The sequence below is a fragment of the Dyadobacter sp. BE31 genome (assembly GCF_031457695.1).
Classification (GTDB): domain Bacteria; phylum Bacteroidota; class Bacteroidia; order Cytophagales; family Spirosomataceae; genus Dyadobacter.
This window is the reverse complement of sequence record NZ_JAVDXA010000001.1, coordinates 1,843,931-1,900,756: the sequence shown is the minus strand read 5'-3', so window position 1 is coordinate 1,900,756 and position 56,826 is coordinate 1,843,931. Positions and strand designations below refer to the sequence as shown.

55 protein-coding genes and 2 tRNA genes (2 of these 57 only partly in view) are annotated in these 56,826 nt (G+C 48.8%); 34 read left to right on the top strand and 23 right to left on the bottom strand.

Features of this window, described 5'->3' with window-relative positions:
• Nucleotides 1-218, top strand: partial view of a dihydrolipoyl dehydrogenase gene (lpdA, locus tag J2Y43_RS08045; protein ID WP_309992902.1) — the end only. The gene continues 1,180 nt to the left of window position 1, outside the view; only the last 218 of its 1,398 coding nucleotides appear in the window; the start codon falls outside the window, past its left edge; it ends in the stop codon at nt 216-218.
• 344 nt (nt 219-562) lie between these two features.
• Here the strand turns inward: lpdA and J2Y43_RS08040 are convergent, their stop codons facing one another.
• Entirely contained in the window at nt 563-1,561 is a 999-nt protein-coding gene (locus tag J2Y43_RS08040) for a polysaccharide deacetylase family protein (protein ID WP_309992904.1), read from the bottom strand.
• Between the two features lie 54 nt (nt 1,562-1,615).
• Here J2Y43_RS08040 and J2Y43_RS08035 point away from each other — a divergent pair, with 54 nt between their 5' ends.
• Both J2Y43_RS08035 and J2Y43_RS08030 read left to right on the top strand, forming a co-directional pair.
• Nucleotides 1,616-3,145, top strand: coding sequence for a hypothetical protein (locus tag J2Y43_RS08035; RefSeq protein WP_309992907.1), 1,530 nt, complete (start codon nt 1,616-1,618; stop codon nt 3,143-3,145).
• A gap of 56 nt (nt 3,146-3,201) precedes the next feature.
• Nucleotides 3,202-4,182 (top strand): hypothetical protein, encoded by a 981-nt coding sequence (locus J2Y43_RS08030; protein WP_309992908.1) that lies wholly within the window; start codon nt 3,202-3,204, stop codon nt 4,180-4,182.
• 1 nt (nt 4,183) lies between these two features.
• Here the strand turns inward: J2Y43_RS08030 and J2Y43_RS08025 are convergent, their stop codons facing one another.
• The 3 genes from J2Y43_RS08025 to J2Y43_RS08015 are packed head-to-tail and all read right to left on the bottom strand — an operon-like array spanning nt 4,184 to nt 6,882.
• Nucleotides 4,184-5,161: a bifunctional ADP-heptose synthase gene (locus J2Y43_RS08025; protein ID WP_309992911.1), complete on the bottom strand. Its 978-nt coding sequence runs from the start codon at nt 5,159-5,161 to the stop codon at nt 4,184-4,186.
• A 42-nt stretch (nt 5,162-5,203) separates the two neighbouring features.
• The gene (locus J2Y43_RS08020; protein WP_309992913.1) at nt 5,204-5,632 is read right to left on the bottom strand and encodes a GNAT family N-acetyltransferase; all 429 of its coding nucleotides are present in this window, start codon (nt 5,630-5,632) and stop codon (nt 5,204-5,206) included.
• Nucleotides 5,629-6,882, bottom strand: a complete 1,254-nt coding sequence (locus J2Y43_RS08015) for a bifunctional 3,4-dihydroxy-2-butanone-4-phosphate synthase/GTP cyclohydrolase II (protein WP_309992915.1) — start codon at nt 6,880-6,882, stop codon at nt 5,629-5,631. Before J2Y43_RS08015 ends, J2Y43_RS08020 begins: the two co-directional genes overlap by 4 nt.
• Before the next feature lie 182 nt (nt 6,883-7,064).
• Here J2Y43_RS08015 and J2Y43_RS08010 point away from each other — a divergent pair, with 182 nt between their 5' ends.
• From J2Y43_RS08010 to J2Y43_RS07995, 4 genes are all read left to right on the top strand, one after another.
• On the top strand, nt 7,065-9,014 hold the full coding sequence (locus J2Y43_RS08010) for a gliding motility-associated C-terminal domain-containing protein (RefSeq protein ID WP_309992917.1): 1,950 nt from the start codon (nt 7,065-7,067) through the stop codon (nt 9,012-9,014).
• 187 nt (nt 9,015-9,201) lie between these two features.
• Nucleotides 9,202-11,127, top strand: a complete 1,926-nt coding sequence (locus tag J2Y43_RS08005) for a gliding motility-associated C-terminal domain-containing protein (protein ID WP_309992920.1) — start codon at nt 9,202-9,204, stop codon at nt 11,125-11,127.
• Between the two features lie 55 nt (nt 11,128-11,182).
• Nucleotides 11,183-11,530: a YbaB/EbfC family nucleoid-associated protein gene (locus J2Y43_RS08000; RefSeq protein ID WP_211302183.1), complete on the top strand. Its 348-nt coding sequence runs from the start codon at nt 11,183-11,185 to the stop codon at nt 11,528-11,530.
• Between the two features lie 11 nt (nt 11,531-11,541).
• Nucleotides 11,542-12,570, top strand: coding sequence for a glycosyltransferase family 2 protein (locus J2Y43_RS07995; protein WP_309992925.1), 1,029 nt, complete (start codon nt 11,542-11,544; stop codon nt 12,568-12,570).
• Here J2Y43_RS07995 and J2Y43_RS07990 read toward each other — a convergent pair.
• Nucleotides 12,551-12,772 carry a PspC domain-containing protein gene (locus tag J2Y43_RS07990; protein WP_106594006.1) on the bottom strand — a complete coding sequence of 74 codons (222 nt, stop codon included), beginning with the start codon at nt 12,770-12,772 and terminating at the stop codon, nt 12,551-12,553. The genes J2Y43_RS07995 and J2Y43_RS07990 overlap by 20 nt on opposite strands.
• A 352-nt stretch (nt 12,773-13,124) precedes the next feature.
• On the opposite strand from J2Y43_RS07990, the gene J2Y43_RS07985 reads away from it, so the two are divergent.
• Nucleotides 13,125-13,319, top strand: coding sequence for a cold-shock protein (locus J2Y43_RS07985; protein WP_015813455.1), 195 nt, complete (start codon nt 13,125-13,127; stop codon nt 13,317-13,319).
• A gap of 65 nt (nt 13,320-13,384) precedes the next feature.
• On the opposite strand, the gene lysS is transcribed toward J2Y43_RS07985, so the two are convergent.
• Entirely contained in the window at nt 13,385-15,100 is a 1,716-nt protein-coding gene (gene lysS / locus J2Y43_RS07980; protein ID WP_309992930.1) for a lysine--tRNA ligase, read from the bottom strand.
• A 210-nt stretch (nt 15,101-15,310) separates the two neighbouring features.
• On the opposite strand from lysS, the gene J2Y43_RS07975 reads away from it, so the two are divergent.
• Complete coding sequence (locus J2Y43_RS07975) at nt 15,311-17,806, top strand: AsmA-like C-terminal region-containing protein (protein WP_309992932.1); 2,496 nt, start codon at nt 15,311-15,313, stop codon at nt 17,804-17,806.
• Between the two features lie 3 nt (nt 17,807-17,809).
• Here the strand turns inward: J2Y43_RS07975 and J2Y43_RS07970 are convergent, their stop codons facing one another.
• Nucleotides 17,810-18,520: a response regulator gene (locus J2Y43_RS07970; protein ID WP_106594009.1), complete on the bottom strand. Its 711-nt coding sequence runs from the start codon at nt 18,518-18,520 to the stop codon at nt 17,810-17,812.
• A gap of 87 nt (nt 18,521-18,607) precedes the next feature.
• The gene (locus J2Y43_RS07965) at nt 18,608-19,417 is read right to left on the bottom strand and encodes a hypothetical protein (RefSeq protein ID WP_309992936.1); all 810 of its coding nucleotides are present in this window, start codon (nt 19,415-19,417) and stop codon (nt 18,608-18,610) included.
• Here J2Y43_RS07965 and J2Y43_RS07960 point away from each other — a divergent pair.
• The gene (locus J2Y43_RS07960) at nt 19,416-20,630 is read left to right on the top strand and encodes an AI-2E family transporter (protein ID WP_309992939.1); all 1,215 of its coding nucleotides are present in this window, start codon (nt 19,416-19,418) and stop codon (nt 20,628-20,630) included. The two genes, J2Y43_RS07965 and J2Y43_RS07960, sit on opposite strands and share 2 nt — an antisense overlap.
• Nucleotides 20,631-20,639: 9 nt before the next feature.
• On the opposite strand, the gene J2Y43_RS07955 is transcribed toward J2Y43_RS07960, so the two are convergent.
• From J2Y43_RS07955 to J2Y43_RS07940, 4 genes are all read right to left on the bottom strand, one after another.
• Entirely contained in the window at nt 20,640-21,122 is a 483-nt protein-coding gene (locus tag J2Y43_RS07955) for a gliding motility lipoprotein GldH (RefSeq protein ID WP_309992942.1), read from the bottom strand.
• A gap of 46 nt (nt 21,123-21,168) precedes the next feature.
• Nucleotides 21,169-21,669 carry a hypothetical protein gene (locus J2Y43_RS07950; protein WP_309992945.1) on the bottom strand — a complete coding sequence of 167 codons (501 nt, stop codon included), beginning with the start codon at nt 21,667-21,669 and terminating at the stop codon, nt 21,169-21,171.
• Between the two features lie 89 nt (nt 21,670-21,758).
• Nucleotides 21,759-22,556, bottom strand: a complete 798-nt coding sequence (locus J2Y43_RS07945; RefSeq protein WP_309992948.1) for a (Fe-S)-binding protein — start codon at nt 22,554-22,556, stop codon at nt 21,759-21,761.
• A gap of 14 nt (nt 22,557-22,570) precedes the next feature.
• Complete coding sequence (locus J2Y43_RS07940; protein WP_309992951.1) at nt 22,571-23,929, bottom strand: (Fe-S)-binding protein; 1,359 nt, start codon at nt 23,927-23,929, stop codon at nt 22,571-22,573.
• 225 nt (nt 23,930-24,154) lie between these two features.
• On the opposite strand from J2Y43_RS07940, the gene J2Y43_RS07935 reads away from it, so the two are divergent.
• Nucleotides 24,155-24,227: transfer RNA gene (locus tag J2Y43_RS07935), tRNA-Phe, on the top strand.
• A gap of 134 nt (nt 24,228-24,361) precedes the next feature.
• On the opposite strand, the gene J2Y43_RS07930 is transcribed toward J2Y43_RS07935, so the two are convergent.
• Nucleotides 24,362-26,260: a T9SS type A sorting domain-containing protein gene (locus tag J2Y43_RS07930; protein ID WP_309992954.1), complete on the bottom strand. Its 1,899-nt coding sequence runs from the start codon at nt 26,258-26,260 to the stop codon at nt 24,362-24,364.
• Nucleotides 26,261-26,409: 149 nt separating this feature from the next.
• Here J2Y43_RS07930 and J2Y43_RS07925 point away from each other — a divergent pair, with 149 nt between their 5' ends.
• From J2Y43_RS07925 to J2Y43_RS07915, 3 genes are read left to right on the top strand one after another with little or no spacing between them, the layout of a single operon-like run.
• Nucleotides 26,410-27,060: a hypothetical protein gene (locus tag J2Y43_RS07925; RefSeq protein WP_309992957.1), complete on the top strand. Its 651-nt coding sequence runs from the start codon at nt 26,410-26,412 to the stop codon at nt 27,058-27,060.
• Nucleotides 27,039-27,824, top strand: coding sequence for a sensor histidine kinase (locus J2Y43_RS07920; protein WP_309992958.1), 786 nt, complete (start codon nt 27,039-27,041; stop codon nt 27,822-27,824). The genes J2Y43_RS07925 and J2Y43_RS07920 overlap by 22 nt, the downstream gene beginning before the upstream one ends.
• Complete coding sequence (locus J2Y43_RS07915) at nt 27,808-28,512, top strand: response regulator transcription factor (protein WP_310226423.1); 705 nt, start codon at nt 27,808-27,810, stop codon at nt 28,510-28,512. Before J2Y43_RS07920 ends, J2Y43_RS07915 begins: the two co-directional genes overlap by 17 nt.
• Nucleotides 28,513-28,526: 14 nt before the next feature.
• Here the strand turns inward: J2Y43_RS07915 and J2Y43_RS07910 are convergent, their stop codons facing one another.
• On the bottom strand, nt 28,527-29,111 hold the full coding sequence (locus tag J2Y43_RS07910; protein ID WP_309992964.1) for a hypothetical protein: 585 nt from the start codon (nt 29,109-29,111) through the stop codon (nt 28,527-28,529).
• A gap of 23 nt (nt 29,112-29,134) precedes the next feature.
• Entirely contained in the window at nt 29,135-29,917 is a 783-nt protein-coding gene (locus J2Y43_RS07905; protein WP_309992967.1) for a hypothetical protein, read from the bottom strand.
• Between the two features lie 156 nt (nt 29,918-30,073).
• On the opposite strand from J2Y43_RS07905, the gene ubiE reads away from it, so the two are divergent.
• The 7 genes from ubiE to J2Y43_RS07870 all read left to right on the top strand — a co-directional run bounded on the left by ubiE (nt 30,074) and on the right by J2Y43_RS07870 (nt 35,648).
• A complete protein-coding gene (gene ubiE, locus J2Y43_RS07900) occupies nt 30,074-30,796 on the top strand; it encodes a bifunctional demethylmenaquinone methyltransferase/2-methoxy-6-polyprenyl-1,4-benzoquinol methylase UbiE (RefSeq protein ID WP_090156021.1) in 723 nt (240 codons plus the stop codon).
• Between the two features lie 23 nt (nt 30,797-30,819).
• Nucleotides 30,820-31,479 (top strand): porin family protein, encoded by a 660-nt coding sequence (locus J2Y43_RS07895; protein ID WP_223403007.1) that lies wholly within the window; start codon nt 30,820-30,822, stop codon nt 31,477-31,479.
• A gap of 123 nt (nt 31,480-31,602) precedes the next feature.
• Nucleotides 31,603-31,677, top strand: a tRNA-Val gene (locus J2Y43_RS07890).
• Between the two features lie 177 nt (nt 31,678-31,854).
• Entirely contained in the window at nt 31,855-32,523 is a 669-nt protein-coding gene (locus J2Y43_RS07885; protein WP_309992976.1) for an ankyrin repeat domain-containing protein, read from the top strand.
• Nucleotides 32,524-32,541: 18 nt separating this feature from the next.
• On the top strand, nt 32,542-33,762 hold the full coding sequence (locus J2Y43_RS07880) for an amidohydrolase (RefSeq protein WP_309992979.1): 1,221 nt from the start codon (nt 32,542-32,544) through the stop codon (nt 33,760-33,762).
• 116 nt (nt 33,763-33,878) lie between these two features.
• Complete coding sequence (locus J2Y43_RS07875; RefSeq protein WP_309992982.1) at nt 33,879-34,355, top strand: DUF4822 domain-containing protein; 477 nt, start codon at nt 33,879-33,881, stop codon at nt 34,353-34,355.
• A gap of 159 nt (nt 34,356-34,514) precedes the next feature.
• Entirely contained in the window at nt 34,515-35,648 is a 1,134-nt protein-coding gene (locus J2Y43_RS07870; protein WP_309992985.1) for a TlpA disulfide reductase family protein, read from the top strand.
• 85 nt (nt 35,649-35,733) lie between these two features.
• Here the strand turns inward: J2Y43_RS07870 and J2Y43_RS07865 are convergent, their stop codons facing one another.
• Nucleotides 35,734-36,891 carry a Gfo/Idh/MocA family oxidoreductase gene (locus J2Y43_RS07865; protein ID WP_309992987.1) on the bottom strand — a complete coding sequence of 386 codons (1,158 nt, stop codon included), beginning with the start codon at nt 36,889-36,891 and terminating at the stop codon, nt 35,734-35,736.
• A 122-nt stretch (nt 36,892-37,013) separates the two neighbouring features.
• On the opposite strand from J2Y43_RS07865, the gene J2Y43_RS07860 reads away from it, so the two are divergent.
• The 8 genes from J2Y43_RS07860 (at nt 37,014) to J2Y43_RS07825 (ending at nt 45,849) form a co-directional block, all read left to right on the top strand.
• Complete coding sequence (locus J2Y43_RS07860; RefSeq protein WP_309992990.1) at nt 37,014-39,113, top strand: bi-domain-containing oxidoreductase; 2,100 nt, start codon at nt 37,014-37,016, stop codon at nt 39,111-39,113.
• Nucleotides 39,110-40,999 (top strand): alginate lyase family protein, encoded by a 1,890-nt coding sequence (locus J2Y43_RS07855; RefSeq protein WP_309992992.1) that lies wholly within the window; start codon nt 39,110-39,112, stop codon nt 40,997-40,999. Before J2Y43_RS07860 ends, J2Y43_RS07855 begins: the two co-directional genes overlap by 4 nt.
• A 15-nt stretch (nt 41,000-41,014) precedes the next feature.
• Nucleotides 41,015-42,283: a glycosyltransferase family 4 protein gene (locus J2Y43_RS07850; protein ID WP_309992995.1), complete on the top strand. Its 1,269-nt coding sequence runs from the start codon at nt 41,015-41,017 to the stop codon at nt 42,281-42,283.
• A gap of 47 nt (nt 42,284-42,330) precedes the next feature.
• Nucleotides 42,331-42,951 (top strand): thioredoxin family protein, encoded by a 621-nt coding sequence (locus J2Y43_RS07845; protein WP_309992997.1) that lies wholly within the window; start codon nt 42,331-42,333, stop codon nt 42,949-42,951.
• A gap of 62 nt (nt 42,952-43,013) precedes the next feature.
• On the top strand, nt 43,014-44,570 hold the full coding sequence (locus J2Y43_RS07840) for a 4Fe-4S binding protein (protein ID WP_310226421.1): 1,557 nt from the start codon (nt 43,014-43,016) through the stop codon (nt 44,568-44,570).
• A gap of 6 nt (nt 44,571-44,576) precedes the next feature.
• Nucleotides 44,577-45,098 carry an NADH-quinone oxidoreductase subunit J gene (locus J2Y43_RS07835; RefSeq protein ID WP_309980452.1) on the top strand — a complete coding sequence of 174 codons (522 nt, stop codon included), beginning with the start codon at nt 44,577-44,579 and terminating at the stop codon, nt 45,096-45,098.
• The gene (gene nuoK, locus J2Y43_RS07830; protein ID WP_309980454.1) at nt 45,095-45,406 is read left to right on the top strand and encodes an NADH-quinone oxidoreductase subunit NuoK; all 312 of its coding nucleotides are present in this window, start codon (nt 45,095-45,097) and stop codon (nt 45,404-45,406) included. Before J2Y43_RS07835 ends, nuoK begins: the two co-directional genes overlap by 4 nt.
• Nucleotides 45,403-45,849 (top strand): DMT family transporter, encoded by a 447-nt coding sequence (locus J2Y43_RS07825; RefSeq protein ID WP_309980456.1) that lies wholly within the window; start codon nt 45,403-45,405, stop codon nt 45,847-45,849. The genes nuoK and J2Y43_RS07825 overlap by 4 nt, the downstream gene beginning before the upstream one ends.
• Before the next feature lie 54 nt (nt 45,850-45,903).
• Here the strand turns inward: J2Y43_RS07825 and J2Y43_RS07820 are convergent, their stop codons facing one another.
• The 3 genes from J2Y43_RS07820 to J2Y43_RS07810 all read right to left on the bottom strand — a co-directional run bounded on the left by J2Y43_RS07820 (nt 45,904) and on the right by J2Y43_RS07810 (nt 49,609).
• Entirely contained in the window at nt 45,904-46,410 is a 507-nt protein-coding gene (locus J2Y43_RS07820) for a DUF6265 family protein (protein WP_309980458.1), read from the bottom strand.
• A gap of 43 nt (nt 46,411-46,453) precedes the next feature.
• Complete coding sequence (locus J2Y43_RS07815) at nt 46,454-47,584, bottom strand: ATP-binding protein (RefSeq protein WP_309981843.1); 1,131 nt, start codon at nt 47,582-47,584, stop codon at nt 46,454-46,456.
• A gap of 132 nt (nt 47,585-47,716) precedes the next feature.
• A complete protein-coding gene (locus tag J2Y43_RS07810; protein ID WP_309980460.1) occupies nt 47,717-49,609 on the bottom strand; it encodes an amidophosphoribosyltransferase in 1,893 nt (630 codons plus the stop codon).
• A gap of 341 nt (nt 49,610-49,950) precedes the next feature.
• Here J2Y43_RS07810 and recO point away from each other — a divergent pair, with 341 nt between their 5' ends.
• Entirely contained in the window at nt 49,951-50,646 is a 696-nt protein-coding gene (gene recO, locus J2Y43_RS07805) for a DNA repair protein RecO (RefSeq protein ID WP_309980462.1), read from the top strand.
• A 68-nt stretch (nt 50,647-50,714) separates the two neighbouring features.
• On the top strand, nt 50,715-51,449 hold the full coding sequence (locus J2Y43_RS07800) for a hypothetical protein (RefSeq protein WP_309980464.1): 735 nt from the start codon (nt 50,715-50,717) through the stop codon (nt 51,447-51,449).
• Between the two features lie 3 nt (nt 51,450-51,452).
• On the opposite strand, the gene J2Y43_RS07795 is transcribed toward J2Y43_RS07800, so the two are convergent.
• Both J2Y43_RS07795 and J2Y43_RS07790 read right to left on the bottom strand, forming a co-directional pair.
• Nucleotides 51,453-51,887, bottom strand: a complete 435-nt coding sequence (locus tag J2Y43_RS07795) for a DUF3299 domain-containing protein (protein WP_309980466.1) — start codon at nt 51,885-51,887, stop codon at nt 51,453-51,455.
• The gene (locus tag J2Y43_RS07790) at nt 51,884-52,294 is read right to left on the bottom strand and encodes a hypothetical protein (RefSeq protein ID WP_309980470.1); all 411 of its coding nucleotides are present in this window, start codon (nt 52,292-52,294) and stop codon (nt 51,884-51,886) included. The genes J2Y43_RS07795 and J2Y43_RS07790 overlap by 4 nt, the downstream gene beginning before the upstream one ends.
• 89 nt (nt 52,295-52,383) lie before the next feature.
• On the opposite strand from J2Y43_RS07790, the gene J2Y43_RS07785 reads away from it, so the two are divergent.
• Nucleotides 52,384-52,926, top strand: a complete 543-nt coding sequence (locus tag J2Y43_RS07785; RefSeq protein ID WP_309980472.1) for a copper chaperone — start codon at nt 52,384-52,386, stop codon at nt 52,924-52,926.
• A gap of 364 nt (nt 52,927-53,290) precedes the next feature.
• Here J2Y43_RS07785 and lptB read toward each other — a convergent pair whose 3' ends face one another.
• Nucleotides 53,291-54,022 (bottom strand): LPS export ABC transporter ATP-binding protein, encoded by a 732-nt coding sequence (lptB, locus tag J2Y43_RS07780; protein WP_106594039.1) that lies wholly within the window; start codon nt 54,020-54,022, stop codon nt 53,291-53,293.
• A 19-nt stretch (nt 54,023-54,041) separates the two neighbouring features.
• Complete coding sequence (gene recJ / locus J2Y43_RS07775; protein ID WP_309980477.1) at nt 54,042-55,754, bottom strand: single-stranded-DNA-specific exonuclease RecJ; 1,713 nt, start codon at nt 55,752-55,754, stop codon at nt 54,042-54,044.
• A gap of 118 nt (nt 55,755-55,872) precedes the next feature.
• On the opposite strand from recJ, the gene ruvX reads away from it, so the two are divergent.
• Nucleotides 55,873-56,286 carry a Holliday junction resolvase RuvX gene (gene ruvX, locus J2Y43_RS07770; RefSeq protein WP_309980479.1) on the top strand — a complete coding sequence of 138 codons (414 nt, stop codon included), beginning with the start codon at nt 55,873-55,875 and terminating at the stop codon, nt 56,284-56,286.
• A 48-nt stretch (nt 56,287-56,334) separates the two neighbouring features.
• Nucleotides 56,335-56,826 carry the 5' portion of a peptide deformylase gene (def, locus tag J2Y43_RS07765; RefSeq protein ID WP_223401476.1) on the top strand. 96 nt of this gene lie beyond the right edge of the window, so 492 of the gene's 588 nt are visible here — the first part of the coding sequence; it begins with the start codon at nt 56,335-56,337; the stop codon falls past the right edge of the window.

Below are 56,826 nucleotides of genomic sequence, written 5' to 3'. Positions count from 1 at the left end.
GTTTCGTGAAAGTAATCTTCGACGCGAAATACGGCGAGTTCCTCGGAGCTCATATGATCGGAGCGAACGTAACTGAAATGATCGCCGAGGTAGTAGTGGCCCGCAAGCTCGAAACTACTTCTCACGAGATCATGCGTTCCGTACACCCGCACCCAACCATGTCGGAAGCGTTGAAAGGCGCAACTGAGGCGGCTTACGGCGAAGCGATTGATTTGTAAGATTGTAAGACTTTGGCTGTCGGCTTTCGGCTGTCGGAATATTGATAATGGCAATGCCCGGGAGTTTTCTCGGGCATTGTTTATTTTTACCTAAACTACTGCTCAACTTCCTATGTCTGCTAATACACTAACCGAGCGATATTCTGAGAATCTGGAAGCATTCATTCGCTTGAAACAGGTGGAGGGAGACCTGCGTCGTTCTAATCCGAACTTTAAAAATAGGCGAGCTATGGATTTGGGACATGCTTTGAAAGCCTTCGCCGAGACCGATTTTGATGCATGCTATGAAAGGGCACTGTTGGCCGATTACAACGGGGTGCCCGCCGACTGCCGAAGCCGAAGTTCTACTTCACCTTCTGCCGCCGCTGCATCGCCTCCCGCCACGTTGTCAGCACAATCCCTTCCTTCTCAATATACTTCCGCAATTCCGGATCGATCATAGCCAGGAAATCGCCTTCGCGCGTCGGCCACGAATCGGAAATGTGTGGGAAAACTTCGGTGTGGATGGTACAATGCATAATCACCATCGTCAGGCCGGGTTTCAGTTTGCCGATTGCTTCGATGTATTTGGCGGTCTTGTATTTCTGTAACCCCTTTTCGGATTTGTCTCCGTTTTCGGGGCCTTTCCAGCCGTAGCTGCTGTTTTCGAGGTCGTCGAGCACGGGTAGTCCTGCTGCCCAAAGCTGTTTGCCCACTTTTTGCGTCATTTCGAAGCGCTCTGCAATCATTTTCTCCTCGCCCCGGATAGCCGTGTTATGTCCGCCGGGGAACATCACGGGAATCTTTTCCTGCATTCCTACTTTTAAATATCTTTCCAAAAACTCGGGCGTCGCGAAGAGCGTGCCCATGTGCGAGTCCAGGTGCGTAGGTTCAAAGCCCATGGTGCGGGCGCGTTCGAGCTGGGCGCGGATTTCAGTTTCCACTTCATCGGGAGAGGCGTTTTTGACAACGTCTGCAACGCCGCGCCACAATGCACCTTCCGGGTCGGTAAGTCCTTTAACCTGGTTCTTGCCAGCCAGCGGTCCCCAGCGATAATCTTTCCATTCCGACGTCATGGTCAAATGCAGGCCGGCGTCGATATCTTTATTCTCTTTCCAATAATGTACAAAACCGGGTACCCAGCCGCAGGGCATCATTACACTTAATGAGTTGGCAACTCCCTCACGAATGGCTTTGATAGCGCCCTGATTGGATTCGTAGGACATTCCCACGTCGTCGACGTGGATAATGAGGATTTTTTTGCCTTTGGGATAGCCGAGTTTTTCAGCGTAGGTGGGTTCTGTCGTTTGAGCAAAAGCGTTGCCCGACAACAACGTGATTAATAGCAGTAACACTTTCTTCATGATATCATTATTTGGTTATGTTTGCCATTGCATCATTTACAAGCTATACCCTTCATGAAGAACTTTGTACTAGCGGTTTTACTGCTTTTTTACACGGGCCAGTTGTTTGCGCAGCATGTGTCGCCGAGGGAGATCGTGAAGAAGTCTCTTTTGAAAACAACCGGTGGTAAACGAATGAAAAGTTTTAAACTCGTTACCACGTTCGACCGGCCGGGTACCGTCGCCTTAAAGCAAACACAAAGCGGTCCGATGCGCGACTTGATGGAGTCGCTGATGAGTATTGCTCCTGATTCGGCGAAAGAGCAAATGGCCAATGAAATAAAACGCGCCAGCGAAGACTTCGATAAGGAGTTGATCGCTATGTATGAGAGGTTGGTAGATGTTTCAATTGCTGATTTCAATTTGCAAAAGGCTGTCTACTTAAGAATAGGTTTAACAGGTGCAAAGGATACGAGCCGAACTGTGATGGAAGTTAGCGATGGTAAAATGGATGCCTTTTTGTTGAACAATCCTGCATTATTGCTTCAATACATGGCGGCCGATACCGTCGAACTTCATTTTACGGGGCTGACGAATGCGGGAAATGAAGATCAGTACATTATACAGGTGAAGATTGGGGGAAAGTGGGTGGAGGTGATGATCGGGAAGGAAAGCCGGCTTGTGTCTCAAATTGTCATTCCGCAGGTTGATACAGACCCGTTGATGGGGAAGGGGCCGGTGCACTATAAGGAAAACAGTGTTTTCACAAACTACAATAAGATATCCGGGCTGCTCTTGCCGTCCGGTTTGGAACTTACCAGCACGAGTTTCGGTGTCAAGGTCAAGTATAATCTGGCTTGGAGCCACATTAATGAGCCATTTCCTGATTCTACTTTTGTTCGTGAGCCCACGCCAGAGGAGAAAGCCAGATTCAGATTTACCGATATTGGCAACAGCCTTTTTGTTATGGAATTAACCGGGGCGAAACTCGGGAATGTGCGCACCCTTGTCGTGGAAGGCGACCAGGTTGTTGATCTCTTTACCGGGTTCGTTTACAATGAAGCGATTATCGGTAAAATGAGAAGGGCTCTTGCTGACAAATTTCCGGGAAAAAACATTCGGAATATCTTCGGAGCAGAGACAATTTCCTGGGTTCAGGCTCTTTCAGATCTGTTTGACGTTGGCACAGAGTTACACTTTCCGAAAGGATTGGGAGTTATGTCGGAAGACCAACTGCGCAGGTACAATTCTAAGGAGGACTCAACCTGGCGTACCCGGCTTTCGGATGGTACGCTACATCCCTTCGAATCCGGCTTCGTGAAGGATGGCTACCGTATCCTTATGCTTAATTCAAACCCGAATCCTAATTATGAACAGTGGCAGGCATGTTATTACCTAAGCAATCAAAAGGTGATTTATGTAAATGGCTACCTTGGGAACGAAGAAAAAGAGCGGAGTGCTACACTCTGGGAAAAGCGATTGTATGAAGTAATTACCCGCGAGGGCTTAGCCGTTGAAAAGATAGTATGCCCGAATGCATTCTTACGCGACGCACCGCTTACAATAAGCTACGAGGAGCTGCGGCTAAGGGTAACTGCACAATAGCCCCCACTTTTTCGCGTTATTTGCCAACATTTTAACGCATCCCCTGACATTCCTGCATGGCTAACTCGCGCAACCTGTTAACCTGTTTGCTACTGTGCCTGATCATTCCCGCACAAGCTCAGCATTTTTCCCTAAGTCGCCTTTTTTATCCGAACCTGACGCTCAAAGCGGATTATGCGGTGCCTTCAAGCCTGGATGGGACGCGGGATTACGGCGTTTCGAAGACGGGCTTTTTCGGGATTATTCCCTTGCAGAGTGAGGTACAGCTGGGTTACAGCTTGCGCAAAAAATTCGATCTCCGGGCCGTGCACACGGTTGCCATTGCGCAGTATACCCAGATCCAGCCTACTTTCGATGGTAAGAACAATCCAGCCAACGGTTATAAAACGTTATCGCTCGGTGTGATCCGCTTGCAGGCGAGCATTAAGGACCGGCTGTGGGTGTATGGCGGCGGATTGGGCATGACGGAGAGCAATGAGACGTTTTTTAGCCCCCAACCATTCTTTTGGGGTGGTGCTGCGAGGATGCACATCCTTGGGCTCCGCACGCAATTCATGTACGGATCGGTGCTGGCTTACAACCAGAAGCTGCGGTTCATTCCGGTATTGGGTGTAAATAAGGGATTAGGCAAGCACTGGCGTGTATCTGCATTGCTGCCGTTTATGGTGAATGCGAATTACAAAGCTACCAAATGGTTCAATGTCGATTTCCTGGCCGGGCTGAATGGATACAGCGGCGGGTTCCAGGTGCAGACTCCCGAGGAGAAAGCATTACGGCGTGAAAATTATCGTCAGATCAAAACGGGCGTAGCGGCGAATACGCATTTGTTTTCGGTGCTGAATGTGTCGGTAGAGGCCGGTGTGACCACATTCAGGCAGCTGCGCACATTCAACAGTGCCCGCGAAAACCTCACCTCCTACACGCCAGCTACCACGCCGTACATAGGCGCAAGCGTACGCTACATCACGAGCCGGTCGCGCTTGTCGTCCAGATTTACGCGGAGAATGGGCCTGGGAGAAGGCGGAATCAACTGGTAGACTACACCAGTTTTTGAGCTTCCGATTTCAACAATGCTTTGTCAATAGGTACCACACCTACCATTTCACATACGAGTCCGCCGCCGAGGTTAGAAATGGCGGCTACGCTTTTTGGTGGAAGGCCCAATGCTACGCAGCAGGCCGCAATGCTGATTACCGTATCGCCCGCACCGGAAACGTCGGCGATTTGGCGGATGTGCGCAGGCAGTTTATGGATTTCATCGTTGAAATCAATGAAAACCCCTCTTTCCGATAACGTGATCAATGCGCCATTGACTTGAAGCGTATCTTTCAAATGCTGGACAGTCGCTTTCAATTCTTCAAGGTTATCCACATTGAAATCCACTTTCAACCCTTCGCGAAGCTCTTTCAGGTTTGGTTTGAAAAGTGTGACGTGGTTATAGGCCAGGAAGTTGCGCTTTTTGGGGTCAACCACGGTCGGTACGCCGGTCGCGTTGGCGAATGCGGTGATTTCGGCGATGGATTCGGGCGTAAGTACGCCTTTGTCGTAATCTTCAAAAATAATCACCTGGCAAGAAGGGATAAGTTCCTTGGCCTTCGCGATTAGTTTTTCAGTTTCTGATTTTGAAACCGGTTTGTCGGTCTCGGTATCGATCCGCACCACCTGCTGGGAACCGGCGATAATCCGCTCTTTAATAGTCGTAATGCGGTCGTCGCTGCGGATCAGGCCTTCGCAGTTCAATCCTTTTTCTTTCAGGCTGTTTTCGAGCAGGTCGCCGGGGCCGTCGGTACCGATTACCGAGCATATAATGGCCTCTGCACCGAGTGATTGTACATTCAGCAGCACATTACCTGCGCCGCCAAGCCGGTACTCCCTTTTTTGAACATTGACCACCGGTACGGGTGCTTCCGGAGATATTCTTTCAACTTTCCCCCAAACATAGGAATCGAGCATTACATCGCCGATTACCAGTACACGTAGGGTATCAAATGCTTCAAAAACCTGATCGATTGTCATGTAGTTATGTGCTAAAATTGCCGGCAGATCTGCATTAAAAAATCAGACCTTGGCAACAAAATGCAGGCTGGTTACCTGAAATCTTTTATTGAGATAAAGCCGGTGCGCGTCCGTCCGGGCTGCATTTACGCCGGAATCGAGATGAACCTCGTTGAACCCTTCCTTCCGGGCATATTCGGCGATCCAGTCGAGCAGTATACCTGCATAACCCTTGCCGCGCTGCGTCGGCAAAGTCGAAAGATCGTCGATGTAGATGTATTTTCCACGAAAAAGATTGTAACCGGTTTCAAAAACGGCCACTGCGGCGGCATCGGGGCTGCCATCTTCGATGAAAATGATTTGCCGGTTGTCGGCGAGGGTTTGCTTTACGGCGTCGGTATAAATGTCGTCGGTCAGCAATGGCCGCAGCGCCTGGATGGCGCCGCGGCATTTGAGGATATCGGCGTCGTTCTGGACGGTTTCGATCGTCATAGTCCCTTGTTATGTCCTACGATGGTCAGATTGTTCAGATTGTGGCCCATTTTGTCACGCTTGGTGAGCAGGTACTTCTCGTTATAAGGATTAGCCGGAATTTCGATTCCGACCGAATCCACGATTTCAAGGCCATAGCCGATTAGTCCAGCGCGTTTCTTGGGGTTGTTGGTGATGAGCTTGATTTTGGTCAGTTCCAGGTCACGCAAAATCTGCGCGCCTACGCCATAATCGCGGTCGTCCATCGGGAAGCCCAGTTCAAGATTCGCTTCGACGGTGTCGCGGCCCATTTCCTGCAATTTATAGGCTCTTAATTTGTTCAAAAGTCCGATTCCGCGGCCTTCCTGGTTCATATAAACAATCACACCTTTACCAGCCTGATCCACCATTTCCATGGCAGCATGAAGCTGAGGCCCGCAGTCGCAGCGGCAGGAGCCGAAAATGTCTCCCGTCACGCACGACGAGTGCACGCGTACGAGCACGGGTTCGTCTTTTTCCCAGGTTCCTTTCACCAATGCGAGGTGCAAATCACCGGTATTGATCTGGCGGTAAGCGATCAGATCGAAATGGCCCCATTTGGTAGGCATATCCACTCCAATCTCACGTTTGATCAGCGATTCCTCGCGAAGGCGGTACTCGATCAGATCTTTGATGCTGACGAGTTTCAGATTGAAGCGGTTCGCAATTTCGCGCAGCTGAGGCAGGCGAGCCATCGAGCCATCTTCATTCAAAATCTCCACCAAAACACCTGCCGGTGATAATCCCGCCAGACGTGGGAAATCGATTGCCGCTTCGGTATGGCCGGTGCGGCGAAGCACACCGCCTCTTTTCGCTTTTAATGGGAAAATATGTCCGGGGCGGCCGAGATCAGCAGGCTTGGTATCCTTGCTGACGAGCGCCTGGATGGTCTTGGAACGGTCGCTGGCCGAAATACCGGTAGTGCAGCCGTGCCCGAGTAAGTCGACGGAAACAGTGAATGCCGTTTCATGCAGGGCGGTGTTGTTGCCCACCATCATTTCCAGTTCAAGTTCGGCGCAGCGCTCTTCGGTAATGGGCACGCAGATGAGCCCGCGGCCTTCCCTCGCCATAAAATTGACTATTTCCGGCGTTACCAGTTCGGCAGCGCAGATAAAATCACCTTCATTTTCACGGTCCTCGTCATCGACAACGATGATAAGCTCCCCTCTTTTGATTGCTTCGATGGCGTCTTCGATAGAGTCCAGCGCAATCGGGTTCGTATTGTTACTCATTAATCGGGTTAATGAAAAAATAGTTTTAAACTAAAACTCGTTTTTACTCTGCAAAGGTACGTTGATAATGTCGAAAGTTCTATTTTTGAACGTCCGTTACAAATTGAACAAAGGATTTGCATGATCCGTTTCACCGGAACATGCCAACGCCAGCACACCTCGCGGAACCTACTTTACTCACTATGAAACACAGGCTACTGATCATATTTCTTTTAGGCATTTTTTCGCTTGTTCATCAGGAAGTTTCAGGTCAGAGCTTTTGCAGTACTACCGGGGCGTTTACGGTAACGCCCGAGACCGGTTGCGCGCCGATGCAGGTGACGATTACCAACCAAATGACCAATGCCGAAAGCGTGACCTATTCCTACAATTTCGACCGGAATAGCACGAGCCCTCCCCAAGAGGCTGACCGCTCCTACGATTTAACCCATACCTACAATGAACCGGGCACCTATACGATTCTCCAATACGGCAGTATCAAAGACGTCGGAGGGTTCAGTTTGTGTAGAGATGTGACCGTAAAAGAAACCCGTGGGCCGAAAGGAGAACTGATCACCTGCCCCAACGGCAAGGCTATGGTCACGCTTGGTGACGACCCGGTAACGAAAGCATATGATGTGGTGACGATCAACTGGGGCGATGGCAAGACAACGGATGTCAATCTGAAAACCAATACGGCTGCATTTTTCGAACATACTTACAAACCCGGCAATTTCCCGGCCATTACACTGAAAGGGTCTTATACCAACAGCGCGTGTAATACGGAAGCGAGCACCACTACTTTAACGGCCGCGGGGGCGCAGTCCCTTGGCAGCATCCGGATCAGAACCGTCGAAATGCCCGAAGATGGGAATGCGAAAGTCATTTATGACGGAATGGACGGAATCGAAACCAAGGTGTATGTCGCCAAGGGAAATGGAGAGTTCGCTTTTACCAACCAAAGCAGGCAAACGGGTGGAGTGCAGTCGGTATCGGTGCCATCGCTGGACCCCAAGGCTGTCTACCGCTTTCAACTCCGGTCGACGGACATATGCGGTAATGTCATCACGAGCCCGATCGTAAGCAGTGTTGTAATCAAAGAGGGAAGCCTTTCGCTCGATGAAATCATTTCTCTCGAATGGGAGACAGAGTCTAACACTGACGGAGAGGTAGAATTTCAGCTTAAACGGAACGGCGCGGTGATTTTCACTATTCCTCCCGGCAAGCGGTCGTATGAAGATACGGACGTCAAATGCGGGAATACTTATCGGTATGAGATAGTCACCATCATCAACAACGACGTCCGCTCTTATTCAGCGCCTATCAGCCTGGCACCTAAGTCTTCGGCACCGGGCGATATCACCAACGCTCTCGTCACGGTTAATGACAACAATACGATCGGTACCAAAGTCGAGCTTTCGGGCGAAGGGCTCACCAGTGAGTACAACCTGGTTGTTGAGCGGGCATTACTGGGGAGTACGAATTTCGAGGTTGTTTCCCCGGCGAACAACCAGAGTTTGCAATGGGACGATACGAACGTTAACACCTCGCAGAACTCCTATTGTTATCGTTTCCAATATGAAAATGCCTGTAAAATGAAATCGCCGTCGTTCAGCACGCCGGTTTGCTCCATTTTGCTGGCAACAAATACGCCCGATATTGTCTGGAATCCCGAGGCGCCGTTCATCAGTACCGTTGAAACTTATACCCTGCAACAGGTTGATGAAGGGGGCAATGTGGTCAATGAAACGCCCAAAGGTCTTTCTACCAATCATACCCTCGATCTAGCATCCCAGTCTGATTTCGGCTACCGGATCGAAGCAAAATCATCCGATGGTAATTTTACGAGCTTATCCAATGTGCTTAATTTCAGAAGTGAGGCTATTTTTCTCGTCCCGGATGCATTTACACCGAATGGGGACGCCTACAACGAGCGTTTCGAGGTGAAGGTGTATTTCGTTAAAGACTTCAAAATGTCTGTTTTCAATCGCTGGGGTGAGGTGGTTTACCATTCCGAAGATGCTGCCGAAGGCTGGGATGGTAACATCAAAACCGGAAAAGCGCCAGGCGGTTATTACCTCTACAAAATCGAAGCGACCAACGCTACGGGCCAGACGGTAGTCAAAAATGGGAGCTTTCTCCTAATAAGATAGGATTTTTTCAAGACTATCATTCCCGGGATAATACTTTTTTAATGTGCCCGTTTAATAGGTACGCGTTACTGCCACCCCTAAATAGCTTATTTTTGCTATTGCGTTTTTGAATTCGTTATGATTCCCGGAAACTTATTGTTCTATCTATCGTCTTTGAAAAAAGGTCAGGGTTAAATATGCCACACTTATGAGAATAACACTACTATCCTTCTCCTTCTTTTTTCTTTTTCTATCCGCTTTCACTGGTTATGGGCAGGGAAGATGCAGCATTGGCGGTGGCGGCTTTACCATCAATACGACGGCGGGTTGCGCCCCATTATATGTTGAGTTTAAGAGTACTGTTCCCAATGCGACCTTTGTCGGCTATGATCTAAATTATACCGGAGGCGAGCCAAACCTTTCGACAAACCGTACCAGCATTACCTACCAGTCTGCGGCAAAAGGAACCCTGCTGCAATATGGAGTGACCAACACTGGTGCTGAATTTTCGCATTGCGAGAAGATCACTATTTACGAAAGCAGACGTGTCAATATGCAGTATGCATCCTGCGGGGGCGGCAAAATTGTCATGACCTTGACGGACGATGATGTTTTGAAAGCCTACGACCAGGTTGAGATCAACTGGGGTGACGGCGAACCTCCTGTTTATTGGAAAAAAGGAGACGCCCTGACATTCGAGCACAATTACGCAAGTGTAACCAGTAGCCCAACGCTGTCGATAACCGGTTTGTACGATGGAGGTAAACCCTGCGCGAAAGGCCTTACAGCTCCTACTACCATCAAATTTGAACGCGCTCAGCTCAATGAGATCCAGGTGAGCGCTGTAGAAATGCGTATCGACGGCACGATCAGATTAACTTACAAAGGCGTTGCCGGAATACCGACCAACATCCAATACAGTACCGATGGGAGCACCTACGTTACTTCCGGAAAACGCTCCTCAGGAGGCACCCAGCCTTACGATATCAAGGGAACGAATCCGGCGCAGAGCTATAAAGTGAGGCTGTCGTCCGAAGACTTATGCGCTGGCAGCACTGAAACACAGCCAATCAGCACGATGACCATGACCGGAACTTCAACGGACGGAACTAACACGCTTAAATGGAACCAGTATCCGGATGCTTCCGCATTTGATGGCTATGATTTGCTTCGAGACGGGGTTGTTATTAAAAGCTTCTCTGGAATAACGGAAACAACTTACGCCGATAGTGATGTAGAATGCGGTTCATTTGCCGAGTACCAGATTGTGGCGAAATTGAAAACTGCGACATCCATGTCGGCACCTGTCCCTCTGAAAGTAGAAACGGGTAGCGCCAAGCCGCTCAGCGGCGGATCAGTTTCAGTATTAGACAAAAGCAGTGTTGCTATCAAAGCCAGTGTTCCCGGTGCGGGCCCCAACACATCATTTGAACTGACGATCGAACGTGCAGAGGCTGGCAGTACATTATTCAAGAAGATCATCACGCTTTATAATCAGAACGATTATATTGACAACGCCGCCAAGACGGACGAACTATCGTACTGCTACCGAATGAGCTACGAAAACTCCTGCGACCAAAAGGTACCCGCGTCGGAGCCGATTTGTACGATTCTTTTGACCAAAAAGCTGACCACCCTTAACTGGACCGGTGATAACCCGATCCTTGGCGGTTTTGAGGATTACACAGTCGTTCAGACGGGTTCGGGAGGGGCTTCGGAGGACATACCGGTGCAAAAAAATACGAGCTACACCGTGAAGCTGAACAACCAGAGTGCTCTGGAATATAATTTCCTGGTACGGGCCGTTTCTCAGGACGGTAGTTTTGAGAGTTTATCGAATATTGTCAACTATCGCCGCAGCGCGGGCGTATTTGTTCCAGACGCATTTACCCCGAATGGCGACGGTTATAATGATATTCTGGAAGCGAAATCGGAGCAGTTGCAGTCATTCAATATGTCGGTCATGAACCGCTGGGGCGTGGTTGTCTTTCATTCCGACGACATTGCCAAAGGGTGGGACGGAACTTTCGAAGGAACCAATGCGCCGGTGGGCTATTACTACTACAAGATGACTTTCGTCGACGACATCAATCAAACTGTTGAAAAAAGCGGTACTTTTATGCTTTTACGGTGAGGAACTATTTCCGTAAAATAAGTTTTTTCAAGTTTTAAACTTAATAAGTACAGCTATGTTTGGAAATATGGCGGACATGATGGGCCTCATGGGCAAAATGAAGGACCTTCAGTCGCGTATGAAAGAAGCACAGGAGCAATTGGTTTACATCACCGAAACCGCCGAATCGGGTGGGGGAATGGTGAAAGCGACCGTCGATGGGAAAAGAAAGCTGCTTAGCCTGGATATCGACAAGGATATCATTAACGCCGACGATAAGGAAATGCTGCAAGACCTCATTGTAGCGGCAGTTAACAAAGCCAATGAGAATATCGAATCCAAAATTCAACAACATCTGCAAAAGGTAACGGATGGAGTGCTTCCCAATATTCCAGGGTTGGATTTGGGTAGCTTTATGAAATAACCGAATACCGAATGACTCCCTCTGTTGCGATTGTAATCCTGAATTATAACGGTCAGCATTATCTCGAAAAATTCCTTCCAAAAGTCATCGAGCATTCCGGAAACCACGCGGTATGGATTGCCGATAACGCTTCAACAGACCATTCCCTCGAATGGCTGAAAATGCATTACCCGGAGCTGAACACGCTCACGATCAGCGAAAACAAAGGTTATGCGGGAGGTTATAATGATGCGCTGCGCCGTATTCAGGCCGACTATTACATTCTGCTTAACTCCGATATCGAGGTTACCGAAAACTGGATCGCCCCGGTGATCGAATTCATGGAGTCGGACCCGCTTATCGCCGCCTGCCAACCCAAAATACGCGCATACGACCTGCCTACGCATTTCGAGTACGCCGGCGCGGCGGGCGGTTATATGGATTACCTTGGCTATCCTTTCTGCCGTGGCCGCATTTTCGATACACGGGAAGAAGACCTGGGGCAATACGACGACGAGAAGGATGTATTCTGGGCCACGGGTGCCTGCCTTTTTGTACGTTCGTCTGCATTCCACGCCGCATCCGGCTTCGATGAGTCGTTTTTCGCCCATATGGAGGAAATAGACCTTTGCTGGCGGCTGCTCAATATGCGGTTCCGCATTACTTATTGCGGTAAATCGACGGTTTACCATGTCGGCGGCGGGACTTTGCACAAATCCAACCCCAGGAAGACATTTCTGAATTACCGCAATAACCTGATCATGCTTTTCAAAAACCTGCCGAAAGGTCGCAGGTGGAAAACGGTGTTCATCAGGCTGGTGCTCGACGGTATTTCCAGCGTACGGTTTATGGCTACCGGGGCCTGGCCCGACGTTTTAGCCATTGTAAGGGCGCATTTTGCCTTCTACGCGATGATCCCCGAACTGACACGGAAAACACCGCGAACCCGTTACAGGGCGCCGCTTTATTACAGAAGTGTTGTGTGGGAGTATTTTGTGCTGGGGAAACACAAATTCGGCAAGCTCACGGGCATCGAACCCATTAAAGCTCCCAGATTGTAGGGCTATTGTGCCGGCGCCAATGCTGGTGCAGATCCATCCAAAACGCCAATACCAGGTACAGGATAATGGGTGAACCGAAGGTCATGAAGGTGGCGTAGATGAAGTATTTCCGGATGCTGCTCGCCGGGAAATTGAGCTTTTCCCCTAGTTCCGCACAAACTCCAAATATTTGGTTTTCAACGAAATACCTAAACTTGTTCATACCTGCTTTTTGATAATTGCCTCATAATTAGCGATTTTCGCCCGGATATGCAATTCTGCCGTGTGAAATTTGCTTTAAATGAGCCAAAAAGGCAAAATACCGCTTGCTCGTTAAATTTTCAAATTCTTTAATCAAATAAATTGTTTTACAAACAATTTTTGTTTCTTTGTGATTGAAGAATTTGTAAGTTGTTCATTATAATCAAGATGTCTTCGGGAGAATTTCCAAAATTTCTTTTGCTAATGCGTTGAGCCTCCCTCAATTATTTGGTATAGCCATTTCGACTTTTAACTGAAACGCCTACATATCTTCTGTATTTTCACCTTATTTCAATTTTTTTATTTCAACTATTATGCCAACAGGTACTGTAAAATTTTTCAATGAAGCTAAGGGATACGGCTTCATCGTGGAAGACGACACAAAAAAGGACATTTTTGTCCATGTGACAGGATTGGGAGGACTTACTATCCGTGAAAATGACCAAGTAGAATACGAAGTCGTTGAAGGAAAAAAAGGACTTAACGCTGTGCAAGTAAAAAAGATATAATTGTATTTTTTTTTTGCAAGAGAAATTAAAAATGCCGCTAGTAAGCGGCATTTTTAATTTACAAGCTATTCTACCCAGGACTTCACGTCGTCCAGCAGCGGCATCTTTTCATCTATTTTGAGCTTCTTCCGCATTCCGCCCAAATCGTTGAAGATCTTGTTCGGATTTGCACTTTTCAGTTGCTCGATCGTCAGGATGTTCATCTTTTGCAAGGCCGGTACCCATACCGCCGGCACGCCCGCGGTCACGTAATCAGCTTCTTTCGCGATCTCTGCTTTCTTTTCAGGACGCATTTGCGGGAAGAAAATCACTTCCTGGATGCTGGCATTGTCCGTCAGCAGCATGGTAAGGCGGTCGATACCGATACCGATACCCGCGGTTGGCGGCATACCGTATTCCAGTGAGCGGATAAAGTCGTCGTCCATTTCCATCGCCTCGTCGTCGCCCTTTTCTTTCAGGCGAAGCTGATCTTCGAAACGTTCTTTTTGTTCGATCGGGTCGTTCAACTCTGAGTAGGCATTTGCGACTTCGCGGCCATTCACAAACAGTTCGAAACGCTCCACCATCCCTTTTTTGGTGCGGTGTTTCTTAGTCAGCGGCGACATTTCAACCGGGTGATCGATGATGAAAGTAGGCTGGATAATGTTCGATTCCACTTTCTCCCCGAAAATTTCGTCGATCAGCTTGCCTTTGCCCATGCTTTCGTTCACTTCCATTCCCCACGCCCGGCATTGTTCGCGGATCGCGACTTCATCGAGCGCTTCCACGTCGAGACCGGTATATTGCTTGATCGCGTCGGTAATGCTCAATCTCGGATAAGGGCCTGCAAAATCCAGCTCCACATCCCCGAATTTCGCTTTGGTAGTGCCGTTCACCGCCAATGCTACTTTTTCGAGCACTTCCTCAGTCATATTCATCATCCAGAGGTAATCCTTGTAAGCGACATAAAGCTCCACAGTCGTGAACTCCGGGTTGTGGGTACGGTCCATTCCTTCGTTACGGAACAGCTTTCCGAATTCATAAACCCCTTCGAAACCACCCACGATGAGGCGTTTCAAATGCAGCTCGGTGGCGATACGCAGGTACAAGCCTAAGTCGAGCGCGTTGTGGTGCGTCGTAAACGGGCGTGCCGCCGCGCCCCCGTGGATGGATTGCAACACCGGAGTTTCCACTTCCAGCCAATTATTCGCATCGAAATACGAACGCATGGTGGTAATGATCCGTGCGCGTTTGATGAATATATCGCGTACTTCCGGGTTCACGATCAGATCCACGTAACGCTGACGGTAACGTAGTTCGGGATCGGTAAAACCGTCGTGCACATTGCCGTCCTCGTCGCGTTTCACCACCGGCAGCGGGCGCAGCGATTTGTTCAGGATCTTAAACTCCTGCACATGCACGGAGATTTCACCGGTTTGAGTAGTGAAAACAAAACCCTGCACGGCAATGATATCGCCGATATCGAGCAGCTTCTTGAAAACGGTGTTGTACAAAGTCTTGTCTTCGCCCGGGCAAAGATCGTCGCGGCGGAAATACAGCTGGATACGTCCTGTGGCATCCTGGAACTCGGCAAATGCGGCGCTTCCCATAATGCGGAAGCCCATCAACCGGCCGGCCATCGTTACGTTTTTATAGTCGATCTTGTTGTTTTCGTAGTTTTTAAGAATGTCGGCCGCGTAGGCGTTTACGACAAATTCTTCCGCAGGATAAGGCTCAATGCCCATTCGCATGAGTTCCTCGCGTTTTTGACGGCGCAGTATTTCCTGTTCGCTCAGTAGCATCTTACAGCAATGGATTGGTAAATGGAAGTAGGTATTCCAAAAGAGTGCGCAAAACTACTACATTTTGTCCTGAATAGCGAGTAAAGCGGCCGGTAAGATGCTGTAATGGCCGGTGGGACATTATTTCTGGCACGCTATTAATGTCTTGCTTATATTGTAGATCGGAGCGAACTGTTCCCTTTCATCAACAGCGCTAAACCTCTTCGTTAGATGTCTCAAAAGGTCTTAAAAGTCATTGGTATCGTCGCTCTGGTTTGTGCCCTGCTCTTCGGGGCGATCGAGCTTTGGGTTTACAAAAACAGGGACGAACTTTTCCTGAGAGCCAAAGAGCTGATCAATGAAAACCTCAACGGGAACCTCGAAATAGCCGATTTTAAATTCCGGCCATTCTACGGCGGCCTGGGGCTGAACTTCACATTATACGATATCAAGCTGACCGATACGCTCTACAACGTTCATCATAAACCGTTTCTTGAGGCTGGGAAAATGCACATAGCACTCGATCTCCGGCGCATTTTGTCAGGAGAAATACAGCTAAAAAACCTCGTATTGGAAGACGGCGCCATCAGCATGTTCGTTCAGCGAAACGGGTATTCCAATGCATCTATTTTCAAATCCGAAGAGCAGAAGAAAAATAAGACAGGAAAAAAGGACGCTAACGAGATTCTCCAAAAACTGGGAAATATTCGTTTCCTCAACTTCGCAGTGTCTTATTCCGACTCGGTAAAGGAGAAATACTACGGAGCGCTTTTTCACGACGCGACCAACATCATCGAGCGGACCGATTCGAGCACGAATGCCAGTTTCACCGGTGCGGTGCTTTTCAAGGGGCTGACATTCAGAGTGGAAAAGGGTGGTTTTCTGATGAACCAGGAAACGACGCTGGCTTTGGCTTTGGGTTATAATGAGGATGAGAAGAAATTAAAAATTTATCCTTCAACACTCGAAAGCGCAACACACGATAAGATCGGGATCCACGGCTTCTTCGATTTTTCGGACACGATCAAAGTATTCCACCTCAATTTCAACGCAAAGGGAATAGCCGTGAAAAACGCATTGCCATTGTTGAATCAGCGGCTGCAAAAGCAGATCGACTCGATCGGTATTCAGACGAATGTGGATACGGATGTCAAGATAGCGGGAATTTTGGGCCGGCCAGGCCTCAAACCGCAGGTGGATGTGCATTTTGAAACGGATACTTTTCGATATAACCTTCCGGTAGGCGTTTTGCGCAAAATGAAAGCTTCCGGCACATTCACAAACCGCGCGGATACAGCCAAACTGGCCGACGTGTTCAATTCGAGACTGATTGCACCCAAGATAACCGGCTTTTTTGAGACTATCCCATTTGCGTTCAAGCTGGTGGTGAATAACTTCCGGAATCCGCGGGCAAATATCGACGGCCGCATCGAAGCCGATTCCACCAATATGGGCGCATTACTCGATCCCGGACGTTACCGTTTCAAAAACGGCTCGGCAAGGATCGACTTTCATTTCAGCGGGAATCTGAGGAAGTTTTATAATCCTGCTAAGGACAATTTTGACGGCAAAGTGTCTGGTAGAGTTTCGCTCAAAAACATCGCGATGGACTATCTGCCGCAGAAGGTAAGGGTCAGCAAAATCAATGGCGATCTTACATTTAATGAGAAAGTGATGGTGATGCCGAATCTTCGTTTTCACGACGGCCAGAATATGCTATACGTGCGGGGAACGCTGCTTGATCTCATCCCTTATCTCTTCGGTTCGCCCAAACCGCTGCGGGCCAATGTAGACATTAATATCCCCGAATGGCAGCTCAACTGGCTCGAAACACTCCTCGCTGCCAGGGGTACCACCAGGCAAAAAGCCAAAAACTCGCTAAAACTTTCGGAGCTGCTCGATAATGCGATCGACAAAATGGAGATTACCGCGAAACTCGACGCAAAAAAAGTCAGGTACCGGCATTTCACCGGCCGGGACGTGAAAGGACAGCTTACGATCAGCAACAATGCGGTTAGCATCGAGTATTTCCAGCTGAAAGCATTCGGCGCAGGCCATGTACGGATTTCAGGAGAAATGGAGAACGATGGAAAGCTGCCGCATATGGCCGTCCGCGGGAAAATTGCGAACGCGGATGTGCATTCCGTTTTTTACTCTTTCGACAATTTTGGGCAGAAAACACTTACCCATCAGAATCTGAAAGGGATACTCAATACCGATTTCAACTTTGAATCCACGTTGAACAACAATGTGAAGCTGGTACCGTCGAGTATGAAGGGCCTGTTGAGGATCGATCTGACGAATGCTTACATTATCAACTTCGAGCCGTTTATGAAGATGAAAAAGTTGATCTTCAAACGACGGAACTTCGAGCGCGTCAAATTTGCCCCGATCCGTAACGATTTCCGGTTGAGCGGGCAGGAAGTGGAAATAGCGCCGATGGAAATCGAATCCAATGTGCTGACGCTCTACATCGACGGCATTTACAGTTTCGGCAATAAAACAGATATCAACATTCAGATCCCGCTTAGTAACCTCAAAAAGCGTGATTCGACTTACGTTTTAGATCCCAACAACCCCGAAAAAAGAGAGGGCTCCAAAATATTCCTCAGGGCTGTGGATGAAAACGGAGAAGTAAATATCAAACTCGCCTTCCGCAGAAAAAAGAAGGATAAATCGAAAGACGAGGAGTCCGAGGCCAAAAAACTGGAAGATATCGAGCGGTGACGGTTACTCCCGCTCGTTGCTGAACATGTAGCCTACCCCCTTCAAAGTTTTGATATAATTGTCGCCGAGCTTCTCGCGCAGCTTGCGAATATGCACGTCGACGGTCCGTTCGAGTACATAAATATCCGCACCCCAGATTTTTTGCAGAAGCTCATCGCGGCTGAAAACCTTGTTGGGTGTTTGCGCGAGGAAGAATAGCAATTCAAACTCCTTTTTAGGCAGAACAGTCGATTTCTCACCGCCCTGGGTTACCGTATAATTCTTCCGGTTGATCGACAAATCGAGGATTTCAATGGTGTCGCCCGACTCTGCTTTTTGAGCTTCGCGGCGGAACAATGCATTGATACGGCTCATCAATGCGCGTGGCTTGATGGGCTTCGTAATGTAATCGTCGGCACCCACTTCGAACGCCGCCACCTCCGAATATTCCTCGGAACGCGCAGTCAGAAACAGGATGTAGGTGTTCTTGATATCGGGGTTTTGCCGCAGGATCCTGCCGGTTTCGATGCCGTCGAGTTGGGGCATCATGATATCGAGGAGGATGAGGTCCGGCACGAATGCCTTGGCGATGTCGATGGCCTTCTTCCCATTGGAAGCAGTTAATACCGAATAGCCTTCCTTGGTTAAGTTATATTCTAGAAGTTCAACTATGTCGGAATCGTCGTCAACTACCAGTACTTTCGGAGCCGAGTTTGCAGATTTAGCAGTGCTCATTGTTTTGATGATTAAAACACGATTCGAAATTAGCAGATGTGATGTTCACATTACATGAGGAAATCTAATATTAACATAAACATAACATCAGCGAAAAGTAGTTCGATAGACTCCGCCCTGCTCGTTGGTGATCAGCATATCGGTATTGTTCAAAAATTCGATGGCCTCGGTTTGCTTCCTTGAAAAGCGGAAACAGCCCTTGGGTTTACTGAAATCGATGTTGTCGCCGGCCGTATCGAACAGCAGCACCTTCCCATAAGTCAGCAGCGCGAATGTTTTACCGTCCGGACTGATGGCCGCGGACGTAACCTGGGCATTAATGCGGATGCTGTCGCTGGGCGCGATGGTATGCTCGCCGACCTGCGCGGGGAGGCGGTACATTTTCACCCATTTGTCTTTGCCCCAGTTTTTCGAAAAAAGATATAAACTTCCCTGATGATAAAAAAAGGACTCACAATCGGGTGCTGCCGATTGGTAACGAAATGTAATGCGCTCGCTGCTGTTATTTTCGGGGTTGAAGCGGTAGATGTCGAAAGCGTTGCGCTGCGAGGCATTGTTTCCGAAATCGCCGATGTAGAGATTGCCGCCATCATCATGCGTCAGGTCTTCCCAATCGATGTTTTTGGCGTTGGGAACGGCTTTTGTATCGAGTAGCTTGCCGTCGAGGTCGAACAGATAAAGCTCCGGTTTGCCACCGCTGTCGTTATGCGTCCAGAAAGTGCCGGGCTGCTTTCCATTGGCTAGTCCTGAACTTTCCGAGGCCACCGCGGGAAGCTTTCCTATTTTGCTATTTTTGTAATGCGCTTTAACTTTCTTAAAATCATTGGTTCTGTGATCGGGTTGACAGGTACAGAACACGGTTTTGACCGCTAACCACAGATATATCAACTTGTTCATGAATTCAACGTTGCGTCCTCTTCCAAACAAAGATAGCGAAACCCCCGTGTACTTAAAGATCGCCAGCTCGCTCGTGGCGCTCATTGCGACGGTATATATCCTTTACGTACTTCGCGAAACGATCATCCCGCTGGCATTTTCGATTCTGCTGGCAATCCTCCTGCACCCGGTTTGCGCATGGCTCGAAGTACGGAGAGTACCACGGATAGGGGCTATTCTGCTGAGTATTCTTGCCTTGTTTACGGTGATTGTGATCCTCGTTTACGTCGTTTCGATGCAAATAGGCAGTTTTGCGGAAGAGCTTCCCCGCATTACCGAAAAAGCGGAGGCAATCCTCGACGAGACGCTTACAATGGGTGAACGATACCTGAATATCAGCCGTACCCAGCAAGTAAGCGAAGCCAAAAAGTACCTGATCAACGCATTGAGCGAGGGGCGTGCGGTGTTGCTTAATACGCTTGTAACCACAACCGGCGCTATTTCTACATTTGTGCTGATCCCGTTGTACATATTCTTCTTCCTCCTCTACCGCGATTTTTTCAGGATGTTTGTTCACAAAGCCATTCGCAGCGTGCCGAACGAGGAGTTGAATGCATTGTTGAAGAAAATTTATGAAGTGATCCAGAGCTATCTCTCCGGTTTGTTCCTGGTGATCCTGATCGTGGGCGTGCTCAACAGCGTGGGGTTGCTCTTTTTGGGCGTTCCGCACGCGATATTCTTCGGATTCCTGGCCGGTTTCCTGATCCTCATACCTTACATCGGCATCCTGATCGGTTCGATATTGCCGGCGTTGCTGAGCATCGTCACCATGGATTCGCCCTGGTATGCACTGGGCGTAATAGGGGTTATGAGCTTTGTACAGTTTCTGGAAGGTAACTTTATCACACCGCACATTGTGGGTTCAAAGGTGAGTGTCAATCCGCTGGCGGCGATTGTCGCGTTATTTCTCGGTGGCCAGCTCTGGGGGCTTTCCGGGTTGATCCTCGCATTGCCGGTTACCGCAATCCTGAAAGTGATTATGGACACCATTCCAAGCCTCGAACCTTACGGCTTCCTGCTCGGCGAGCCCGTACACGAAGTAGCGGAAGAAAAGGCCGATTTAGCCAGGGAGCAGGCTGTCGCACAAGAATTCAAGAAAAAGCCCTATCGCCGGCATCGCAACAGGCCAAGGAAAAAGCCGGAAGGGGGCGCTCCGCCCGCACCTGCTGCCTGAGTTGCCAGGCTATTTTTCCACAGCTACTTTCTCCACACTGATACCCACGCTGATGATAAACGGCAACGGGTTCTGGCGCATGGACTGTGAAATCGTAAATGTGTAAGTTCCTGAACGCGGGAAACGATAGTTTTTCAAGAATGGGATTTTATGGTCGAACAAGTCGCCCAAGCCGTGTCCGTATGGCTTGCCGCTGATTTCGTTGGAAATAAAAACTTCTTCCAGTGTGTTGGAAATAACCTTCCCGTCGGGTCCGGCGAAATTGCGGGTGATATAGAGGTTGTAATAGGGGTATTGCAGCGCATTCCGCAGCACGTAGTACAGGTTGTAGGCCTGCGTGGTATCGGTGATCTCTACCTTGAAAGAAGGTTTATTCTTAATATACCAGAGTCCGTCATCAATATCCTCGTGGGCTTTGTAGACGACATTTTTATCACAGCCTGATAAAAGGGACACCAAAAAAACGACGACAGCCAGCCGGAAGAACTTCATGAAAGACTCTGATATGTTGAACTGCAAAAGTATCAGTTTATCGATTCTATAAACTGGTTTGTTCTGTAAAATAACGGCTTAGCCAGGAATGGGACGCGGGAGTTTTCCATCCGTTCATCCATTGGGCCTTCGTAGCCACCTGGTTATCGAAAATCGTGGTCGTAGGCTGGATCGTTTCCTGAATGATCGCCTGCTTGATTTTCGGTACCGGAATAGTTTGCACGTGGCCGTTGTCGTCGAGGTAAGCTAGCGAGCGGTCGAAGAAATCGATGTTCATCCGCTGCCCGATTTCCTGCAACCAATGCACCGACTTGTCGATGGAGCAGCCACTTGGCAATTCGTCGCGTTCGTCCACGGCGATTACAATGAAGCGGTGTTCAAATATTTTTCCGGAGGCGGTGAGGGGTTTGCCGTGTGCTTCCCAGGTGTCCAGTGAGGCTTTCAGCGTTTCGGTGATAATTCCTGTTTCTTCCGAGGTGAGTTCCCTGTTGGCCTGATACACCCAGACCCGGGCTTGAAAATCGATATCACTAAAAGGGATGTACATAGTAAAAAAGGGTTAAATGCCGGTCAAACGGTTTACTGTATGGGTAATTAAAACAACCGTGCTAGCGGCATAGTTCTCAAAATTGCTGGTTACAAACCTTTTGCCTGGGCAATGAGCTCGGCAAGGTCGTATACTTTCACCGACTGTTCTTTTTCTTTGTTTTTAACACCGTCGGTCATCATTACCATACAAAACGGGCAGGCTACGGCAATCGTATCGGCGCCCGTACGCAAAGCTTCCTCGATCCGTTCGATATTCACGTCTTTTTTGCCGGGTTCGGGTTCTTTAAACATCTGCCCTCCCCCCGCGCCGCAGCATAAGCCTTTGGTGCGGCAACGTTTCATTTCGACCAGATCCGCATCCAGCGCTTCCAGCACATGCCGGGGCGCTTCGTACACATCATTTGCACGGCCAAGGTAACACGAATCGTGGAAAGTAATCTTCTTTCCCTTGAATACCTCGCCCCCCTGCAAGCGCACGCGACCAGCATCGATCAGTTGCTGAAGATATTCCGAATGGTGCAGCACCTCGTAATTCCCGCCCAATGCCGGATATTCATTTTTAAGCGTATTAAAGCAATGCGGGCATGCCGTGACGATTTTTTTTACATTATACATATCCAAAACCTGGATATTCGACATCGCCAGCATCTGAAATGTAAATTCGTTTCCTGCCCGTCGGGCCGGGTCTCCGGTACAGCTCTCCTCCGTCCCGAGTACCGCGAATTTCACTCCCGCACTGTTGAGAATTTTCACAAAAGCGACCGTCACCTTCTTGTAGCGGTCGTCGAACGAGCCGGCACAGCCTACCCAGAACAAAACTTCGGGAGTCTCGTTGTTTGCCGCCATTTCGGCCATCGTAGGCACCCAGTATGCGATCTCACTCATATTTATTGCTGCTTTTATGATGCTGTTGAATTGCCATCCGGGCTGCTATCCGTCACTGCGGAAGCCCAGTTGAATCGGTCGCCCGGAGAAAACTTCCATGGTGCCTGGTTGGTATCCAGGTTTTGGAACATCATATTCCACGAACCTGGCGCGTGCGCCTCGTCCATCACCTTATGCCTGCGCAATTGCAGGATAATGTCGAGCGGGTTGATCAGCACCGGGCATTCCTGCACGCACGCATTGCACGTCGTACATGCGAGGATTTCGTCTTCCAGGATATAGTCACCAAGCAGGCTTTTGTTATCTGGCACAAATTCGCCTTTATTAGCGAGCATATTGCGGCCTACCTCTTCCAGCCGGTCGCGTGTGTCCATCATAATCTTCCTTGGGGAAAGTTTTTTACCCGTGATATTAGCCGGACAAGCTGCCGTGCAGCGCCCGCATTCCGTACAAGAATAGGCGTCCATCAGGTTTTTCCAGGTTAGATCGGGCACATCCTTCGCCCCAAAACGCTCCGGAACCGCAGCATCTCCTGGTTGTGCTTCGAGCCCCAGCATGATCTTCACTTCCTGCGTGATCTCGGGCATATTCTTCATTTCACCCTTGGGTTCCAATCGGGAGAAATAGGTATTCGGGAATGCCAATGCAATGTGCAAATGCTTCGAATAGGTGAGATAAACCGCGAAAACGAATATCCCAAGAATGTGTATCCACCACGCAATGCGCTCGTAGGCGATCAATGCGCCTTCGTTCCAGCCTGCAAACAGTGGTTTCAACCACTGGCTGATCAGGAAATCGCCCACAGCGGGGTAATGTGCGCTCCGAAGGTCCTGCAATGCGCTGTCGGCAGCATTCATGCTGAGGATGGCAATCATGAGTACGATCTCAAAAACCAGGATCAGCTTGCCGTCGAGCTGCGGCCAACCGGCCATCTCGCGGTGCCGCGCGGGCTGAAACCGCTCCACCTTTAGAATGCTTCGACGGATCAGGAAAATAGAGCAGGAGATAAGCACGCCCAATGCCAACAGCTCAAAGAATCCGATCAAAACGCCGTAAAACGCGCCCAGCGGGCCGGCAAAGATCCGGTGCGTGCCCAGAATGCCGTCGAGCACGATTTCGAGTATTTCGATATTGATCAGTATGAAACCCGCGTAAACGGCGAAGTGAAGGAAGCCGATCAGCGGACGGTCGAACATCTTTTTCTGTCCAAAAGCGACCCGCATCATAATCGACAACCGCCTGCCGGGCTGGTCGGTACGGTTCTCATCCTTCCCGAGCCGGATGGTCCTGCTGATAATGCCGACCCGCCGGGAAATCAGCCAGGCCGTCACACCCAGGGCGGCTATAAATAGGATTTGCTGTAAGATCGCCATTGCGAAAGAGAGCTGGTTTGGTATGCTTGCATACTAACAAGGTAGGATAAAAATGTATTCCGGCGCAAATGGATTTGGCTGAAAAAAATTTTTTGATTTGTAAGTCGAAGAGAATCAATTTAATAGCGCCATTTAAACATAACAGATTTACAAACGTTATGAAATTCGTTTGGTTTATTCAAAAAACGATCTACCTTTGCAGTCCCAAAAGGTACCAACTGAAACGGTGATGTAGCTCAGTCGGTAGAGCAATAGACTGAAAATCTATGTGTCGGCGGTTCGATTCCGTCCATCACCACAGAATGCACTACGCCTTGATAGTCAAACTGTCAAGGCGTTTTTGTTTTACTTCGTCAATCCCGCATTTTACATTGCCTTGAAACACCAAAAGCAGGCGACCCGCCTGCTTTTGGTGTTTCAAGGCAAGTTTGATTAGCGTACAAGCCGAAACTGTTCCGAGGTGCCGTCTTTCTTGAAAACCTTCAACATATATATGCCCGTGGAAAGGTTGTTGATGTCGATGCTCTGCTGCGGGTTTTGACCTGAATCGTAGACTGTCAATGCATTGAGGGTGCTGATCTGTACATTTTTGACAGACGCCCAGTTTTTCACATCAACAGTAAGCTGACCGCTCGCGGCAGGATTGGGGTAAATGCGGCCGAGATTCTTTTGATTGAAAAGAAGGGCGTTGATCTTGCTGAACGCGAAGGTACCGTCGGTATCGATCATTTTCAGGCGATACAGGTTGTTTTGGCCGTTTACTGGCTCTGTGTGTACAAACCGATACGTTTTGTCGTTGTTGCTCTCACCCGCAGCGGCGACTGAACCGATGCGCTGCCACTGCCGTCCATCCAGGCTATGTTGTATTTCAAACTCGCTGGACGCTGATTCCGAGGTGGTTTTCCATTGAAGCAATGCCGTACTGCTTTCTTTCGAAGCCGAAAAAGCAGCAAGCGTTACCGGCAGAGGGTCTGTGGCAAGTCTGATAATCCAGAAATCCCTGTCGCCGGTATTAGTCTCGGATTTATCAGGACCTATGCCGGAATAGGAGTAGCCAGCCAGAATATATCCGCGATCAGGCGTTTGTTGCACGCTGTAAAGCCGGTCTTCCTCTGGGCCGGCAAAAGACGTTTCCCACTGGTAAATACCGTCCGATGACAATCTAATGAGCCGATAGTCGAAGTCAAAAGGCCCGGTTGGAACATTGGGAAGCGACCAACCTCCCAGGGCGAAGCCACCGTCGTAAGTCAAGGCCATGGAGGTAAGTCTGGAATACCGCCCTCCGCCATAGGTCTTATCCCAAATCTTGTTACCTTCTCCATCCATTTTGACCACCCAGAAATCGGTGCTGGAGGGAGCTTGGTTATCGGCCGATTTATTTCCGCTGATGCCTGAACTGGTATAACTAGCCAGCAGATAGTCACCATTTGGTGTTTGGGTGACTATTCCAACATTTTCCTGATTGTCACCACCAAAAGATTTGTCCCATTCTTTCTGGCCTGTCGAAGAAAGTTTCAAGACCCAAAGGTCGGTCTGGCCAAAGTTGGCCTGGCTTTTGTCGCCACTTATGCCAGAACCGGAGGTGCCGCCTATAATGTAGCCGCCATCTGCTGTGACCGAAATGGAAAAAGGAGTTTCGTAGCTGCTTCCGCCGTACGTCTTGTCCCAGGCTTTGGTTCCGTCGCTGTTCAACTTGACAACCCAATAGTCAGAATCTCCTTTAGAAGCCTCTGACTTATCGCCACTAATACCGGAGTAGGAATAACCAACAAATATGTACCCACCGTCAGCGGTTTGCACGATGCTTTGCGCATCATCGCCGCTATCGCCGCCTATTGTACTTTCCCATTCAATACTGCCACTCGAAGATAATTTGACGATCCATGCATCTTGGCCGACATTATTTTCTTTTTTGTCCCCACTCGCGTTAGATTGGGAGGAGCCGGCAAGAATGTATCCGCCATCAGAGGTTTGTCTGATGTCCGCCAAATAGTCAGCACTGTTACCGCCAATGGTCTTGTCCCATTGTTTGTTGCCGGATGCATCGAGTTTTACGACCCAGTAGTCACCGAGACCCTTGTCATTTTCGGATTTTTCTCCTGACACGTTTGAAAAGGAGTAACCGCCAATAATAAATCCTCCGTCGCTAGTCGGGATCGCTTTTACTCCGTCTTCATAACTATCCCCTCCAATGGTTTTATCCCAAACTTTGGAAGGTGGCTGAGCAAGAATAAACGAACCGGATGAAACAAAAAGCAAGAGTAATGCAAAGGCACAAAGAAAAGGTAAACCTGATTTGTGCGGCCTGAGAAGTCGCGTAGAAATGAACATAATAGAGTTAGGTGAGTACGAAAGTTCAAATGTAACTAACATGTACTAAGTCGTCAATTATTACTATATTTTCATGCTGGTTTAACATTTACTCCGGCGAAATCTTGAGTGGAGTAATCCGCACTCCAAACCTTCATCCGGCTAATACCATGCATTATTCCAGAGAGCAACTAATCGTGCTTTTTACGTACCTGCCCGTGCTCGTGGCGGCGGGAATGGCATTGGTGCGGTACGGCAAAGCCGACCGTCCAGTGAAGCTCTTGTGCTGGCTGATCTTCTTTGCATTGCTCATCGAGAGCATTTCACGCATTTTCTGGTTTTTCAAAGTATCCAACCTGTTTTTGTGGCCGATTTATATTACCGTCGAATTTGCTTTGCTGACCTGGACGTACAGCCTGGTGCTGAATCAGACGTGGCTGGTGACGTTGCGGGGCTGGATGTTGGGGGCCTTTACGGCCATTGTCCTCGTGCGTGAGCTCGGGCAGCCCGGGCAGTCGGTGTGGATCGATAATGCGGGGCGGTCGATAGAAAGTGTAGTAGTAATTTTTCTGGCGCTCGCTTATTTCTATAAAGTTTTTCAGGAATTGAAAGTGCAAAATCTGCTGCTTGAGCCTTTCTTCTGGGTGTCGGCAGGGTTACTGCTTTTCTTTTCAGGCAACTTTTTGATTTTCATATTCATGAATTTCATCTTGCTGTATTCCAAAAATTTGAATGACCAGATTTGGGTGATCCATGCGCTGATGAACTATATGCTGTACATTACTTATGCCATCGCATTATGGGTAGGCCTGGAGAAATAGAGTTCGCGCAATTGCTTTTCGGCGGCATTGGCATTATGGTCATGATGGCCCTTGCGATCGTCATTTTTGTGCTCCTCTATCAGCGGAAGCTGCATTTTCAGCAAAGCCGCCTGCATCAGATGGAGATGGTCCATCAGAAAAAGATCCTCGAATCGATCGTAGCCTCGCAGGAGAACGAGCGTGAGCGCATCGCACGCGACTTGCACGACGAGATAGGGGCGTCGTTGTCGGCGGTCCGTTTGTTTGTGAGCCAGATCCAGTACGAAAAGTCGCCGGAGGAAATGAAGGGCCTCGCCGCGCGTTCAGGGCAGATTATCGGCGATGTGGTGAAGGATGTAAGGCAAATCGCGCACAATCTGTCACCGGTTATTATCGAGAACTTCGGATTTGCAGGAGCTGTAAAAATTCTCTTGAATCGGATGGAGGACGCAGGGATGGATATCCATTGCACGATCGACGACCCCGCTGAGGTGCTGTCGTCGTACCAGCAGTTGGTTCTCTACCGCATTATCCAGGAGGTGATAGGGAATGTAGTTAAACACGCCGAGGCGAGTGAGATCACGTTCGACCTCCATCACGGCGACTCGCGACTGAGTTTACTGATGAGCGATAATGGAAAGGGTTTCGACATGTTTTCCAGTCCCAAATCGGCGGGGATGGGAATGAGCACGATCCGTACCCGTATAGACTTGCTGGGCGCCAAACTCGAACTGAGTTCGGCGCCCGGCGAAGGCACCCGTTTTAAAATTGAAATGCCCGTTTAACATTTTCTCAACGACCAAATTGAAACCGGTTAAAATAGCAATAGCGGACGATCACAAGCTGTTCCGCCAGGGATTAGGCCAGATTCTGGCTCGGAATGAAGATTACCAGGTAGTTTTGGAAGTTGCCTCCGGTGAGGAGCTTTTGGAAGAAATAGGCAATGCCGCGCCCGATGTGGTGCTGCTGGACCTTTTTATGAAGGGAATGGATGGAAAAGAGGTCGCAGGACTACTTTTAAAACAATATCCGGATGTAAAAATCATCATCCTTTCCATGAACTACTCTCCCGAGCACATATTGCAACTCATGCGTGTAGGCGTGCACGGCTACCTGCCCAAGGACATCGATCAGGGGATTTTGAGCGATGCGATCGGGCAGGTGGTGACGAAAGGGTATTATATCAATGACGACATCGCGCAGGTAATGCGGCAGGGCTTGCAGGCGGGGGATATCAAACCCACGCGGAGCAAAGTGGCCATTCCTTCCCTGAACGTCGGTCTCACCGACCGCGAAATGGAGGTGCTGGCGCTCATTTGCAAGGGTTACAACACGGCCAAAATTGCGGAGGAGCTTTTCATCAGCTACCGAACAGTGGAAGGTCACCGTAAAAACCTGCTGGAAAAAACCGGGGCGAGCAACTCGGTGAGCCTGGCGATATTCGCTGTGAAATATCAATTGCTCGATTTCTAGCCGGGTTATCAGTGTTAAATGCGGGCAAATACCCGTAAGTCGGTAATGCGGTCGCGGTAGGTTTCGAGGAATGCGCAGAAGCGGGCGGCCTGTTCCTCCTGGTAAGTCAGATCGGCCATTTGATCATATTCTTCGAGGTAAACATCCTTGAAATCGGTGATCACATAGCGGAGGCTCCTGATACCTTTCGCACGCAATGCGGGCAGGTAAAAGTTCTGGTGACTTTTGACAAAGCAGCCCTCGCGATAATTACTGGTGGTTTTGATATCCACGGCCAGCATTTTCCCGATCACATCCACATACCCGTAAATGAGGCTGTCGTTCAGCTGGTATTCGCAGTATACTTGCGTTTTCAGCATCGGGCGGGGCAGGTACGACCGTACTTTCGAAAGAATTTCAGGATCGAATGTTTCTTCACCAATGCCTTTAATCACCGCATCTTCAAATGAGGAGCCACGAAACTGTGCTTCCGTTTGCGGCACCGGTACGCGGTTAATGCGGTCGAGGAGCGCCTGCTCATCGAGATAGCCGCGTTCAAACCGGTCGAAACAGCTTAGCAGGGATGGGTAAAGTTTGTATTTAACAGTGGTAGAAATCATTATTTAACAATGTTAACAAGCATTCACTTTTTCTTTTGGCCGAAATGATATTGCAGCGATACCGCAAGAAAGCTGAATGTATCGTTCGGCGTGTCGCTGTATGATTCGCTTTCTTCGGGGTTGATCAGCCGGCGGCCCGATGTGGCGTCCAGCTTGTCGGTTCGCACGAAATAGAAACGATATTCGAATGCAATTTTCAATTTTTCTAACAAAGCATAGCTCACAGAAGTGCCAAGCGGCAAAATCCCTTCCCGTGTTTTTTTGATGCCCCTCGGGCCCCTGGCTGGCCCCCAGCGCAGGAAAAGTGGGTTCCGGGCACTTTGCCCGCTGTTGGTGAAGCGCACTAAACGGTTGTCGCCCAGGTCGTAGGCATTGGCACTGAACCAAATTTGTCCTATTCCGGCAAAAACACTGAAATGTGCCGGTCCTGGCTCCCTTTCACAGAATTGCTCCGAGAGGTCCCATTTCACGAGGCATTCAACACTATTGTATTCATTGATAAACCAGGAATTGAAAAAGACCCTTTTCTCGCCGCCAATGCTGCCTGCATTGTAATCGAGCTGAATGGCAACTTGCTTATTAACCGATCTCCCCACGCCTATTCCGGCGATTCCGTGCATGGCCTGGGCGTTGAGTTCGCCGTAAAACTGCGTGAGGCCGCACCGGACTTCCAAAAAGTAGGGCTGTGTAGCGCGGCGATTGTAGTTTTTCTTGTTGCTGACGCCGTTCGGTGAGCGGTAACGAACAGGCTGCGCGAAGGTTATGCCTGCTAGTGCACAAGCGGTAAGGAGCAAAATGTAACGCATGGCTGGAATTGATCAGGATGAAATGTTTGTTCACCCATTGATACGTACGCTTTTCATTTTGGTCACCTTTTGTAGAACCAATAAGATGCCGGCCCGCCGTGCGATAACCGTAAATATCTGTTAGTTTTGCTTGTAGTTGAAAAATACAATATAAAGATGAGTGTAGTACCCTATAAAGACAAGGAAGGGACCAAGCGGGAGCAGGTTGCGGAGATGTTCGATAACATTTCACCGAAGTACGACTTGCTGAACCACGTCCTGAGCGGCGGTGTAGATATATATTGGCGTAAAAGGGCCATTAAACTGCTCAAAAAGCAACAGCCGAAAGTGATCCTCGACATTGCAACCGGCACGGGCGACTTCGCGATCGAGGCGCTTGCTTTGAAGCCCGAGAAGATCATCGGCGTCGATATTTCGGAGGGTATGCTGGCCGTAGGGCGCGAGAAAATCGCCAAACTGGGCAAGCAGGACGTGATTACCCTGCAAAGCGGCGACTCGGAAAGTTTGGCTTTTGCAAACAATTATTTTGACGCGATTATCGTTTCGTTTGGAGTACGCAATTTTCAGAATTTGCTGGCCGGACTGACAGAGATGAACCGCGTGATGAAGCCGGGCGGAACTTGCGTGGTGGTCGAATTTTCGAAGCCTAAAAGCTTTCCGTTCAAGCAGATTTACAATTTTTATTTCAAATACATATTGCCAATAATAGGGAAGACGGTCTCCAAGGACAGCGCGGCATATACTTATCTGCCCGAGTCTGTACAGGCCTTTCCGGATGGGGAAGCTTTTCTTGATATCTATAAAAAAGCAGGTTTCATAAATACCAAATGCATATCACTTACCTTCGGGATCTGTTCAATTTACGTCGGACACAAGTAATTATCGGCATTCTGGCGCTGTTGATGGCGGCGCAGGAGGCGCAGTCTCAGGGCATCGGGTACCGTCGCAAGCACCTCGAATACTACGACGACAAGCCGATCCATTACGGTATTCTTTTCGCGGTCCCCTTCACGCGGTTCAACATCAAGCACAGCAACGACTTTGTCACGAAGGATACGGCATTTGTGATCCAGTCGCCCACGAATGCGGCATTTCGCATGGGATTTACCGTCAATGCCTACCTGAACGAGCATTTCGACCTGCGTACAACGCCCGCTGTTTCGCTTTACGAGCGGCATGTAAAATTCAGTTATCCCAATGGTACTGAGCGCACAGAAAAGCGGGAGTCGACGTGGATTGAAGTACCTCTCTTGCTAAAATACAAATCCGTCCGCCGGGTCAACTCGCGCATGTACATGATCGCGGGCGTGACGTTAGGGATCGAAACCAATGTCAAACGCAACCGGGGCGGAGCAGCCAGTGCCCTTGATACGAAGTCGAGCGACTTCTCCATCGATTATGGTATCGGCTACGAACAGTTCTTCGAGTTCTTCAAATTCGCACCGGAACTGCGTTTTTCACATGGATTGACAAATATGCTGGTACCCGGAGCAAATTCTGTCGGCAATGGTATCAGTCGCCTGCGCACCCACACTGTGACGCTCTATTTAAATTTCGAATAGCGTATACTGGTAATCAGGCGGTTAAAAAATATTTTAAAATTTTTTTCAAGAATATTTGCAGAGTTCAATTTAGTCGCACATATTTGCACTCCCAAACGACGGGAAAACAAAAGAAAAAAGAAAGGGAGTTTAGCTCAGTTGGTTCAGAGCATCTGCCTTACAAGCAGAGGGTCGGGGGTTCGAATCCCTCAACTCCCACAAAAGCATCGAGCAATCGATGCTTTTTTCGTTTCTGGCCGTTCCAATCATTGCGACAATCGCCTCCATTCAGGGCAAGTAATAAATCTTCCAACTATCAGCATACATTCCGCAAAGCGCTACCGGAAAACTCGCCTTACCTTGTCGCGGTAATTTTTCAATTAATCCATTGGAGTTATGAAAACATTATTGCTGTTCGCACTGATGGGCGTATTTGCGTCGTGCAATGCGAAAAATGAGCCAGTAACAAACGATACGACGATGCAACAGGAGGAAATCCTCAAACTGGTAAGCCGAAACGACCTGAGCGGCGTAAAAAAGGCGCTTGACGCAGGAGCGAATGTCAATACCCGCGACGGAAGCGGGAAGTCGCTGCTTTTGCTGGCGACGATCGATAAGCATGTGGAAATGGCCACGCTGCTGACGGAGAACGGCGCGGATGTCAATTTGCAGGACAATATCCAGGACAGCCCATTTCTGTATGCCGGCGCTACCGGGCAAACGGAACTGGTGAAGCTCTTTCTTACCCATGGTGCCCGGTTTGACGTGTTCAACCGTTACAATGGCACCGCGCTGATTCCCGCATGTGAGCGCGGGCATGTGGAGACGGTGAAAGTGTTGGCAGGCACAAAAGGCTTCCCCATCAACCATGTGAACCGGTTGGGATGGACGGCTTTGATGGAGGCCATTGTGTTGGGCAACGGGAGTAAAAAATACCAGGAAATCGTGCAGCTGCTGAAAGACGGCGGCGCGGATCTCGGAATACCGGATCACGATGGCGTAACACCGCTGCAACATGCCGAGCGCCGTGGTTTCGCGGAAATAGTAAAAATTTTATCGAAGTAAATGCCGCAAGGCGTCAAAATGGAGAATCAAGCATACACCCTGAAAAACGTATTGTTGGAAACGGGTTTTGAATATGAGGGCGGGGAAGTGGTGAACACGAACACAGCCCTGTTTGGTATTGAGGTAGAGAATGGCAAGATAAAAAGCATTAAACCCAACAATCCTGATGCCAAAGGGATAGACGCGAAAGGCAGGCTCTTGCTGCCGGCATTCAAGGACATGCATGCGCACCTCGACAAAATGCTTTTCGGGTTGCCGTGGCAGGCTGTTTCGGCCAAAAGGAAAACGGTAAAGGATATGATCGCCTACGAACAGCGGATGATTCCCGAATGGCTGAAAACCTCTATCGAGCGGACCGAAAAGTTGATCGATTTCCTGCATTCTTACGGGACGGATTTCATTCGTTCCCATTTCAATGTAGACCCGACTTCGGGACTCGACTCCCTCTACCACCTGGAAGAAGCGCTCCGGCATAAGCATAAAAGTCTGGCCGCGGAATTGGTAGCCTTCCCTCAGCATGGCATTTACTACACGCAAACGGAGTCTCTGCTAAAAGAAGTGGCCAAAATGGATGCTGTGGACTTTATCGGAGGTGTAGATCCCTATTCGATCGATGGAAGTATCGAAAGGCCGATGGAGTTGATCACTCAATTGGCGCTGGACCACGGAAAAGGTATCGATCTCCACCTGCACGAAAGAGGAGAAAGTGGTGTGAAGACCATCGAATTTCTGATCGACAAGGCCCTTGAAAACCCGCAACTGAAAGGAAAGACGTACGTCAGCCACGCATTCGCGCTGGCGCATTTGAGCGCGTCCGAAACAGAAAAAATAGCCGAACGCCTGGCTGCGGCCGGTGTGGGCATTGTGTCGTCGGTTCCGTTCAGAGGTACCATTATGCCCATTCCTACGCTTAGAAAGCACGGCGTGGAGGTTTTGATCGGGAATGACAACATACAAGACCATTGGAGCACTTTCGGGTCGGGTAATATGCTTCAAAAGGCACACCTTATCGCAGCGCTTTACGGCTACTCCACGGAATGGGAACTGTCGCGAACGCTGGCTTTTGCTACCCGTTATGTACTTCCGCTGGACGACAAAGGCGAGCAACAATGGCCCAAGGCGGGTGATGAGGCCAATATGGTGTTGGTGGCAGCAAGTTGTTCGGCCGAAGCGGTATCCCGCATTTCACCGGTTACTTCGCTGATCCACAAGGGGAATATTGTGTTTCAGGAGGCGTAGTGCTTGCGCGTGAGGGGTAGCGGACGTTATAAATTTTACAACTATCGGAATGAAAGGGATAAAGTGATTGCGCGACGCATAAAATACTTTTGCTGTGTAATAAAACTTTATCAAACATGGCTGATTTTAAGAAGATTGTATTGGGTTTGGTGGTCGTTTTTTGTGCCACATTATTTGTTGGTTGCAGCGATGACCATGAGCCGCAAAAAGCATTAACACCGAGCGAAGTGCTTGCGAGCGTTTCCTGGGAAACAACAAATGCAAAAAATAACAAGGGTGAAAATGTGGTATTGAAGGACGCGAATGTGGCCAACTTCGTAGGCTTCGCCTACTTCAAGGCAGATGGAACCTTCACCATGTATAACTTGGATGATTCGCCGAAAATGCATGGAGATTGGACGGTTTCCACGGATGGAAAAACCCGCACGATCATAGCGAAGGATAATGCAGGCGCTGTTTTGTTTACCCGCGTGGTAGACATTACCGTTCTCACAAAAGACGAATTTACGTACCGGATTTACCCCAACAACAACGATAAATCGATCTATTTCGATATCGTTCACACGCCTACCTCCCATGTAGAACCGAAGTAAATGTGTGAAGTTGTTTTGAGTTTGTTCTGACAAGTGGCAGCTATTACGGCTGCCATTTTTATTTTGAAAGTAAAGCAGTTAGTTTATATATAATTTTACTTTATATTTTGTTTTCCATAATAAAGTCGTTACCATTGTGCATCAACAAAATCATAATGCATGATGGAAAACAGTCGGATTATTCGTGCCCTTTCCAGGATGGTGGGGGTACTTTTGATGATTTGTGTGTTGTGGGCTTGCGGAGATAGCCGGGAAATAGTGATACATGGTGATCTGCGGGGCGCCAAAACGTTTCTGGAAGGCAAGGCGCTGTATTTTGGCAATGCCGAAACCCGCAACTTTGTGGATACCGCCGTTGTACGGGAAGGGAAGTTTGAATTTAGAGTTAATACTGATGAGGGTTTTGTGCCGTTTCGGGCAGCTATTGTATTTGAGACTGGAAATCCCGATTGGCCGCATCAGCTCGTTGGCTATAAAAATCCCTATTTCAAGAAAACGAGTGAGAGTAATTTCTATGCAGAGCAGGGTGTGATGGACTTGCAACTCGATACGATCCAAGTATTTACTCCAAAAAATAAGGTCGTTATCTTTAAAATGGATAAAGTTAACCCGCAAACGGAAGTACTATTCCGCCATTACGCTTTTAAAGGCAATGTAAAGGGCAAAATTGATAACTACGGTTATAACGAATCGATTGTTCGAAAACACCCCTATTCACTCGACTTGTTACGGACATTGAATTTCAGCAAAACTTCACTTGACGCTCGAGAAGCCAAACATCTACTTTCACTTTTCGATCCCAAGCTGCATTCAAACCCCGGTTATATTGCTTTAAAGACCTATTTCGAATACGAAAACAAAACCGGCAGTGATTTCCCGACGGAAGTTGCATTAAAAACGACGGACGATAAGTCGGTCAGTGAAGTCCTTGTGGATTCCTCCAAGCATAACCTCATTGTCTTTTGGGCAAGCTGGTGCGGGCCTTGCCGGATGGAAATTCCGCAAATCAAGAAACTGTATGAAAGCAAAGGGGCGGATTTGAATGTCGTCAGCATTTCCGTCGATAAGGATCAAAATGCCTGGAAAAAAGCGATGGAAAAAGAGCAAATGCCATGGAAGCAATTCCTCCTGCCCGCGGGGGAGACGTACGCGATGCTGGACAAGAAATATAATCTGCAAACAATCCCGATTTGGGTGTTACTGGACGGCGACGGCAAGGTGGTCGAGCAGCACGTTGGATATGACACCGGCGATAATGCTATGGATTTGAAAGTGGCGGCGCTTTTGAAGTAGAAAAGGAAAAAGGAGGAAAGGAGGATGGAGTGAAGGGAAATTTGGATTGCTTCCTCCCCTTCCTCCATTCTCCTTCCTCCCTGATTTAAAGCCTTACCTCACCACCACTTTCAGCAGAGCGTAACCCCGCTTCCAGTATCTGAATGATTTTCAAACCATCCGCAAAGTCCGGTTTGATTTCGGTATCATTTTCAATGGCATCGAGGAAGTCGACCACGGCATGTACGAATGCGTGCTCGTAGCCTATAATGTGTCCGGCAGGCCACCAGTGGCCGGCGTAAGGGTGGATGGATTCTGTGGCGAGGATGGTGCGGAACCCGTGTTCGCCTTTCGTGTCTTCGTTGGAATAGTATTGCAGCTCGTTCATCCGTTCGAGGTCGAAAACGAGGCTGCCTTTGCTGCCGTAAATCTCGAATGTAAGGCGGTTTTTGCGGCCGGTTGCGAAGCGCGTGGCTTCAAATGAGCCGATGGCGCCGTTTTGGAACCTGACCATCATCAGGGCCGCATCTTCGACGGTCACTTCACCCATTTCGTCGCCCTTGGATGCGCCTGTGAGGCTTCCGGTGGCTGTTTCGTCGGCTATCGGGCGTTCTTTAATGAAGTTGGCCGTCAATGAGGAAACGGAAACGATGTCACCTACGAGGAAATGTGCGAGATCGACGGCGTGGGAGTTGAGATCCCACTGAGGGCCGGCTTTGGCGGTTTCTTTTTTGAGCTGCCAGGTAAGCGGGAATGACGGATCGACGATCCAGTCCTGTTGGTAAGCGCAACGCCAGTGAAAAATACGCCCGATCTTGCCTTCTTCGATCATCTTTTTGGCGAGTGCTACGGCGGGCGTTCGGCGGTAATTGTGGTTCAGGTAATGCTTCACGCCGTTTTCCTGGCAAACTTTCAGCATTTCGGCCGCCTGGGTGCTGTCCATCGAAAGCGGTTTTTCGCAGAAAATATGCTTGCCTGCTTTTGCAGCTGCCAATGCCACTTCGTAATGCAGATTTTGAGGCAATGCGATGTCGATAATGTCGATATCGGGGCGATTGATGAGCTTTTGCCAATCGGTTTCAGTCTCTTCCCAGCCCCAGTTTTGGGCGAACTCAGAAAGTGACTCCTGATGACGGCCGCAGGCAACTTTCAGGACGGGAGTCGAAGGGGTATCAAAAAACAGCGGGGCTTTTTTCCAGGCATTGCTATGCGCCCGGCCCATAAACTTGTAACCTACTATACCGATATTGATCTGCTTTTTCATCGGGGAATTTGTGTGGTTAAGGATTGAATGCTAAACAGGTTCGTCAAAATTATCAAATCTTGGCGATGGATTTAATTCGTAAATTCCTGCTCCTGATTTTTACATCAACTACACACTATTTTATGAAACAACTTGCCCAGAATCTCCGGACGGGAGAGACGTTGCTCCTGAATGTCCCCGTTCCGCTCGCCCGAAAGGGCTGTCTGCTCATCAAAACCCGCAAAAGCCTTGTCTCCGCCGGGACGGAACGAATGCTGGTCCGGTTCAGTAAAGCCAATTTTCTGCACAAAGCCCGGCAGCAACCCGACAAGGTGCGCCTCGTAATTGATAAAATCAGGGCCGACGGTTTCTGGAAAACGGCGCGCTCGGTACTCCGCAGGCTGGATCAACCCCTGCCGTTGGGGTATTGCAATGTAGGGGATGTAGTAGCGATAGGAGAGGGTGTAGAAGGCTTCACGATCGGCGATCGGGTGGCTGGTAACGGGCCGCATGCCGAGGTGGTTTGTGTGCCCGTCAATCTGGTAGCCAAAATACCGTCAAATGTACCTGACGAAGAAGCGGTATTCACAGTGCTGGGTGCGGTAGGCCTGCATGGCTTGCGCTTGCTGGCGCCTGCGTTGGGCGAACGCGTGGCTGTAATAGGTTTAGGATTAATCGGATTGATGGTGGTTGATCTACTGCGTGCGCAGGGGTGCGAGGTAATAGGCGTTGAGCCCGATGAATACCGACGAAGAATCGCGAAGGGAAAGGGTATTCCAGCCCTTAATCCTGTAAAATCTGCCGGCAAATCAATTTCGGAGCAGTTCGGCGAAATGGACGGGGTTATCATCACGGCTTCGTCCGGATCGGGTAATGTTATCTCCATGGCTGCCGCTATTTGTAGAAAACTAGGGAAAATAGTGCTTATCGGCGACGTTCCCCTGCATCTGAACCGCTCCGATTTTTACCATAAAGAACTGACATTCCAGGTCTCCTGCGCGTACGGGCCCGGGCGTTACGATCATGCGTATGAGGAGCAAGGAGTTGATTACCCTTTGCCGTATGTCCGCTGGACGGAGAACCGCAATTTTCAGGAAATTTTGCGATTGCTGGCCAATGGCTCGCTGGATGTGAAGCCGCTGGTCTCGAATATTGTGCCGATTGAAAGCTCTTCGGGCATTTATCAAATAAGTAACCGATCTCTTGCCACATTGATTGATTACAGCGGTAAATGCAAAGTGGGCGAAACGGTTATTCAGAATCCCGATCATGCATTTGTAGGGCAGAAAGTAGTTGCTGCAGTTATCGGAGCGGGAAATTTCGCTTGTATGACCCTGTTGCCGTGCCTTCGGGGAAAACCTGTTAAATATATCGCAAGCTCCGGTGGATTAAGGGCGGCGGAATTGGCTGCGAAGTATGGAATTCCATGCATTGCTACCGATTATCGGAAAATTTTGGAGGACGAGGAAGTCGATCTGATCATCATTGCTACCCGGCACGATCAGCACGTTTCCATCGCTGCCGATGCGATTCGCGCGGGCAAGCATGTTTTTGTGGAAAAGCCGCTTAGTATTGATTTCAGAGGTGTGGAAGCCCTGAAAACGGCATTCCAAAATGCGCCGCAGCCGGTATCTCTCACGGTGGGCTTCAACCGGAGATATGCGCCGCACATTACAAAAATGAGGGAATTGCTGGAAGGTGCCCCGATGAATATCGTGGTAACCGTCAACGCAGGTTATGTTCTGGGCAACGCCTGGATACACGACAGCGCCCGGGGAGGAGGGCGGCTGGTGGGTGAAGCATGCCATTTCATAGATCTCGTCGGCTGGATTGCGCAGAGCCACATTACAGAGGCATGCACCCACGTACTGACTGCCGGGGGCTGCATGAGCTCCGACAATGCGACCGTGCTTTTGAGGCTGGCGAGCGGCTCCACGGGCACAGTTCATTATTTTTCAAATGGTCATAACAGCTATCCAAAGGAGCGTGTGGAGGTACATTCGCTCGGAAGGACATTGATTTTGGATGACTACAAAGTGCTTCGGGGATATGGTTTCGAGGGATTTCGCGAGATGAAGGCGGATACGGGAAAAGGCCATCAGGAGCAATTCGACAGGCTGTTTGAATGCATTTCGAATGGAAAGGAGCCGTTAATGCCTCTCGAAGACATCTGGAACTCCAGCCGGGCGACATTGGCGGCGCGGGATAGTATGTGGACGGGCAGTTGGGTGAAGGTATCATGAAGGCGCTGCACTATTTGAGGCTAATCTGGCACATTGGCCGGCAAATGGGCTGGCATTATGTACTGTTCAGGGCAGGATATTGGGTTCAGGCGAAAACAGGTATTTTAAAATTGCGCTTTCCGCGGAAGGCAACGAATCGTTCATTTGCAGGCCTGCAAGACTGGCGACAATCAGCATCTGGTTTCTTCTTTACACCCGGAAGGCCGGAAGTTGACAGGAAAATGGGGTTGAAACAGCTTCGCTGGCGTGTTCAAAAAATGGGGGTTGGAAGGTTTAAGTATTTTGATACCTGGTATAGCGTTTCAGATTGGCATACTAATCCACTCACAGGGTATTGTTACCCAAAGAATGAGCATTGGTCGGAGGTAAATGATTTTTCGGCAAAGGCAGGCGACATCAAATATGTGTGGGAAAAATCCAGGTTCACATTCTTGTATGATCTGATTCGGTATGACTTTCATTTTTCAGAAGACCAATCCACAAGAGTGTTCGAACTGATCGCGGACTGGATTGATCGGAATCCGGTCAATTGCGGGCCAAATTGGAAATGCAGCCAGGAAATCGCCTTGCGGGTGTTGAATTGGATATTTGCATTGCATTACTACAAGTTTTCGCCAACATTAAATCAGTTGCTTTTTGACAAAATCCTTTGCAGTATTTATGACCAAACATGCCATGTAACAGCTAATCTGTCGTTTTCCCGGATTGTGGTGCGAAATAATCATGTATTGACGGAAGCATTGGGACTATATGTTGTGGGCCTGATGTTTCCACAATTTTCAGACAGCCCCAAATGGCGCGTTCTTGGGAAATGCCTCTTTGAAACAGAGATTACTTCGCAGATTGCTACCGATGGTACCTACATCCAGTTTTCGATGAATTATCATCGGGTGGTTATTCAGTTGTTGACGTGGGGAATTCGATTAGCAGAGCTGAACCATGACCCGATGAGTATCGCCGTATATGACCGGGCAAAGGCTTCATTGAATTTTCTTAGGACCTGTCAGAACACTATGTACGGGCGTCTGCCTAACTATGGTCATAATGACGGTGCATTGTTCTTCCCATTATCGGAACGCAGTTTCGGAGACTTTCGACCGCAGATGGCGGCACTCGCCAATGTATTGGGGGTTGATTTAGATTATCAGGAGGGAAATTGGAGAGAGGAATCGCAATGGCTCATAAGCAGTCTGTCCAAGTCTTCGTTTAAAATGCGTCCCAAATGTATATCGTCCTTCCCCATAGGAGGTTATCACATGCTCAGGGACACGGGCACAATGACCTTCCTACGCTGCGGGAAATACGAAAGCCGCCCATTTCAAGCAGATAACAACCACCTCGACATTTGGGTAAACGGCCGCAATATCCTGCGTGATTCCGGAACGTGGCTTTACAACTCGGATGAAGAATCAACGCGCTATTTTTCAGGCACCAGGGGCCATAACACCATTATGATCGGTGATTTTGATCAAATGCAAAAACAGCACCGCTTCATCTGGACGCATTGGATTACCAATGCAAAAAGCAAGTCGGGCTCATCCGGCAGCGAGTATTGGATTGAAGCTGAATTTGAAGGTTTCCGTCATGTGGGTAAGGGCATTGTGCATAAACGTCGGGTTGTTAAAAAAGCTGGTCAGCTGCATTGGGTGATCGAAGACAATGTTCAAAACGTTCCAAAGGGAATGCCGATTCGCCAACTATGGCACCCCGATGAGGCCTTCGAGAACGATTTCAAAATTACGGCAACCGACGAGCACGGTGTCGCAATTCCGGTGATTGTTGAAAGTGGCTGGTATTCAAAAACCTATGGTGCAAGGGAAGAATGTAAAGTGCTGGTATTTGAGACTTTGGGGAATTATGTTCGGACGGTTATCGAGGGACATTAACTTAATCGGGCTATTATGCACTTCCTCCTCATCCACCAGTATTTCCTGGAAGACAATGCCGGCGGCGGCTCACGATGGAATGAGATGGCGCGGATCTGGGTGCAGGAAGGCCATTCGGTGACGGTGATTGCCGGAGATGTACATTATATGATGGCAAAGGAGGATCAAACAGTCGGAAAGGCATTCGACGTCAGCCGGAATGCCGACGGCGTGCTGGTAATCCGCTGCAAAGGGTCGAAGTATTATCATAATGGCTTCCTCGGACGGTTTTGGAGTTACTTTTCCTTCGCATTCATGGCTATGTATGCAGGAATGCGTTTTGCCAACTCCGCATATAAATGCATTATCATAACCTCCCCACCATTGCTGGTGGGCATTCCCGGATTACTGTTGTCGAAATGGAAGCGCATTCCGTTAGTCTTGGAAATACGTGACCTTTGGCCGGAATCGGCGATTGAAATGGGCGTTTTGAAGAACAAATGGCTGATTCGGTTATCGTACGGATTTGAAAAATACCTTTATCGCAAGGCACGGCTGATGAATGTACTTACTCCTGCCTTTCGCGAATGCCTTATTCGGGAAAAAGAAATTGATCCGGGCAAAATCGTCATGATTCCCAATGCGGCGGATTTTCGTTGGAGCGAGCATGCATTGCGTAGCGTATGTGCGCGTGAAGTGCGCGCGAAGCTTGGTCTGGAAGAGAAGTTTGTGATCATTTATGTCGGGGCGCATGGTTTGGCCAACGACCTTATGCAACTCGTGGAAGCCGCGACGCTGCTTCGCGGTACCGAAGCCCATTTTTTGCTCATAGGTGATGGAATGCAGAAAAAAATGTTGATCGAAGCAGTACATTCCCGCGACTTGGCTAATGTATCGTTCCTGGATCCGGTTTCAAAAGAGCAGGTATTCGAATATATTTTAGCGGCGGATGCCGGTGTAGCCGTTTTAAAGAATGCAGCGATTTTCAAAACAGTTTACAGTAACAAAACCTTCGACTACCTATCCTGTAAAAAGCCGGTTTTAATGGCAATCGACGGAGTTTCGCGCGATTTGGTTGAGCAAGCCGATGCAGGGGTTTTTGCGGAGCCGGGGAATCCCGCCGATCTGGCGCGAAAAATCAGAATTTACATGGACGACCGGGCACTTTTGCGTAAACAGGGCGAAAATGGTTACCGGTTGGTGCATAAGCATTTCGATCGGGAAAAATTAGCCAGGGAGTTCTTGGAATGCATTGAAAGTCAACTTAAAGTGACAGCGAAAAGTCCAATTTTTGGTGTGCCATAAGTGAACTGAATGTGCCGCCAGAGGGTTTTCTAATAAATGAAAATCCAATGAGAAACGTAGCATATCTGTTCCCCGAATCAGTCAGAAAAGGGGCATATACATATTCCGAATACATGCATTTGATGGAAACGGTGGTTTTGGAAAACAGAACAACCGGTCCTAAACAATCCGAGGCGCTGGCCCATTATACAAAGCTGAATCTGGCGCGGATGCAGCGCCTCAATAAAACGGCATCGATCCATGAGTCGTTGCGAGAGGTTGTCGATCAGATCGACATTCCACAAACTTGGTACATCCTCACCGAAGCATGGTGTGGAGATGCTGCGCAGAACATCCCCACGATCGTTGCTGCGTCACTTTCGAACCCTTTGATCACCGTCAGATTCCTGCTGAGGGATGAAAATCCTGAATTGATGGATGCTTACCTGACGAACGGAGGGCGTTCGATACCGAAACTGATTGCTGTGGACGAAGATTTTAATGAAATTTTCACTTGGGGGCCGCGCCCGGCGGGAGCGCAGGAGCTGCTGAGAGAGTATAAAGCGAATCCGGTGAAGTCTTACAGCGAATTTTCGGAGGATATCCAGCGTTGGTACATTGCCGATAAAACACAGTCGCTGCAAAACGAATTGCAAGAGCTTTTGGAAGCAGTGGCTGTGGATAAGTGAGTTTTTGAACCGTTTACTCTATATTTGTCATAGGGTAACCGCAATACCAACGAACAGGGATTTTGTCAGAATACTTTAAAAACATATCCGACGGCATCAGCACGACCCTCACGGGCATGCGGCTGACGTTACGGCATCTCTGGAATGCGCGTAAAAGCCGTAGACCTGCGGATATTCGTTCGTCCAGTTTTTACGACCAGCAGGATGGGATCGTGACGATCCAGTATCCGCTGGAAACCATTCCCATTCCGGATAATGGCAGGTACCGTCTGCATAACGAGATGGACGACTGCATTGTTTGCGACAAATGCGCAAAGGTCTGTCCGGTAGATTGCATCGATATCGAGCCGATTAAAGCCGTGGAAGACGTAGGACGTGCTTCCGACGGTTCGCCGATCCGCCTGTACGCGGCCAAATTCGATATCGATATGGCTAAATGCTGTTATTGCGGCCTTTGTACGACGGTATGCCCGACGGAATGTCTTACAATGACCAAGACTTTCGATTACAGCGAGCTCGATGTGCGGGATATGGTTTACAATTATTCCAGCCTCACCGCAGAACAGGCTGACGAAAAGCGCGTGCTGTTGGAACAATTTCAGAAGGAAAAAGAGGCTTTGAAAGCAGCCAAAGCTGCTCCGACAGCAGCTTCGGCGCCCGGCGCGACAGGTGCGGCTGCGCCCGCCCGACCGGTTTTCAAACCGACCGCAAAGCCAAAGCCGACCGAAGAACCCGTTGCCAAAGATACCAATGCTGACGCTGCCGAACCGGTAGCCGCTCCGGCTCCAAAACCGGCTTTCAAGCCGCTGATGAAGCCTAAAAAAGTAGAAGATAATGCTCCCGCACAAGAAATTGCACCGGAAGCTACGCCGCCCGAAAAGCCGACGGCCGCCAAACCAGTATTCCGGCCGACTTTGAAACCGAAGATTGTTTCTGAGGAGAATGCGGAGAAACCTGTTGCGGAAACGCCTGCGGAGCCGGTTGAAAAGCCAGTCGCGAAAGCCCCGTTCCGTCCTTCGATGAAGCCGAAGGTGGTTTCGGAGGAAACTGCGGAGAAACCCGTTGCGGAAACGCCTGCGGAGCCGGTTGAAAAGCCAGTCGCGAAAGCCCCGTTCCGTCCGACAATGAAGCCAAAGGTTGTTTCGGAGGAGAATGCGGAGAAACCTGTTGTGGAAACGCCTGCGGAGCCGGTTGAAAAGCCAGTCGCGAAAGCCCCGTTCCGTCCTACGATGAAGCCAAAGGTTGTTTCTGAGGAAAGTGCGGAGAAACCTGTTGGGGAAACGCCTGCGGAGCCGGATGAAAAGCCAGTCGCGAAAGCCCCGTTCCGTCCTTCGATGAAGCCAAAGGTTGTTTCGGAGGAGAATGCGGAGAAACCTGTTGTGGAAACGCCTGCGGAGCCGGTTGAAAAGCCAGTCGCGAAAGCCCCGTTCCGTCCGACAATGAAGCCAAAGGTTGTTTCGGAAGGGAGTGTGGAGAAGCCGGTAACTGAAACGCCAACTGAGGCAGTCGCTGCGGCGAACCCGGAGACTCCGGCTGATGCGGCACCTGCTGAGCCTGTTGCGGAGAAACCTGCAAAGCCGGCGTTCCGACCAACGATGAAACCTAAACCCAAGGAATAGGCGCGCATGGAAGCAATTATATTTTATCTTTTTTCCGCATTGACGCTCGCTGCCGGGCTATTCATACTCTTTTCTAAAAATCTCATTTACGGGGCATTCGCGCTGTTTCTTGCATTCCTGGGCGTAGCCGCATTGTACGTGCTCTCGGGCGCGGACTTTCTGGCCGTTTCACAGATCATGATCTATGTTGGGGGCATTCTCGTGCTGCTGATATTCGGAATCATGCTCACGCAGAAGAAAGAAAAAAGCGACGATTCTAGACGCCATAATCGTATCGAAGTGCCGATCACGCGGAGAATCTGGGGAATTTTGACAGGTATCGGGCTTTTCGGATTGCTGGTGAAAGTCATCCTTTCTTCGGATTTTAGAATGGCCGGCGAGGAAATGAGTACCAAATCGACGATCAAGACGATTGGTGTGGAGCTTATGACCACCCATTTGTTGCCTTTTGAAATAGCTGCTATCCTTTTGCTGGTTGCGCTCATCGGCGCCGCCTACCTCGCATTAAACCGAAACCCGACCGCATGACGACGATACCTGTTCAATATTATCTGATCGTTGCAGCAGCATTGTTTTGTATTGGACTGGCTATTTCCATTACCAAGCGGCATTTTATCGGTATGCTGCTCGGAATCGAATTGATGCTTAATGCGGTTAATATCAATTTAGTAGCATTTGGCAGGCACGATCCGGAACGTTTGAGCGGCCAGCTTTTTGCATTATTTGTCATTGTCGTGGCAGCTGCCGAAGTGACTGTGGCGCTGGCGATCATTCTGCGTGTATACGGCCGTTTCAAAACGGTTGACCCCGATAAAGTAAATGAATTGAAGCAATGAACTGGATCTTCCTGATCTTCGCTTTTCTGATCGGTATTAGCAACGCCGTCCAATCTGGCGTGAATACGCAACTCCGCGAGTCGATCAACAATCCTATTCTCGCGGCCATGACGTCCTTTTTTGTAGGATTAATGGTCCTGACGATCGCTTTCGCCTGTTTCAACCAAAATCCGGTTCCTTCCCTGGCTGATCTCAAACAGGTTTCGTGGATGCGTTTTATGGGCGGAGTACTCGGCGCTTTCTATGTGATCACGGTCATTTTTATCGTCCGCAATATCGGCCCGGCCAATATGATGTGCTTAGTTATCGCAGGCCAGATGGTAACCGTCATGACGATCGATCATTTTGGTTTACAAGGATTTGCCGTTCATCACATGAACCTGCCGCGCATTTTGGGTACGATCCTGCTGATAGGAGGGGTTTATCTTATCCTGAAAAATTAGGGTAAAAAAAACAGCAACCCTTGCGGATTGCTGTCTGATAGTTCTTAGGATTCCTCAGGGGATTTTGTTGAAAATAAACAGATCCACGAAGCTCCACTTATCATTTTCTTTCTTCCCGCGCTGGATCACCAGTTGCGTAGGGGAGCGTCTCTCGTAGATAATGCGTACCGAGGCATCGTCTTTTTCAAACAAAGCCTGGTTCTTTTTTGCTTCGATGAATTTGTAGCGGTCGGCTACCTCTTTTTCTTCCAGCGAGATCATGCCCGGCTTGAAATGCTTCACCATCGCTACGGGGCCATTGTCAGTCTGTTCAAATGCAAAGATCTCATAAAGAGCAGGTTTGTCGTCTTTAATCATGCGAATGAAACCGACGATATTATTGCCTTTAGGGGCTGTCCAGGAAGCTTCGATCGGGCCGCCGTTGTACGTACCGAGCCAGCGGCCATCCAGGAACGCGATGTCGTTCAGGGTGCCTTGCGCCTGAGCAAATGTAGCCGTCAATACCAGGGCAAATGCCAGACAAGCTTTTTTAACTAACCGGATTGTGTTGAAATGGGTCATTGAGATTTAGGTTGTGAATTGAGGTGGCAAATTAATAGAAATGTTATGAAATAAAATCAAGGTAATTCTCGCGGTTGATTAATTGAAAGCTGGCATCCGGGTAAGCATTCGCAAATGCTACGGGTGTTTTTACACGTTCCTCTCTCCATTTGAACTCAAATGCCGACAGGCTTCCGTTTTCCATTTCCAGCCAATCGACCTCCTGCTGATCGTAGGTGCGCCAAAAATAAAGGTCCGCGTGACGTTTGGCGTAGGTCAGTGTTTTGATTCTTTCGCTGATCAGGTAGTTTTCCCAGAGCTCACCTGTATCCGTGCGTAACGCGAGCGGCCTTAGGTCATTGATAACGGTGTTCCGGACGCCGTTGTCATGAAAAAACCAACGGCTGCTCTTGATTACCTCTTTTCGAAGGTTTTTACTGAAACCTCCTATTCGCTTTAAAATGAAAACTTTCGAAAGGAGATCCAGGTATTTTTCAACTGTATTTTTGCTGATATTCAATGCCACGCCAAGCTCCTGCAATGATACCTCCTTTCCTACCTGGTAGGCGATCAGCCGCAGCAGATCTTTCACTTTTTCAGCATTACGCACGCCTTCAAATGAGAGAATATCCTTCAAGAGATACGCATTGACGAGGTCTTTGAGGTATGCCTCCTTTTCTTTTAATGTATTGAGTTGAAATAATTCAGGATAACTACCGTAGACGAGCCGCTCTTCCAGCCGCTGGCGCGTTTCCAATGCATTTTCGAGGGGCAAAAGCTCCTGCTGTGCGACGGGGTAGAGGTTGTGAAAATAGGCCCTGCCGGTAAGCGGTTCTCCTGATTGCTGGGCTAGGTCCAACGCCGATGATCCTGTGGCAATGATCCGTAGGCCTTTTATATGGTCAACAATCAGTTTTAGCTTTTTTCCAATATCCGGGATGGCCTGCGCTTCGTCGATCACGAGGAGCTCATAATCCGAGAACAAGCGCTGATAATTGGCAATGCTGGTTTGAGATAGAAGATTTTGCGCATCGATATCCTCTCCTTCGAGCGTAAAAACTTTATAGGGAGTGTTTGCGATAATTTTTTGGACAAGAAATGTCTTTCCGACCCGCCTGGTACCGGTTATAACGTTGACTTTATTGGGTTTTAGGTGGTCAACAACCTGCTTATATAAGGCACGCTCAATCTCCATGTATGTAAATTCCGTCAACGTACTGACGCAATTTAGCTAAATTCCGTCAATATGCTGACGGAATTTGCATTCAGGTGCCAAAAAATAGCTGGCCCGTTTCCAAACCAGCTATTCTCGCTTAAAGTTCTATGATCAATAAGCCCTCTCCAATTTACCTTCGTAAGAGTTGGTAAAGGCTTTGTTTACTACTTTATTTCCACCCTGTGTCGGATAGTTTCCGGTGAAATACCAGTCGCCGAGGTGTCCTGGGCAGGCTTTGTGCAGGTTTTCGACGGTTTGGAAAACCACAGACAGCTCTGCATTCAAACCCTTGGGACGAACAATCTCAGCTATTTTTTGAGAAATCTCTTCATCTGTGAATGGCTCGTAAAGCGCCTTAACATAGTTGGTGTGGTATGGATTCTTCGTAGCCAACGCTGTTACACTTTGGGTGTAGACATCTTCCAGCAAATACTCCATATCGCGCTCTTCCAGCAATTTCAGCACTGCACGGTAGGCAACGAAGTCTTTCATCCTCGACATATCGATGCCGTAGCAATCGGGGAAGCGGATCTGTGGAGCAGACGATACCACTACAATTTTCTTCGGTTTCAAACGGTCGAGCATGGTGAGAATGCTCTTTTCAAGCGTAGTACCGCGAACGATCGAGTCGTCGATGATCACGACGGTATCCACATTCTTGCGGACTACTTCAAATGTCGTGTCGTACACGCTTGAAACCATATCGTCGCGCAGGGCGTCGGCCGTAATGAACGTACGTGACTTTACGTCTTTGGTTACCAGTTTCTCGATTCTCGGACGGAACGAAAGTACTTTTTCAAGGTCGGCTTCGAACAGAATGCCTTCCATGATGGCCTGCTTGCGTTTCTTGGCCAGATATTCCTCCAAACCTTCGATCATCCCGAGGAATGCCGTTTCAGCAGTGTTCGGAATATATGAGAAAATCGTGTTTTCGAGGTCGTAATTAACTTCTTTGAGAATTTGCGGGATCAGCAGTTTACCCAGCTGCTTGCGCTCATTATAAATGTCCGGATCGGTGCCGCGGGAGAAGTAAATACGCTCGAAACTGCATGAGCGTTTTTCCAGGCGAGGCAGGATCGGGAACTCATTATATTCACCATTTTTGTCAACGATGAGTGCAGAACCTGGTGTAATTTCAGTGATCTGGTCGTAATCTACATTGAATGCAGCTTTAATGGCCTGTTTCTCAGATGCCACCACAACCACTTCATCGTCAGCATAATAGAATGCCGGGCGAATACCCGCAGGATCGCGGATCACGAAGGATGCGCCGTAGCCTGTAAGACCACACATGGCATAACCACCATCAAAGTCGCGGCACGAGCGGTAGAGCAGGCGAGGCAGGTCGATATTGTCTTCGATGACATCGGACAACGTCGGGTTTTCGTAAATTCCTTTGAAACGTTCGAACACTCGCTGGTTTTCTTCATCCAGGAAATGTCCAATTTTTTCCATTACCGTTACGGTGTCGACTTTCTCTTTCGGGTGCTGGCCCAGTGAAACCAGTTTGCCAAAAAGCTCATCCACGTTGGTCATGTTGAAGTTTCCGGCCATCACCAGATTGCGGCTCCGCCAGTTACTTTGGCGCAGCATCGGGTGGCAGTTTTCCACTTCATTGGAGCCATGCGTACCGTAACGAAGATGTCCCAGCCATACTTCTCCCGTAAATGCCAGGTTTTCCTGCAACCATTTCGCGTCGTTGACGTGGTCGCGGTTGTTTTTGAGACCTTTGCGGAATTTTTTGTGGATTTTGGAGAAGATATCCGTAAGTGGCTGAGGTTCTACGGATCTGTATCGGCTGATATATCGTTTCCCGGGCGGGACATCGATCTTGATATTGGCTACCCCGGCTCCATCCTGGCCCCGGTTGACCTGTTTTTCCATCATGACCGAAAGCTTATGGACTGCGTACAGCGGCGTTTCGTACTTGTCGATGTAGTATTGATAAGGCTTTCTAAGACGGATAAGTGCTATGCCGCACTCATGCTTAATGGCGTCGCTCATAAGAAGAGTAATGCTTTTAGAGATATTGGTGTTTGCTGGTATGCAAAGCGTATTCCCTGAATATTAGCCTAACGAATTTCGATTCTCGTTTAGTTCGTTATTTCTTACAAAGGTACAAATCCTTTGGCTTAAAAAACTCCAAAAATTGTTCAATTTTTCAATTCATCTCAGTCAGTTGAAACTGACTGCAATGGAATTGTATACTTGCCGGAAAAGATTCCCCGAACATTGACCTATTGCCGGCAGTTTCAATCGCCGGATCACAGATTATTGCAAATCACAATAGCTTATCAATTATAAGAAAGATAATTACTTTTGATCAAATAGATATTAAAATTTTTATGCTTCACAAAACCCGCGGTATCGCATTGAGCTACATCCGGTACAAGGAATCTTCCATCATCGCGAAGATCTACACGGAAGCCTTTGGTATCCAGACTTATATCGTCAACGGCGTGCGAAGCAGCAAGTCCAAAACCAACCGGATCGCCTTTTTTCAGCCGCTCACGTTGCTTGATCTCGTGGTGTACCATAAGAACAAGGAGGACACCATTCATCGCATTTCCGAGATCAAGTGCTATGCGCCGTTCTTCTCGATACCTTTTGATGTAATAAAATCGGGCCTGGCGCTCTTTATGACCGAAATGCTCGGTAAAACTTTGCGCGAGGAAGAGAACAACGAGCCATTGTTCCATTTTATTGAACAATCGGTGCTCTATCTCGACGAAGCCGGGACTGGATTCGAAAATTTTCATATTCAGTTCCTGATGCAATTGGCGCATTATCTGGGGTTTGGTGTGGAAACGGCCGGGGATTTGGAAAGTGAGTTGAAAGACAACCATTTTCCGCACCTGCCCGATGCACAAGAGCATACGGCTACGGTGCAAATGCTGGACAATGACTACGGTTTGTCCATTCCGCTGGACAGGTCACGGCGGATAAATATCCTCGAAAAGATGATTTTCTTTTACAAAATCCACATGGATGGGCTTGGGGAAATCAAGTCACTGGATGTTTTGAGGGAAGTTTTACGCTGAAAGTTGCTTCCGGCTGAAATTGGCATAATTTTGATAACGTATATGGTAACTCCATTAAACCGAATGCAATGAAACATATACTGACGACCGCCTTTTTGCTTATTTCTTTGACAACATTCGCTCAGGAACGCCTGCCGCAGGAACGCCTGCCGCAAGTTCCTAAAGGTGCGTGGAAATCGCAGGAGCCTACCGGTAGCGCTTCAACACTTATTGTAGTTGATAATTATATGGTTATCGCTTCTTACAGCATCGGTAACAAGTATTTTGAAAGGACCGAGGGCGGCCCGTTCACGATGAATGGGAACAAAATGACTTACACGCCCGAGTTCAATTCGGCGGATACAGCCAAAATCGGCATTCCTATCGAGTTCACGGTAACGGTGAAAGATGATATCCTGACGCTACGTTACGAAGAGGCGATGGTCTGGATGCGTGTCGACGACGCTACCAGCAATGCGCCTATGGCAGGAGCCTGGCACATTACCGAACGGGACAATGGGCAGGGAACCCTCGTTAAAATACACCAGGAGGGAACGAGAAAAACGCTTAAACTGCTCTCAAAGACACGTTTCCAATGGTTTGCAATCGACCCTGCGGTTAAGAAATTTTATGCAACCGGAGGAGGGACTTACACCGCCAAGGACGGTAAATACACCGAAAACATTCAGTTTTTCTCCAAAGACAACAACCGCGTAGGTTCATCGCTGAAATTTGATTTCAAGCTCGACAATGGCCGTTGGGACCACAGCGGAAAGAGCAGCGACGGCAAGCCGGTACATGAGATTTGGGAAAAAATCCCCTGATATTCATTCGATCACCTCGACGTTTTTCAGAATGTAGTTGAGGTGATCGACATCATTCGCATTGAGTGTCAGTCTGCCCCGGACGGTCAGGACCTCGTCCGTCCGGAAGCGCTGTTTTTTCTTCCTGAACTGCAATTCTATAATAGATTCCGGACCGGCTCCGCCACAGAAAAAGCAGGCGGCCATTGGTTTCGCTGAAATGACGTAAATATTGTCGTTTTCATCTACGGGGATCATGTAGCCGCGGATACTGACTTCTTTATCATGCAGTACGTTCACCGAAGGCCCGAAGGTGGGGTATAGGAAGTACATACTCAACTCCTTATTGAGTTTTCGCGTAAACCGCACGTCGGTCAGGCGTTTCCATGTAATGGGTAGTGGCTCCGCGCGGAACGTGAAGGCCAGCAGTGGAATAAACAGGAGCGCTATTCTTTTCATTTTTCCAGGCTGTCCCATTTTGCAACGGCTTCTTTCAATTCAACGATGGCCTCTCTGGATTGTCGCTGGTAATCGAGCATGGATTCGTCGGTCATAGGCGGCGCGGATTTGTGCGAATGCGCGCCATGGGCGTGGTCGTGTGCATGAGCGAAGCCCGGTACTTCGATCATATTTTCTTCCCAAACTTCAACCAGGTTTTTTAAGCTGTCGAGCTGCGATTTGGCTACATCGTCTTTCGCCAGCACCGACAGGCTATCGAGTTTTTGTTCGAGTTGTCCGGATATTTTCATGGCTTCAAGATGCAAACGGTTCGCTTCGATGAGCTCGGGGCTCTTTTCATTTCGCCGGGAGCAGGACGTTGCCCCGAGAACGAGAATTAATGCGAGAGTTGAGTTGGCAGGAGTCATCAGATATGGAACTTCATTAAATGCAACAATGTTGCAAAAATGAATTAAATACTTTTAACAAACAATAGCCTTGCTTATTTCTTTCGGCCATGCGAAGTTTTTATTCCCTGTCTTTCAGCTTACTGATTACCTTTCTGCATATTGGGTGCTGCCTATTGCCACTGCTTTCACTCGCCTCGTTACCACTGTACAACGCCGGTTTCCTGGCACCTCACCAGCCCGTTTCAGCCATTTTACAATGGATGATTTTTGTTTGGCTGACGGGCCGGTTAGCCGCTTTTTACTTTTGGAATAAATCTTTCCACAGCCGAACGGAGACATTATCCTATCTCCTTGGCTGGTTTATCGCGCTGTCGGGACTGATTATCAATCAATGGGAGCCATTTAAAACCGAAGAGCAGGTAATGGCAGTGCAGCATTTCGAACGTTTCAAATCCCAAAGGCAACTTCGGATTGACCTGAATGGGCGCAATGATGTGCAGGAGCTAATGGCCGATCTACGGAAGATTGATGGGGTGAGAAAAGGAAGTATCGTGTTCGAATCGCAGTCTGTAACACTTTCCTATCATAAGGGAAAGGTTTCTCCCGAGCAGATTTTGGCGGTTTTACGAAGCAAGGGGCATTTAAAGTGACCCAAAGTGCCCGTTCAGTTATTTAGATTTATTCAAAACAATTTTTGTTAAACATTTGAATCATTCTAAATAGGTAATATATTTGCCTCAGTTTTAACGGCAATGTGAATGAGCGCTTTTACAATGAGTGATTACAATGTGGGGTCGGAGCAGGGGTGTTTCTGGATGAAAAGCTTCGAAGACAGCACCGAATGCGTGTTTAAGAAGTGTTGCGAGAAATACAAAAAGAAGGGCAAACATTGTAAAAAGTGCCCTAAGAAGTAACACCGCTGTTACTCTTTTTGGCTAGTAATACAGTTCATGGTGAATAATTGTAAGAGAGGGAGTGCCGCCTGAGCGTTCCCTTTTCTATGCTGAAGACATTTCAGATCTTGCGTTTCAGCTCGAAATTTTGTCCCAGATATACACGCCTTACTACTTCGTCTTCCGCCAGCTCCTCGGCAGTTCCCTGCTTCAATATCTTTCCTTCGAATAGCAAATATGCCCGGTCGGTGATCGAAAGGGTTTCGTTTACGTTGTGGTCGGTGATAAGGATGCCGATGTTTTTGTGTTTGAGCTTGGCGACAATGCTCTGAATGTCTTCTACGGCAATGGGGTCGACACCGGCGAAGGGCTCATCGAGCAGAATGAACTTCGGATCCACCGCGAGTGACCTCGCAATTTCCGTCCGGCGGCGCTCGCCTCCCGAAAGTACCATGCCTTTGCTCTTGCGTACGTGCCCGAGGTGGAATTCCTCGATCAGCTCCTCCACTTTTCGCTTCTGATCGGCTTTCGGAAGATCGGTCATTTCCAGAACCGCCTTAATGTTCTCTTCGACGGTCAGTGTCCTGAAAACGGAAGCTTCCTGCGCGAGGTACCCGAGCCCGAGGCGCGCACGCTTGTACATGGGCAGGTCGGTAATGTCCTTGTCGTCGAGGTATACCTTGCCGCTGTTAGGTTTCACCAAACCAACGGCCATATAAAAGGAAGTGGTTTTACCTGCACCATTCGGCCCGAGTAATCCTACGATCTCGCCCTGCTCAACCTGGTAGCTTACATTATTATTGACAAGACGAACCCCGTATTTCTTTACGAGGTTTTCAGTTCTTAGTATCATCGTTCGTTTAAGTTCTTCCTCAATGCAGCTTAATGTCTTTCAACGAAAGCTGTAAGGTTTTCTTGTCGCGGAAATTATTCTCTTCGAGGCAATAGCAGATGGAGAACGGCCTTCCGTTGACAATATCAGGATAAAAATGCCCCATTCCGAAGCCTACGGCCGTGAAAACTGCCGAGTTGTTTTGTTTTACATCAAATTTGATGTGCTTTTCCTTCATCAAGACGGGGCGGCCGACGAGTGTCATATTTCTCGATTCGAAAACCGGCGTCATATTTCCCGGCCCGAATGGTCCCATTTGACGGAGGATATTGTAAAATTTAGGGGTAATCGCTTCCAGTTCGAGCAGCATATCGACGTTGATCATCGGTACCAACTGGTCCGGCTGAATGCGGCTGCTCACGATTTCGTTGAACCGCATTCTGAATGCTTCCACATTATCCAGCGGCAAGGTAAGGCCGGCGGCAAATGTGTGTCCTCCATATTGTTCCAAAAGGTCCGCGCATTCTTCGATCGCCTCATACACATCGAAACCCGGTACCGAACGCGCAGAACCGGCGGCTTTCCCGTGGGATTGGGTGAGTATGATCGTCGGACGGTGGTATTTTTCGATGCACCTGCTGGCCACGATTCCGATCACGCCTTTGTGCCAGTCTTCCTTATATAATACGGTACTTTTCGCATTGGAAAACCATTCATCGTTTTCGATCATGAAAAGCGCCTGCTCCGTAATGCTCGAATCGAAATTGCGGCGTTCGCTATTATGCTTGTTGATTTCCTCCGCGAACTCCATGGCCTCTTCTTCAATCTCGGAAAGCAAAAGTCTTACTGCTTCTTTCGCGTGCTTGATGCGCCCGGCGGCATTAATGCGCGGCCCGAGGCCGAAAACAACATTCGTAATATCCAGCGCGCCGCTGATTCCTGAAATCTGGATCAATGCCCTGATACCGGTGCGCGGCTGCGCATTAAGTCGTTGCAATCCGTAATATGCCAGAACGCGGTTTTCGCCCGTGATCGGAACAATATCGGAAGCAATGCTGACGACGAGCAGATCGAGGTAATCGTACAGCATTTCAGGATTAAGGCCCTGTTTGATACAAAATGCCTGCAAAAGTTTGAAACCGACGCCGCAGCCGGTGAGCTCTTTATAAGGATATAAACAGTCCTCACGCTTAGGGTCCAGCACGGCTACTGCCGGTGGGAGCTCATCGCCCGGACGGTGGTGGTCACATATAATGAAGTCGATGCCTTTTTCCAATGCGACGGTTACTTTGTCGATGGACTTGACACCGCAGTCGAGTGTTACTATTAATGTGTAGCCATTGGCTTCGGCCCAGTCGACGCCTTGCCAGGAAACACCGTAACCTTCCTCGTAACGATCGGGGATATAATAGTCGAGATTGGGATAAATCCTTTTGAGAAAGCCATAGAACAATGCGACGGAAGTGGTACCATCTACATCGTAATCTCCGTAAACCAGTATTTTCTCATTGGATTCGATCGCTTTGATCAAACGCTCCACGGCCTGCTCCATGTCCGCCATCAGGAACGGATCGTGCAAATGGCGGATTTCAGGTCGGAAAAAATCGCGGGATTGGTCGAAATCAAGAATGCCGCGCTGAACCAAAAGTGTTGCCAGAGAGGGACTTACTTTCAAAGATTCGGCGAGCCTCTGTGCAACCTGTTCTTGTTCAGGGGTAAAGGGAGGGTAATGTATCCAGCGCTTTTCAATCATAGGGCAAAGATAATCGGAATCCGGAATGCTTGCTGCCAAAATGTGCAATCGGGTGATCGATCGGGAAAAGCTAACCGAAAGGTCTTATCTTTGCAAACTATTAACATATTTTAAGCCCATGCCACGTCTTCTGGCGATTGATTACGGTGCCAAACGCAGCGGAATAGCGGTAACCGATCCGTTGAAAATTATCGCAACCGCGCTCGATACGGTCCCTACACATCAGCTCACCGATTTTCTCAAAAAATATACATCGGGGGAGCAGGTAGAGGCTTTTGTGGTAGGTATGCCAAAGAAACTCGATAATACCCACAGCGAGAATGCCGCAAGGGTGACTGCTTTTGTAAAGACATTACAAAAAACATTTCCCGAAATCCCGGTGCATTTGCACGACGAGCGCTTTACGTCCTCCATGGCGTTGCAATCGATGATCGCTTCCGGGTCGAAGAAAAGCGACAGACGCGATAAAGGCAATATCGATAAAGTAAGCGCGACGATCATTCTCCAGTCGTTCATGGAAAGCCGGAGGTAGAATTTGTAAGTAGTACATATTATATAGGTAGCAAAAGTTTTAATAAGCATGATTTATCCAATAGTTGCATACGGTGACCCGATCCTGAGAAAGCCAACCCGTTTTATCGAAAAAGATGAAGTGGATTTGAAGAAGCTTTCGGAGGATATGTTTGAAACCATGCACGGCGCGAACGGCGTGGGCCTGGCTGCCCCGCAGATTGGTCTGAATATCCGGATTTTCGTTGTGGACGGTACGCCGTTTGCCGAAAGAGATGAAGAGGACGAAGATGACGAGCCGGATTTGTCGTTGGCCGATTTCAAGAAAGCTTTTATTAATCCCGAAATCCTGGAAGAAACCGGCGAGGAATGGGCATTCGAAGAAGGCTGCCTGAGCATTCCGGGCATCCGCGGCGACGTGTATCGTCCTGAGACACTCCGCATCCGCTACCGCGACCTCGATTGGAACGAGCACGAAGAGACCTACTCCGGTATGGCTGCCCGCATTATCCAGCACGAGTACGACCACCTGCTTGGAAAACTATTCGTGGATTACCTGCCG

Bases quoted from the DNA above. Each gene is read 5' to 3' on its own strand.
- J2Y43_RS07880 (WP_309992979.1), top strand. From the start codon at position 32,542: ATGGAGAATCAAGCATACACCCTGAAAAACGTATTGTTGGAAACGGGT.
- nuoK (WP_309980454.1), top strand. From the start codon at position 45,095: ATGACGACGATACCTGTTCAATATTATCTGATCGTTGCAGCAGCATTG.
- J2Y43_RS07835 (WP_309980452.1), top strand. From the start codon at position 44,577: ATGGAAGCAATTATATTTTATCTTTTTTCCGCATTGACGCTCGCTGCC.
- J2Y43_RS07815 (WP_309981843.1), bottom strand. From the start codon at position 47,584: ATGGAGATTGAGCGTGCCTTATATAAGCAGGTTGTTGACCACCTAAAA.
- J2Y43_RS07940 (WP_309992951.1), bottom strand. From the start codon at position 23,929: ATGGCGATCTTACAGCAAATCCTATTTATAGCCGCCCTGGGTGTGACG.
- J2Y43_RS07820 (WP_309980458.1), bottom strand. From the start codon at position 46,410: ATGACCCATTTCAACACAATCCGGTTAGTTAAAAAAGCTTGTCTGGCA.
- J2Y43_RS07925 (WP_309992957.1), top strand. From the start codon at position 26,410: ATGCATTATTCCAGAGAGCAACTAATCGTGCTTTTTACGTACCTGCCC.
- J2Y43_RS08010 (WP_309992917.1), top strand. From the start codon at position 7,065: ATGAAACACAGGCTACTGATCATATTTCTTTTAGGCATTTTTTCGCTT.
- ruvX (WP_309980479.1), top strand. From the start codon at position 55,873: ATGCCACGTCTTCTGGCGATTGATTACGGTGCCAAACGCAGCGGAATA.
- J2Y43_RS07970 (WP_106594009.1), bottom strand. From the start codon at position 18,520: ATGAGCACTGCTAAATCTGCAAACTCGGCTCCGAAAGTACTGGTAGTT.
- J2Y43_RS07790 (WP_309980470.1), bottom strand. From the start codon at position 52,294: ATGACTCCTGCCAACTCAACTCTCGCATTAATTCTCGTTCTCGGGGCA.
- lptB (WP_106594039.1), bottom strand. From the start codon at position 54,022: ATGATACTAAGAACTGAAAACCTCGTAAAGAAATACGGGGTTCGTCTT.
- recJ (WP_309980477.1), bottom strand. From the start codon at position 55,754: ATGATTGAAAAGCGCTGGATACATTACCCTCCCTTTACCCCTGAACAA.
- J2Y43_RS07910 (WP_309992964.1), bottom strand. From the start codon at position 29,111: ATGATTTCTACCACTGTTAAATACAAACTTTACCCATCCCTGCTAAGC.
- J2Y43_RS07975 (WP_309992932.1), top strand. From the start codon at position 15,311: ATGTCTCAAAAGGTCTTAAAAGTCATTGGTATCGTCGCTCTGGTTTGT.
- J2Y43_RS07870 (WP_309992985.1), top strand. From the start codon at position 34,515: ATGATGGAAAACAGTCGGATTATTCGTGCCCTTTCCAGGATGGTGGGG.
- J2Y43_RS07860 (WP_309992990.1), top strand. From the start codon at position 37,014: ATGAAACAACTTGCCCAGAATCTCCGGACGGGAGAGACGTTGCTCCTG.
- J2Y43_RS07905 (WP_309992967.1), bottom strand. From the start codon at position 29,917: ATGCGTTACATTTTGCTCCTTACCGCTTGTGCACTAGCAGGCATAACC.
- J2Y43_RS07930 (WP_309992954.1), bottom strand. From the start codon at position 26,260: ATGTTCATTTCTACGCGACTTCTCAGGCCGCACAAATCAGGTTTACCT.
- J2Y43_RS07885 (WP_309992976.1), top strand. From the start codon at position 31,855: ATGAAAACATTATTGCTGTTCGCACTGATGGGCGTATTTGCGTCGTGC.
- J2Y43_RS07920 (WP_309992958.1), top strand. From the start codon at position 27,039: ATGGGTAGGCCTGGAGAAATAGAGTTCGCGCAATTGCTTTTCGGCGGC.
- J2Y43_RS08035 (WP_309992907.1), top strand. From the start codon at position 1,616: ATGAAGAACTTTGTACTAGCGGTTTTACTGCTTTTTTACACGGGCCAG.
- recO (WP_309980462.1), top strand. From the start codon at position 49,951: ATGCTTCACAAAACCCGCGGTATCGCATTGAGCTACATCCGGTACAAG.
- J2Y43_RS08040 (WP_309992904.1), bottom strand. From the start codon at position 1,561: ATGAAGAAAGTGTTACTGCTATTAATCACGTTGTTGTCGGGCAACGCT.
- J2Y43_RS07845 (WP_309992997.1), top strand. From the start codon at position 42,331: ATGAGAAACGTAGCATATCTGTTCCCCGAATCAGTCAGAAAAGGGGCA.
- J2Y43_RS07895 (WP_223403007.1), top strand. From the start codon at position 30,820: ATGGCGGCGCAGGAGGCGCAGTCTCAGGGCATCGGGTACCGTCGCAAG.
- J2Y43_RS07945 (WP_309992948.1), bottom strand. From the start codon at position 22,556: ATGAGTGAGATCGCATACTGGGTGCCTACGATGGCCGAAATGGCGGCA.
- J2Y43_RS07965 (WP_309992936.1), bottom strand. From the start codon at position 19,417: ATGAACAAGTTGATATATCTGTGGTTAGCGGTCAAAACCGTGTTCTGT.
- J2Y43_RS08030 (WP_309992908.1), top strand. From the start codon at position 3,202: ATGGCTAACTCGCGCAACCTGTTAACCTGTTTGCTACTGTGCCTGATC.
- J2Y43_RS07955 (WP_309992942.1), bottom strand. From the start codon at position 21,122: ATGAAGTTCTTCCGGCTGGCTGTCGTCGTTTTTTTGGTGTCCCTTTTA.
- J2Y43_RS07855 (WP_309992992.1), top strand. From the start codon at position 39,110: ATGAAGGCGCTGCACTATTTGAGGCTAATCTGGCACATTGGCCGGCAA.
- J2Y43_RS07810 (WP_309980460.1), bottom strand. From the start codon at position 49,609: ATGAGCGACGCCATTAAGCATGAGTGCGGCATAGCACTTATCCGTCTT.
- lysS (WP_309992930.1), bottom strand. From the start codon at position 15,100: ATGCTACTGAGCGAACAGGAAATACTGCGCCGTCAAAAACGCGAGGAA.
- J2Y43_RS07950 (WP_309992945.1), bottom strand. From the start codon at position 21,669: ATGTACATCCCTTTTAGTGATATCGATTTTCAAGCCCGGGTCTGGGTG.
- J2Y43_RS07800 (WP_309980464.1), top strand. From the start codon at position 50,715: ATGAAACATATACTGACGACCGCCTTTTTGCTTATTTCTTTGACAACA.
- J2Y43_RS08015 (WP_309992915.1), bottom strand. From the start codon at position 6,882: ATGAGTAACAATACGAACCCGATTGCGCTGGACTCTATCGAAGACGCC.
- J2Y43_RS08025 (WP_309992911.1), bottom strand. From the start codon at position 5,161: ATGACAATCGATCAGGTTTTTGAAGCATTTGATACCCTACGTGTACTG.
- J2Y43_RS07825 (WP_309980456.1), top strand. From the start codon at position 45,403: ATGAACTGGATCTTCCTGATCTTCGCTTTTCTGATCGGTATTAGCAAC.
- J2Y43_RS08020 (WP_309992913.1), bottom strand. From the start codon at position 5,632: ATGACGATCGAAACCGTCCAGAACGACGCCGATATCCTCAAATGCCGC.
- J2Y43_RS07865 (WP_309992987.1), bottom strand. From the start codon at position 36,891: ATGAAAAAGCAGATCAATATCGGTATAGTAGGTTACAAGTTTATGGGC.
- J2Y43_RS07875 (WP_309992982.1), top strand. From the start codon at position 33,879: ATGGCTGATTTTAAGAAGATTGTATTGGGTTTGGTGGTCGTTTTTTGT.
- J2Y43_RS07795 (WP_309980466.1), bottom strand. From the start codon at position 51,887: ATGAAAAGAATAGCGCTCCTGTTTATTCCACTGCTGGCCTTCACGTTC.
- J2Y43_RS07960 (WP_309992939.1), top strand. From the start codon at position 19,416: ATGAATTCAACGTTGCGTCCTCTTCCAAACAAAGATAGCGAAACCCCC.
- J2Y43_RS07985 (WP_015813455.1), top strand. From the start codon at position 13,125: ATGCCAACAGGTACTGTAAAATTTTTCAATGAAGCTAAGGGATACGGC.
- ubiE (WP_090156021.1), top strand. From the start codon at position 30,074: ATGAGTGTAGTACCCTATAAAGACAAGGAAGGGACCAAGCGGGAGCAG.
- J2Y43_RS08000 (WP_211302183.1), top strand. From the start codon at position 11,183: ATGTTTGGAAATATGGCGGACATGATGGGCCTCATGGGCAAAATGAAG.
- J2Y43_RS08005 (WP_309992920.1), top strand. From the start codon at position 9,202: ATGAGAATAACACTACTATCCTTCTCCTTCTTTTTTCTTTTTCTATCC.
- J2Y43_RS07995 (WP_309992925.1), top strand. From the start codon at position 11,542: ATGACTCCCTCTGTTGCGATTGTAATCCTGAATTATAACGGTCAGCAT.
- J2Y43_RS07785 (WP_309980472.1), top strand. From the start codon at position 52,384: ATGCGAAGTTTTTATTCCCTGTCTTTCAGCTTACTGATTACCTTTCTG.
- J2Y43_RS07850 (WP_309992995.1), top strand. From the start codon at position 41,015: ATGCACTTCCTCCTCATCCACCAGTATTTCCTGGAAGACAATGCCGGC.
- J2Y43_RS07990 (WP_106594006.1), bottom strand. From the start codon at position 12,772: ATGAACAAGTTTAGGTATTTCGTTGAAAACCAAATATTTGGAGTTTGT.